This is a genomic window from Lysinibacillus sp. S1 (genome assembly GCF_044986265.1).
In the GTDB taxonomy this organism is placed as follows: Bacteria; Bacillota; Bacilli; order Bacillales_A; family Planococcaceae; genus Lysinibacillus; species Lysinibacillus capsici.
Genome location: NZ_CP173154.1, coordinates 2,143,698 through 2,201,368, shown reverse-complemented (window position 1 = coordinate 2,201,368; position 57,671 = coordinate 2,143,698). Strand labels below are relative to the sequence as shown.

The window sequence follows — 57,671 nt, the reverse complement described above, 5'->3', positions numbered from 1 at the left end:
TCCATTGTTACGACAACTGTTAATGCCACCATCCCATATGTACCGTGCTCTTGGAATGTTTTAAGGTCAGCTTGCATTCCTGCACCGCCTGATGTATCTGAACCAGCAATTGTTAATGTTTTTTTTAGAGTCATGTAAAGGATCTCCTTTATCGTTAAGAGTTATAAAATTAACATCTAGTATAGTCCGATTCTGATTCTATAAAAATAGCVADAATACTATATTTTTATATGGTCAGTTTCAACTGATGCTTGAATTCATCTTTAATTTTTTGTACCGTTGTAAGAAGAGAAAGGGGCTTAATGAACGATGAAACAAGTATTCCCGAATGATTGGCAAGAAGTACTCAAAGAAGAATTAGAAAAACCATATTATCAAAAACTACGTCAATTTGTCGCAAATGAATATTCGACACAAACTATTTATCCACCAATCAATGATGTGATGAACGCATTCTATACAACAGCATATCATGATGTGAAGGTTGTTATTTTGGGACAAGACCCTTATCATGGGCCTAATCAAGCGCATGGGCTAAGCTTTTCTGTTAAACCAGGTATTCCACATCCTCCTAGCTTACGGAATATGTTTCAAGAGCTACAGGATGATTTAGGCTGTCCAATTCCTCAAAATGGAACGCTAACAAAGTGGGCTGAACAGGGTGTTATGCTATTAAMTACGGTGCTTACAGTTCGAGCAGKACAAGCGAATTCCCATAAAGAACAAGGKTGGKAGCAATTTACCGATGCGGTTATCGATCTATTAGCTGCAAGGGMMNNNSNCCNNGTTTTTGTATTGTGGGGCAAACCAGCGCAACGCAAAAAGCAATTAATTCGAAAATATAAAACACCACATGTCATACTCGAAGCGCCACACCCAAGTCCATTAAGTGCTTATCGAGGATTCTTTGGTAGTAAACCTTATTCAAAGATAAATCAACAATTAGTTGAGTGGGGCAAGCAGCCGATTGATTGGTGTTTAGAATAGATTGGCACAAATCGTTTGCTTTATACGCTTTAGCAATCATGTTACATTTAATATAGAAGAAAGTGAGGGACATTGATGAAGRTGAATTGTTTTAAGTGTCAATTTTTTAAAGTAACCTGGGACCCTCAAAAYCCACGAGCATGTGCAGCTTATGGCTTTAAAACAAAGCAAATACCATCCGTTGTTGTGAAGCAATCCTCGGGTGTAGATTGTTTAAAATTCGTACCAAAAGTAGAAAGTGGGAGAATGTAATGATTTCTTATCAAGCCGTTATACAGCAACTTGAAAAACAATTATCTTACGCAAAAAATGCGGGAAATGATCAGCAAATTCGTGAGACACTTACAGCCATTCGAGCATTATGTGATGTGGTGTTAGATTCTTCAAGTGATGCACCATCTATCACTCCTCATAAGCATGTACCGCAAATGCTTGTATCAGAGTCAAAACCATCCACTTTATATACAGCAAAGATTGAAGAAGATGGAGCCAATGGCGATTCCATTTTTGATTTTTAATCCATTTTAAAGGTAGGGTAACGAAAATGAAAAGATTTATCGTGACAGGTGCTCTTCATGGCCTATTAGCAGTAGCATTCGGTGCATTTGGTGCACATGCTTTAAAGGAAATTTTAGATGAATATAGTCAAGGTATTTGGGAAACAGCTGTTCAATATCAAATGTTTCACGCTACAGGATTACTAATCATTGGTCTGTTAATGAGCTCTAAACTATTAGGTGAAGTGAAACAATTAAATCTAGCAGGTATTTTCTTTAACCTTGGTATTGTTTTCTTTTCTGGGAGCTTATATGTTCTGGCGATAAGTGGTATTAAAGTATTAGGAGCTATTACACCAATTGGTGGCGTACTATTTTTAGCTGGATGGCTACTTATTATTTTAACTGCTATCAAGCATGCTCGCTAATTTTAAGCTGACTCTCTTACATTATTTGTAGGGGGGTTTTTCTTTGTTATGAGTCATCTTTCAAAGATAGGGATTTAAATCCTATCCATTTTGTAAGAATTTATAGTACACTACTAATATTACTTGCAATATTTCGAAAATATCAAAAGTGAGGTTACGTAGTATGGAAAAACTATTTACATTACTGGATGCTAACTATAATGAGATGGTAGGGATTCGTCGCCATTTACATGAATACCCTGAATTATCCTTTGAAGAAGTCGAAACGCCATCCTATATAGCTACTTTTCATAGAGAATTGGGTCATGTGGTTCGAGAAGGAGTGGGAGGACGTGGCGTCGTAGCGATATTACGTGGCGGAAAGCCGGGCAAAACGGTGGCTTTACGAGCTGACTTTGATGCATTAGCGATTCAAGAAGAAAATGATGTACCTTACAAATCTAAAATAGCTGGAAAAATGCATGCATGTGGACATGATGGACATACAGCTACATTGCTTGGGCTAGCTAAGGCATTGAATGCGATGAGGGACCAAATTGAAGGCAATGTCGTATTTATTCATCAGCATGCAGAGGAAGTGGCTCCAGGTGGAGCTAAGCCGATGATTGAGGATGGTTGTTTAGAAGGTGTAGATGTTATTTTTGGTACACATTTATGGGCACCTACACCATTAGGAGAAATATTAGTGAAAGATGGGGCCATCATGGCTGCCGCGGATAAAGTAGAAATAACGGTACAAGGAAAGGGTGGTCATGGCGCAGAGCCTCATCATTCTATTGATGCAGTTACCCTAGCCTCCCAATTTGTCGTTAATGCTCAACAGCTTGTTTCAAGACGAATAGACCCATTGAAATCAGCTGTTTTAACAATCGGTCATTTTGAGGCAATTAATCCATTTAACGTTATAGCTGATCGGGTAGTTTTAGCGGGGACAATTCGTACATTTGAAGAAGAAGTACGCATACAAATGGAACAAGAGTTAGAAGCAGTATTAAATGCGACTTGTCTGGCATTTGGGGCAAGTTACGAATATCGTTACACAAGGGGTTATCCACCTGTTTATAACCATCAGAGAGAAACCGAGTTTTTGGAACAATTGGCGTCGACTGTACCAGGGGTAGATCAAGTAATAACATGTCCGCCATTTATGATTGGGGAAGATTTTGCGTATTATTTAGAAAAAGTACCAGGCACATTTTTCTTCACAGGAGCTAAAAAGCCAGAATGGGAAACGGCTTATCCGCATCATCATGCACGCTTTGATTTTGATGAACGTGCYATGCTAATTGCAGCAAAAACSTTAGGTAAAGCAACCTYAACGTAYTTMAAAGAAAATTGMAYAWAGCGARTGATAARAATCCGCATACGCCCAWCGACTTTKKGKCAGTKWGTGTATWGCGGATTWTTACTKAGRGMWRGAATTATGGATTTTGATTAAAGTAAGCCATTTCCTCATCATACTCAGCAAAATCGAAATAAATCATAGGGAAAAGMAAACGWTGATTAGACTTAAGCTCACGAATAATGACATGATCTCGACCAGCTGCTTCTACCACACCACGAACAGTTTTTGTGTTTTTTCCCTGCTCTACTGCGTGCTCAAAAGAAAAATGGAAGGTAGCTGGTTTTCCACGGTTCAAACGCAAAATATTTTCTATATAGGACTCCTCACGGCCAGGTGGTCGTCCGCTCGGAAGTGTGACTGGAGGAGGAGTCATTTGTTGTTGCGTTGTTGGTGTCCAATAATAAGGCATCATCAATTATCAACCTACTTTCTTTTTAAATTTGAGGACAATCTTGTTCAGTTGGCGAGAAAAAACAATGGGATTTGAACCTGCCAGTATTCCATTGGCCATACCATTGTGCAGGACAATCACCTGCTGGCATGAAAAACCACAAAGAGCGGGTAGCTGGATGAAATCTTTCACCCTGAATCACCCTTTTAGCTAACCGGATATCTTGATCACGTGCTCTTTGATAAAAATAACCCTTTTGTGTTGCCTCAAAGCCTCCCGGACGCTGATAAACCATTTGTTCAATTGTTCGAATATCACCAAAATCTAAACAATCACCTCTTACACGATTAACGCCAACATTCCCAACCATCAGCATGCCTAACTCTCCTTCGCCTTCTGCTTCGGCACGCATTAGTCTTGCAAGTAGGGCTGTCTGTGCATCATTCGTCTTAATAACAGCGATTTTCATACCTCCTCGCAGACAGTATATGCACGAAGGTATAGTAGTCATGTTCAATTTTGTTAAGAAAGACAATCACATATTAAAGTTACTATGCATATAGTAGTAATAACGACAAGTACGTAGAAAATACTTCAAATCCTGCAAGGCCCGATAGTTTTTATAGCAAAAAGGGTAAATAGAAAAAAATAGATTTAGGGGAACGTGAGATCAATGAATTGCATGTGTATCTAATACATGTGAGGTGATGGCTTATGGAAATTGGCGTTTGGTTTGGGATCTTATTAAGTGCAGTACTGGCTTTTCTATTAGGGGAGTTTTATGGACAGCCGCTCCACTGGTATCTCTTTATTGTTATTATAGTGATTGGTTTTTTTATTCAAACGGTTATCTTAATTTTAAAAGTAAAGAACGAGAGCTCTTAATGAGGTATATAGAAGAAACGTGTTGAGGTTAAGAAAGTGTCATCGCTAAAAGATGGCACTTTTTTATATTGTGAGTAATAGTGTGGAAAGCAGAGCATCAGGAAAAATGCCTTTACAATGCTTGTTTTAGCTGCTATCCAATAAGACATAATTATTCTTGCCTAGTAAGTATATTAAAAATATAGCGTGACATACTAAAATTGACTTTATTTTTGCTTTTATGAAGGAGCGTTTCCATGCGTATTTTAAGTATGTTTGTAGCGATCATCATCAGCGCTTTTCTGGCAGTTGGAATAGCAGAATATTGTCATCAACCATATAATTGGTATTTAGTTTTTCTTATGATTCTAACTGGGATTTTTATTCATATTATTATTTTAATATTCGAATCCGAGAATGCAGAAGAAAACGAAATTTAAAAATGCGAGTCMATCATTACGGACTCGCATTTTTAATTAGATATTAAACAGTTAAGAATTTAACCAATTTATCTTTATCAAGAAGGTTTCCGACGAAAAATTCCCCGAATTCGCCATAGCGTGCTGACACTTCGTCAAAGCGCATTTCATATACTAATTTTTTGAATTGCAGTACGTCATCAGCAAATAAAGTTACGCCCCATTCGTGATCATCGAAGCCTACAGAGCCAGTGATAATTTGTTTTACTTTACCAGCATAGCCGCGACCAATCATTCCATGTGAGCGCATTAATGATTTACGCTCATCCATTGATAGCATGTACCAATTGTCGTTCCCTTGACGGCGTTTATCCATTGGATAGAAGCATACATATTTAGCCCGTGGAAGTTCAGGATATAGACGCGCACGTACATGTGGATTTTGATAAGGATCTTCATTTGATTCGCCAGCTAAATAGTTTGAAAGCTCTACCACAGATACATAGGAATATGTAGGAATTGTAAAATCTGCAATAGCTAATTTATTGAATTCTGCTTCAAGCTCTTGTAACTCATCCATTGTTTCACGCAATGTCATAATCATAAAGTCAGCTTTTTGACCAACGATTGCATAGAAAGCATGAGCACCTGTTTTAGCTACGTCTGCTTCGTTCAGTTTTTCTAAATAAGCAATAAATTCCTCTACTGCTGCTTGACGTTCCTCAGCAGATACAAGTTTCCAAGATGCCCAATCAATTGAGCGGAAATCATGTAAAGCGTACCAACCATCTAACGTAATTGCTGCTTCATTCATTATTGAAAACACTCCTTTATAAGTGAATACCATTCAAAAATTAGTTTATCATAGTTTGTACAAAAACCCTAAGTTCATGATAGTAATTCACGAATTTGACACCATCTAAAGATCATGTATTCTAAAGAGAAGAGATGTAATAAGAGGAGTACCAAAATGAAACATATTTTACAACAGCCAATTTGGCGTTATTATGATCAATCCATTAGTGCTAAGCAAAGATCACCGCTTGAATCTTTTGCGACGGACGATACATTGTGCCAATTAGTTGGCCAATTGATGTCTCCTCCTACAATTCGTACATGGGTTCATGAGGCATCTGTTGTGCTAGGTATTCAAGACCATCGGTTACCTTATGTTCAGCAAGGTATGGAATTACTAGAATCTAGAGGCTATCATCCTATTGTTCGTAATTCTGGTGGACTAGCTGTTGTGCTAGATGAAGGAGTTCTCAATATTTCCGTGGTATTGTCTGAACAAAAAGAGTCGCTCAGTATAAATGATGGCTACGATGTGATGGTGGACCTTGTGAAGGGATTGTTCCCAGAAGTAGCTGAAAAAATTGAGGCTTATGAAATAGTGGGCTCTTATTGCCCAGGTTCTTATGATTTAAGTATTGATGGGAAAAAATTTGCTGGTATTTCACAAAGACGCTTACGTCAAGGGGTGGCAGTGCAAATTTATTTATGTATTGAGGGGAGTGGCTCACAGCGCGCGGCACTTATCCGTGACTTTTATGAAGAAAGCTTGCAACAAGAGGAAACAAAATTCGCATACCCTCAAATCGTACCAGAAGTCATGGCTTCGCTATCGGAGCTTGTGGACCCCTATTTAACAGTAGAAGCGGTTGTTATTCGTCTTCAGCAACTACTTAATCAGTGGGCCGAGGAAGTACGTCCACAGTCCTTTTGCGACGAAGAATTAACGTTGTATGGTTTTTATTTACAGCGCGTTTTTGAGCGCAACACCAAAATGCTTGAACGTAAGTAAGCTGGTTGATTATATGAAACGGAAAAAGCGATGCGGCTAATTTAGCGCATCGCCATTTTCTGGTTGATAAATAGAACTGCTAGTTACAAGATTTCCGTTCTTCTCCATTTTAAAAACAGGTGCAATTCGCTCTTCCTCTTCATCAAGCGTAACAAGACGTCTAGCACGATTCATAATTTGTACAAATTGCTCGTAATCTTTGCGAATCGCTCGATTTTCCTCTTCTAGTTTTGTAATGGTTTTCTCTAGTTTTTTATTTTTCTCAGATGTTACATGTACAAGTTGTCGCCATTTTGAAGATTCATTTCCTACTTCACCAGAATGCTGTAAACGTAGTAAATAAGCTATGACAATATCAAGAGAAAGGGCAGATAGTGGAATTGATTTTCCTTCTGCAGCACTATTATTTACGGTAAACATACTAGAAGCACGGCGTCTTGCTGGCGCTCCCAACACTCGCATTCTCTCTTTTCTTTCCTTTTTAGCTTCTGCTAATTGTTCCTCGTATTCTTTACGAACAACGGCATTCCAACGAAAACCACAGGCTGCCGCAGTACGATTTAATGCATCGCCTGCTTCCTCAAAGGCATTAAGCTGTGTGCTTCCTTCTGTTACATGACGGATTACAGCCTCTGCTAGTAATTCATCGTTTTCTTTTAACCAAGCATCTTGTCTTACTTTACTCATATTAAAATCCTCCCACCTTTATCTGGAACTTGTTATTTAAGACTAGCATGACCAATCTTTTAACCTTTTATTCATCTATGTAGAAGGAATTATGCTTGAATAGAAGGGGAAAAGTACGATACAATACCCGATGTAGGTTTGCGCACATACTGCATACTTAAATATGTGAAGGTCATGTGTGCAATAGAGCGAGATTATGTTTGAAAAATACTATATAGAAAGGGTTGTTGACAAAATGGCAAACGAATTTAAAGTTTGCGATGAATGTCAGGCCGTTAACTTAAAAACGTTAATTCCAAAATTAAAGGAAATCGATCCTGATGCAACCATCGAAATTGGCTGTCATTCTTACTGTGGTCCAGGACGCAAAAAGACATTTACCTTTGTAAATAGCCGACCTGTTGCTGCATTAACAGAAGATGAACTAATGGAAAAGGTTTTAGCAAAATTAAAAAAGTAAAACTAAAAGCTATCTCTACTTGGGGGATAGTTTTTGTTTTGCTTTTTTTATATGTTGAGAAATAWRMCCAWTATAAAKATAAAAATAATGATAAAGGTWATCGAAATAGGTTGTTAATATCTATAGAAAAATGGCAATAAGTATGCTAGTCCTAGATTTATCGCATATAATAGAACTATAACAAAATGGGGGTGCTATCCAAATGACATATGCAAACGCTAAATTAGAAGAAGAAAAGGTATTTAAAGATCCAGTACACCGTTATGTACATGTTCGAGATCAAGTGATATGGGATTTAGTGGGTACAAGAGAATTTCAGCGTTTACGTAGAATTCGTCAACTAGGTACCACATTTTTAGTATTTCATGGAGCAGAGCATAGTCGCTTTAGTCATTCTCTGGGGGTTTACGAAATTGTACGTCGCATAGTAGATGATATCTTTGTAGGGCGTCCAGATTGGGATGAAAGTGAAAGATTATTAGTGTTATGTGCAGCCCTTTTACATGATTTAGGTCATGGCCCATTTTCCCATGCCTTTGAAAATGTATTTGAGCTTGATCATGAATATTTTACAAGGCAAATTTTGTTGGGAGATACGGAAGTAAATGCGATCTTAAAAAAAGTGGCAGCTGATTTTCCTGAAAAGGTATCCCAAGTAATTGAAAAGACATATCCAAATAAGCAAGTAATTAGTTTAATTTCGAGCCAAATTGATGCAGATCGTATGGATTACTTACAACGTGATGCTTATTTTACAGGTGTAAGCTACGGTCATTTTGATATGGAACGGATTTTAAGAGTAAKGCGTCCAAGAAAAAACCAAGTAGTAATCAAAGCAACAGGCATGCATGCGGTGGAAGACTATATAATGAGTCGCTATCAAATGTACTTACAAATTTATTTCCATCCTGTTTCACGAAGTGCAGAGGTAATTTTAAATAATATATTAAAAAGAGTAAAACAATTAAGCTTAGCGGGCTATACATTTAAGCATGAGCCTACTCATTTCCTAGCATTTTTCCGAAATGTTATTACATTAGAGGATTATCTTGCGTTAGACGAGAGTATACTTTTTACATATTTTCAGTTATGGATGCAAGAGGAGGATGCCATTCTAAGTGATTTAAGCCGCCGCTTTGTGAATCGTAAGCTATTTCAATACATTGATTTAGACCCTGGAGTAGAGCTCAATAAATATCAAAAACTCCAAGAGCTTTTCAAAAAGGCRGGATTAGACCCCGATTATTATCTTGTACATGATACAACAGCAGATCTGCCATATGATTTTTATAGACCAGGAGAGGAAGAAGTGCGTGTACCAATTTTTTTAGAAATGAAAAATGGTGAGCTACGGGAGCTTTCACGTGAATCCATTATTGTGGATGCTATCTCAGGGCGTATGAAACGAGATCATAAAATCTATTTCCCATTAGATTTCTTAGAGGACGATTCAACAAACTCAACTGTAAAAAAACAAATATTAATGTTATTAAGGAAAGACAATAAATAAATATAAATTTTAAAAATAATAAAGCAGTAAACACGTTCCAATGGGATGTTGTTTACTGCTTTATTATTTTTAGATAATTGTTTAGAAACTGTTAAGTTGAATTAGATATAATTAATCAATAATTTTGAAATGGAGGTGGTGCAAATTGATTGTTGTGATACAAAAGTGCCGTGAAGATATGTGGAAACATATTTGAGTGATTCTAATGACCTATATTAAGATAATGGTTGATTTTTATTTGAGATGTTTCCATAAAAATTAAAGGAAAGAGAGAGTGACCTATTGTTTGTTCATTCCTTTCCTAAAACTGAAAGGATCAATCTTTGTAGCAAACAGTATCAGGTATCTCTCTAACTAAAAAAGGAGAGAAACATGAAAAAATTAAACATAGCGATAATTATATTGCTACTTGTATTTCAAACAGTACTTTCACCAATTTCAGTGTTTGCCGACGAGAGTCAACCACCTGTGACTCCTCAAAATGAATCTAGCGAAAATACTGTGATTGATTCTGATGGAGAAGTAGGAAACCAAAATACTACAAGTGAAATACCAAGTGAAGATGCTGCTGAAGTGACAACTCCAGAAGATGAAACAAAATCAGAAGAGCAAACAGAAGGACAGCAAGAAGAGCAGCCAGAAGAACAACAAGAAGAGCAACCAGAAGAACAGCAAGAAGGACAGCCAGAAGAACAACAAGAAGAGCAGCTAGAAAACCAGCCACAGTTAATAATGCCATTAGGTGCGCCAGTAGGTTACCCTGTTGAAAATATGCAAGCAGATGTGATGATGTCATTTAGTGGCTTAAAGCTCTTTTCACAAGGTGGAGCATTAATTACAAATGCTACAGATTTAGCAAATTATTCAGGGCCAAAACCTAAAAAGGGTGATGTAGTATATCTAAACTACACATTCTCTTTGGATCCAACAATTGATTATGGAATAGGTTCTACGTTCACATTCCAATTACCTGCCAATATGATTGAAGAGTACACAGCAGGTTCTTTTAATCAATCAAGAACATTAACAGAGACTGGTGATTGGTTAGCCTATTCGTCAAGCTATAACAGTGCTACAAAAACAGTAACAGTCACAATAGATAGTGAATTAGAACAAGGACAATCAGGTAGTATGAACTTTGAGTTTATGGCGAAATTTGATAACTTTGCTGATGAAAGTGAACTTGAACAATCATTAATAATCCCTGTGCTTGGAGGAGCAGATGTTCAACTAGACTTTGAATTTGCACCTACAGATAGTGGGGAATTACTAACTAAAAATGCTGGTTCTATTACACGAGACGCAAGTGGTGAAGTAACGATTCCCTGGACAGTTTGGGTGAATACTGGTGGGCAAAAACTTGAAAGTGCAAGTTTGAATGATGTACCAGATATAAAGCATGAGCTGGCTGGAAATATTACAGTTGAGCGATACAAAATAGGATTGAATGGGTTTAATTCAAATAGCCCAGGTGCTGTAGACGATACAAACATTGAAACCTCATTCCCTATTTCATTGACAGATGGATACTATGCATACAAAGTAACATATAACACTGTTGTAACAGCAGATCCAACTGCATCAAGTATGTCCTATACAAACGTAGCTACTTTGACAGGGACAAATATTCCTGCTAACACAACAGCCAATGGAACACAAACTGTACAATATGGACCGAGCTTAGATAAAACAAGAAGTGGCGATAAATATAATTCGACATGGACAATCAAGTATAACTGGCTAGGTCAAAAAATACCTGCTGATAAAGCGAAACTAACAGATACACTAACAGGCTCGTCGCCAACAACTGGTAAGCATAAAATTGATTACAGTAGTTTTGAAGTATATCGTGTAACTTTATCGAATGACGGTCAAACGGAGCAATCTTCAATTCTGTTAAGTGAAGGTCAAGATTATAGCTTCGATTCACAAAATAATTATAATTTTATAATCAACTTTGATCATTCAACAAATACTACAGGTCCAGCTGGTGAGGTGACATCAGCGTTTAAAGTTGTCTATGATACAGAGCTGGAAGATGAATTTGTTACAGATGCAAATACGGGCACGATTACAAATACTGTAACAAGAGGAGATAGTGGTTCAGACACAGCAACTCTAGACCTGGCTTCAAACATCTTTAATAAAGCACGCGGGGCAATTGACTATGTAAACAAAACAATTACATGGACTTTAACCATTAATGCTGAGAAAGATTTGAAAAACTTTGTAATAGAAGATGACTTTACAACCACAAATAAAGCTGGAGAAACGTTAAAACACACTTTAACACCATGGAACGGTACTGACTTCTATGAGGTTACTGGTGCAAATGGTTTAACGTACACGATTACAGATAAGGGGGGGAGTGCCCCAACTATAGGCAACGAAGGTTTTAAAATGGAATTTTCAAGTGACATTCCAAAAGACCGCACAGTTACTATTCGATACAAAACAAAGTACGATATTAAGCCAAACGGAGGTGTAGCAACCGCGTATATTAATACGGCTGATGCAACATGGGATGGCGCAATAGATTCTCATAACCAAGCATTAGATAGAACTGCTAATTATACGCCAGATTCTACTTCTCCAACAAACAATAATGGCTACAAAAAAGTTGTCGTAGATAACCAGACACAAGAGTTTTCTTGGCGTATTGGGGTTAATATCAATAAACAAGATATAAACAGTGCTACCTTAACAGATACATTAGGTGCGGGTCATTATATTCCTGTTCCAGATGGTCAAACATTAAAAGATCAAATTACCATATCTAAGCTAAACTTAACAACAGAAGAGGGAACAAAAAATGGTACATTAGATCCTGCTAAATGGACTGTTACAGAAACACTAACAGATAACAAGGTTACAGGTTTTGAAATTACGTTTATTAACCTAGATCCAATTACTGATAACAACGAAGCGTATTTAATTGAATACAAAACAAAAGATGCTGACGATATTTATGGTCAAAACTCAACTAATGCTCCAAGAGATTACACAAATACAGCGACTCTAGATACTCCACACAATGGAAGCTATAATTATAATGCAACAGCAAAAATTAGTAATCTTGCAAATGAGTTAATTAAAAAAACAGCGACACCTGTTCCAGCCAGCGATATTATTAATTGGGCAGTTACAGTAAATGCTTCTAATTCAAAATTAGGAAATATTACATTAACAGACAAACCATCAAGTAACCAAAAAATATTAACAAATACGTTCAAGAAACAAGAGATTAAACTAAATGCAAATGGGACTTCTCAAAATATAGGATCCCCTATTACTGTGGATGCTAGCGAAATTGTCCTAAATCAAGATGGTAGTTTTAGTCTTAATTTGGGAGAATTAAATGGCAAAGGTTATGTTGTTACGTATTCCACATTCTTTATGGGGGATGGTAACGCGGGTGAAACAATTTCTAATAGTGCCTCTATTGGTTACGCTGGAGCAACAGCTGCAGGTACAAGTGACCACGGTGGCGATAGCAAAACATTTAAATATAGCTCATCTGATACAAGTGCATCAGGTGTTAAGGGTACATTGCAATTAAAAAAATATAAAGTAAATCCTTTAACAGGTAAACGTGAACAGTTTGCTGGTGTTAAGTTTGAATTATGGAATAAAAATAACACAATCAAACTTGATGAAGGAACAACAGATGCAGATGGTACATTGACATTTGAACAAGTGCGTTACGGAAAGTATACGTTAAGAGAGGAATCACCAGGGGGCTATATTGCGATTGCGCCAATCACGATTACAATGGGAGCAAATATAGATATTACTCCAGGTGTGGATGGGAAAGCATATGTTATTGATAACATTGAGGATGTTAATTTAACAAATGCCTGTCCAGCATTCACATTAACAGTGAAAGATATTGATGGTAATGCTATTGCTAATAAAAATATTAAATTAATTGATAGCAACGGCAATGCAAAATACACGGGCACAACAAATGCTGCGGGGCAAGTATCAGATATTAAGCGACCTGGTACAGGTGGTAAAGAAGTCCAAGCAGGCGTGTATACATTAGTGGACGAAAATGACATTCCTTTAGGTACTGTTACCGTTAAATATGGTACTGGAGAATGTCAAGATACAGTCCAACCTACAAATTCATGTCCTAACTTTAAAATTACTGTAAAAAATGAGAATGGAAATCCACGTCCAAATGTATCAGTTACACTTAAAGATCTAAGTAATACTGTTATAGCTACTGGCACAACAAATAGTGATGGTCAATTCATCATTGATAAAACAACTCCAGCAGGAAAATATAAGCTATATGAGGGTACCCAGTATTTAGGTGAAGTAAATGTTACGTATCACAATGATAATTGCCAAAGTGAAGTACAGTTAGCACCAAAATGTGAAACGTTTGAATTAACTGTCTATGATGTTGATGGTAATTTAGTTGCAGATGGTACTTCAGTAACGGTTAAAAATAAAGATACAGGTAACATTATAGCTACAAAAACTACAAAAGACGGTGTAATTGAATTAAGTGATTTAGAGCCAGGTGTTTACACAGTTGTAGTTGATGGAGAAGAAATTGATGAGTTTGAAAGCAATATCGATTGTAAAGCGAGCGTTCAACCAACACCAAAATGTGAAAACTTCACAGTAATAATCAAAGATAATACTGGCATCATCAAGCCAGGTAACGATGTCATTATTAAAGATAAATCTGGAAAAGTAATCTCAACAAATAAGGATAAAGATGGAAATTTAACATTTGTATCTAAAACAACTCCTGCGGGTAAATATGATGTATATGATAAAAATATTTACTTAGGTGAGATAGAAGTTTCTTATGCGAGTGTTCCTTGTGAAATTACATTATCAATTGCACCAGTTTGTCCAGCCTTTACATTGACAATTAACAATATGTTTGGTCAACCACGTGTAGGCGTAAAAGTAACAATAACAGGTGAAGATGGTATACAGGTTGAAGATAATGGTTCAACAGAGTTTATAACAGATAGTAAGGGTCAAATTACGATCAATAATTCAATTATTAAGCCAGGTAAGTATATTGTAAGGGAGAATGGTAAGACAATTATTGGTACAGTTATCGTGGGTAATACATGCGAGGCTAAAATTCAGCCAAGTCTACCAGTAACACCTCCTACAACTAATCCAGGAAATCCAGATCCAGACCCAGAAAAACCAGTGGATCCGAACAAACCGAATCCAGATCCAGAGAAACCAGTGGATCCGAACAAACCGAATCCAGATCCAGAGAAACCAGTGGATCCCAACAAACCAAATCCAGATCCAGAGAAACCAGTGGATCCGAACAAACCAAATCCAGATCCAGAAAAACCGGTGGATCCGAACAAACCAAATCCAGATCCAGAAAAACCGGTGGATCCGAATAAACCAAATCCAGATCCAGAGAATCCTGTAGAACCAAACAAACCAAATACAGATTCAAATAATTCGGCCAATCCTGGAAAAACTGAGGGATCTAAACCTTCTGTTCAAGGTGTCATTGATCAAGGGAAAAACTTACCGCCTTATAATCCAACTAAAGCTACAAAAGATACATTAGATGCTTATAAGGATTTCTTGAATAAATATAGTCAATTAACTAAAGAGGAACAGGAAGCTGTTGCAGAATCACTTGATATTAACAAAATTAAATCGGATGCAAAACGATTAGAAGCTCAATTAAAAGCACAAGGTAAATTACCTCAGACAGATGGTGCCGATCAAACAGCACTAATGCTGATTGGAGTAGCACTTATTCTTGGTGCATTATACTTCTTACGTCGCCGCAACGCTGAAGTTAAATAATTACTTAAAAGAAGAAGCCCCTAAGACTCTTAAATCTTAGGGGCTTCACCTATTTCTAAAATGCTTCTGATAGCTTTTCAGGTGCTTTATCAAATGGATATTGTTGAACAAAATCAGCTTGTATGGCAAGACGCTTTGATCCATTATCAGCACATGTAATGAGTGTTAAAACAGTTTTATTTGGAATATCATCGATTACATAAATATCTGTTGCCGCGATGACTTTTTTAGAAGCTAATTGATATTCATAAATATTGGTTAAATCCGTTACATAGACTGTATCTCCTATACTTGCTTTATATAGAGGACTAAATAAGATATCCTTTTCTTCAAAATAATGTCCTGCTAAGGCGTAATTTCCCTGCCCGAGGCTTTGATTTGGTTTCATGGTACCTGCCCCTACGGCAAGTGCAGCATTTCCAACACCTTTGACAATCGGAAGTTGCATGTCAACACTTGGTATGGCGATACTACCAATTATGGGCATTTTATTGGCCTTTGTTTGAGCCTTTAATACCTCCGCTATGGACAGCGATTGTACATCCTCAAATACATAATCTGCATTAACCTGATTATTCTTTTCAATCTCTTCTACACTGATTTCAGTAGTATTTAATTGATGGCTTAAATGGGCAATGATCGCATTTTGAATGGGGCTGATAAATACAAGTATTAGGCCAAGGACGAGCATAGTGATGAGCAATATTATCTTCAGTTTATTCATGTCGTAGATCACATCCTTGTTTTTGAAATAGAAGGTTTTATTCCAGCAAAAGATGGTTAACTTATGACCATTTTAAAAAAATGGATAGAGCGTTAAGATGCTTGCTCTATCCATCTTACTACTATTTGTCGCTAAAACGAACGCCTGCAACGCCGTAATGGTTTTTAGACATTTCTTCAATAAAAACTGTTACATTTTCTGCAGGTGCATTAACTGTGCGAGATACTGCTTCTGTTACTTCTTTTACAAGAGCACGTTTTTGTTCCTCTGTACGACCTTCAAGCATTTTCACTGTTACGTATGGCATAATATTGCCTCCTTTATAGAATAATGTTGTATAGTTAGTTTATAAGAAAGTATAAACTTCTTACTTGCGTTGAGGCATATACGCAATGGCGAAAATAGTGATTGTTTCGATAAAATATGCGTTGATATGCTTTCCTTTATAATAGCAGAATGGAGGATATTTAAGTATGACAAATGAAGAAAAACCAAAACAAAAAATGGGTTTTACCATTATAAAAAACGATCCAACAGATGGACATAAAGGGTTTGGTATCGGTTCACTTTCATTAGAGAATGTATCGCCTGTAATAGTGGACGTAGAAGAGGGGACGGCTTCTGTTGAAATTGGTGCCATGCATGCAAGAAGTGACGTAGAGCGTGGTATTAAATTTACAATGGACCGTGCTGATTCAGAGGGCGGGAAACCGTATTGGCTCGTGTGGGTGACGATAGACCATAAAGAAAATGGGCCATATTATGCAGGAGTTACAGCCTGTGAGATGGTTGTAAATCGTGAAAAACGACGTGGCTATAAAATTCTAGCTGATCATGTAAATAAAATGGATAAATCCATGAAACGTCATATTATTGTAGAGCATATGGATGCACCGTCTAAAAAAGTGTTAGCTTCTTTCCTTAAACAACTTAATCCAGAATTGTGGGAACGTAGTGAGGAGCAATTGCGTCAAGACTTATTTGTCGAATAGACTTGTAATGATTGAACAATCTGTGACATTTTGCAATCGCTTTCGATATTAGGTTGAAAGTGTGTTTGAAACAAAGTACACTTGATGCAGAGCTTACATTTTAGTAAGCTAGGACACTTGGTATCGCGAATGTGATGAGCGCTATGCGGCATTTGAACAACCCAAACCCAAGCCAAATGCCCCATGATGCTCATACTTCGCGGACCATAAAAAAAGAAAAGCTTTCTGTTCCCACGGACACGTCTCCGGGGAAGAGAAAGCTTTTCTTATTTTTAGTATATCAGTTACTTTGTCGAGAGCCTTCATAGCTAAAAACGTATTAGGATTAAAAAGGTTTCCGAAATTATCTTGTTTTTAGTCCTTAAATATAGAGAATGGTATCATATTCCAAAATTCTCCCCATGTATTACTGTCGAGAATATCGAAGTTTGTACATTTTTCAGTAGGTACATCCTTCGACTCTACATAGACTAGACGTTGTTTAGGACAAGCGTCAGTCGCTAATTTACCTGTTTCAATATCAATGACAACGCCCTCTACACCTTTAGGTTTTTTGAAATCCTCATTTTTTGTACCTTTGTTGACAGTTTCCATAAAGTCAATCCAGATTTGCTTTGTTGCAGCAGTATCTTCCTTCGTGGTAAGGTTTTTAHCCTGATCATAKVCATTCCATACACCABCAGTTAVTTTTGKADTAAAACCAATTAACCATTGATCACTATTCGTAGAACCTGATTTAGCAGCATATGTGTGTGTCATACGTGAACGAATACTGATTCCTGTAGCGGGTGAATAGTCACTGAAAACAGGATCAAAAATACCTGTCATCATTTCTGTTAAGATGTATGCATTTTCTTTAGAAATGGCTGTTTCAGCTTTGCTTGCTACATCTTTGTTTTCATAAATAACATCTCCATGTGCATTTTTAATGGATACAATGGTTGTTGGTGTTGTTTGCTGTCCTTGCGACGCCAAAATATTATATGCATTTGTCATTTCGTATAATGTCGTTTCAATCGTTCCTAGTGCAATGGATAAATTATCCTTCGCACCAATTCCTACATTAAAACGGTTTGCCATATCATGAAACTCTTTGAAGCCAATGTCCTCTAAGGTTTTTACTGCGTAAATATTATCTGAGATAGCAATAGCTTGTGCCATTGTCATATCATGATCTGCAAATTGACCGTTGACGTTTTTAGGTGCATAAGTGCCACGCCCATTATCATACGTAAAAGTTGTTTCACCAACATCTAAAAAAGTTAGTGGCGTGTAACCATTTTCTAGCGCCGCTGCATATAAGATCGGCTTAATAGTAGAGCCTGGTTGACGTTTGGCTTGTGTAACTCGGTTAAATGAGCTTACTGAATAATCACGACCACCGACTAGTGCAGTGACAGCTCCTGTTTTAGATTCCATACTTACAAACGCAGATTGCAGATCATTGGCAGGCATATTTTTGGCTACTGCTTCTTCAGCTGCTTTTTGATGCTCCAGATTAAGCGTTGTTTGAATCGTCCAGCCACCTTCACTAATATCAAGGTTTTTTGATTTTAAGATTTCACTGGCTTCTTGCCAAGCCACATCCAAGAAATAAGGGGCAACAGATTTGGTTGCAACCCAGCTATCATTTTTTAAGACGAGCTGTTCATTTTCAGCACGCGTTTTTTCTTCTTGTGTAATGGCACCTTGGTCTGCCATAAGTKTTAAAATAACGTGTTGACGATTGGTAGCCTTATCTAAATTGGCAATTGGTGAGTAAATACTTGGTCCTTTTGGTACGCCTGTTAGCATTGCTGCTTCAGCAAGCGTTAAATCACTGGCAGATTTTCCGAAATAAAAACGACTTGCAGCTTCTACTCCATACATGCCATGACCGTAATATACCGTATTCAAATAGCCCTCTAGTATTTCGTCCTTGTCATAAAAAACTTCTAATCTATAAGCATACAGGGCTTCGTTTAATTTACGTGTCCAAGACTTTTCATGGGATAGATAAAGGTTACGAGCATATTGTTGCGTAATGGTACTAGCTCCTTGAACCTTACCGCCAGCCTTAATGTCCACTAAAATGGCACCAGCAATACGTGAATAGTCGAAACCGCCATGTTGAWAGAAATCTTTATCTTCAACAGCAACAACTGCTTCCTTTAAATAAGGTGACATCTCATCGAGGCCGACCCAATATCGKCGTTGATTTGTAAAGTGATCCCCAATTTGGTTCTCATTTTCATCTAAGAAAATAGAAGCCTTTGGTACGGTTAAAGGCGGTGCACCAGCCACTTGAACATAGATGCGGAGTGCGACAAACGCTACGACAATTGCAGATGTAAAGGCCACGAATAACGTAAGGCTTTTGCGTGTGCGCTTTACACGTTGTTGCTTTCGATGATAGCTTTTTCGTTTCATCCGACTTCACCTCGTTTTCTCACAACTTCGAACTTAGCTTTAGTATGTGTTCGAACATTCATCTTTAATCGAAATTCTAACTAAAAACTATTGCACTTTATTCAAAAACATCTATACTTTTTTTGTACTACTTGAAATGCTGGCATTCGACAAAAAATCGCACCTTGTAGATTTTAATCGAAATTTGCTAGACGTTCCAATAATGTATACGAGGATAAAAGGATACAGGTTTCATTACAATCCTGTAAGCCATAATAGAAGAAGACGAAAAATGATGATTAATTATATGGAGGGCTAGCAATGAGATTTGATGAAGCTTATTCAGGAAATGTTTTTATAAAAAGTCATCCTACATATGACGACGCACAGGCAGTAATTTATGGTATGCCAATGGATTGGACAGTAAGTTACCGTCCAGGATCACGTTTCGGTCCACAGCGTATCCGTGAGGTATCCATTGGTCTTGAAGAGTACAGTCCATATCTAGATCGTGAGCTTGAGGAAGTAAAGTACTTTGATGCAGGGGATATTCCACTACCATTCGGTAATGCACAGCGTTCTTTAGATGAAATTGAGAAATTTATAGAGAAATTATTAGCGGATGGCAAAATTCCTGTCGGCATGGGTGGCGAGCATCTAGTGTCTTGGCCAGTAATGAAGGCTGTATCAGCTAAATATGATGATCTTGCTATTATTCACTTTGATGCACATACAGATTTACGTGTGGAATATGAGGGAGAGCCACTTTCGCACTCTACACCAATCCGTAAAATTGCGGAACATATAGGACCTAAAAATGTCTATTCATTTGGAATTCGTTCAGGTATGAAAGAGGAATTTGAATGGGCAAAGGAAAACGGCATGCACATTTCAAAATTTGAAGTACTTGAACCGTTAAAAGAGGTCCTACCAACACTAGCTGGACGCAATGTGTATGTAACAATTGATATCGATGTTTTAGATCCAGCACACGCACCAGGCACTGGTACAGTAGACTGTGGTGGTATTACTTCGAAAGAATTACTCGCTTCCATCCATGCTATTGCAGCAAGTGGTGTAAATGTAGTAGGTTTCGACCTAGTTGAAGTAGCACCGATCTACGATTCTTCAGAAATGACAGCAAACACAGCTTCAAAATTATTACGGGAAATGATTTTAGGCTGGGTAAAATAAATAAGATTGGTTGAATGGGGTTTAGCTATGAGCTAGCCCCATTTTWTATTTTTGAAATGAAGAMTGAGCCTTWGCATAAAATTGAAACTTATTTTACTTTGTAGCGTAGATAAGTTAGGTAAAATGTATGTTTCTTCAATTTTAATAAAGGGAGGAGGAGTATTATGATTTGGTCACKTCTCATGAATGATTTATTCATTTTTGTYAGTAYAATGGAATACTTTTGGCTATTAGCATCTTTGGTTTTAACTGTATTAAGTGTTCATTTGCATCTGTATCTCGTCAATAAAATAACCGTTCAAGATGTGAAGGACGAGGAGTTTGAAGTTGACTATACTATCACGAATACTTGGACTCCACCTATGCTAACGTGGTTTGTTCTGTGTATTAGAATGTCCGAAGACAATGAGGAAGAAAGTGTATCTCCTAGTTTGATTTAAACTTTAAAACTAGGAGGACAACCATTGTTAACATTTTTAGCACAACCTATTATTACCCTCATTCATTTCATCCATTCTTTTACAGGTAGCTACGCACTTAGTGTCATTGGTATTACGATTGCAGTCAGATTAATTCTTATGCCGTTATTTATTCGATCGGCAAAACACCAAAAGCACTCAAAAGAATTAATGACTACCATTAAGCCTGAATTAGATGCGCTTACAGATAAATATAAGAATAGTCAAAGCGAATCTGAAAAAAGAATGGTACAGCAACAAATCCAAGAGCTAACTTCAGATTCATTGAAAAGCTCTTTACTAGGTTGTTTACCAATCATTATTCAATTACCGATATTATTTTCACTGTACTACGCGATTAAGCTAGATTCAGTGATTGCCAGTGAAAATTTCCTTTGGATGAATTTAGGGACGATTGATATTGGGATTTCGATGATTGCTTGTTTGATTTATTTCATTCAAAGTTGTATAGCCCTAGAGAAAAGTCAACCATTAAATATGAAGATAATGGTATTTATTAATCCTCTCATGATCCTCAGTTTTAGTCTGTTCAATCCAGCGATTATCCCGATCTATTGGACTGTTAGTGCTTTATTGTTAATAGTTCAACAATTGATTATAAAAAAATGGTATAGATAAAATGAAATCCTCTCTTTCCGTTATGGAAGGAGAGGGTTTTTATTTTCTCGAATAAACTTGTTGAGGAGCTTTACATCACTTCTATCTTGAAAAACCATAAGTATTCATCCTATAATAAAAAGGTTATAGTAAAAGACTAAAAAGGGGCATCCGTTATGGCGAACGAAGTAAGATCGCATGTGAACATAAAGCTCATTTCTACCATTCGTCCAAGTGATGGGGAGTCCGAAAGTTATGAAATGTGGCTCAAAGGGCAGCTACTTGAAAAGGCAGGAAGCTTGTATTTGAAATATGATGAGGTGCAGGAGGATAAAATCGTCCGCACAACGATGAAGTTAGGTCATGAGAAGGCACTAATTATGCGTGCTGGAGCGGTTAATATGCGATTACCGCTGAACATAATCGAACAACAAAAAGGGCATTATGAAAGTGAGTTCGGTTCTATGCCCCTCGTGATTGATACGAAAAATATGACGTTTACAAAACTGGCAACAAGCGGAGATTTCCATGTACAGTACGATTTACTAATGGGTGGGCAATCCGTTGGCAACTATACATTAGATATTACATTTACGGAGGTACAATGATGAACGCAGTAGAACAAGTACAACAGGCTATTAAAGCAGCGATCGTGCAGGCTGTTGAAAAAGCTGGTCTAGTTRAGGCTGGCACAGAATTATCGATTCACCTAGAAACACCAAAGGATAAAGCAAATGGTGACTATGCAACAAACATTGCGATGCAATTAACGAAGTTAGCTAAAAAGCCACCACGTGCTATCGCCGAAGCTATTTTAGAAAATCTTGATCCATCAGGCACTGATATTGAAAAGATTGATATTGCTGGCCCAGGCTTCATGAATATCACAGTGCGTAAAGATTTCCTAACAGAGGTAGTGACACAGGTGCTTGAGCAAGGTACGGACTATGGCCGCTCAAATGCTGGTGCTGGGGAAAAGATTCAAGTGGAGTTCGTTTCAGCAAATCCTACTGGAGATCTTCACCTAGGACATGCTCGTGGTGCTTCTGTTGGTGATTCCTTATGTAATGTGTTGGATATGGCTGGTTACAGTGTCTCTCGTGAATATTATATTAATGATGCAGGTAATCAAATTAATAACTTAGCTTATTCATTAGAAGCTCGTTATAAACAAGCATTAGGAATGGAAGCTGAAATGCCAGAAGACGGCTATCATGGGCAAGATATTATTGATATTGCGGGTAAATTAGCAAAAGAGCATGGTGATGCAATTTTAGCAAAATCAGATGATGAGCGTTTTGCCTTCTTCCGTCAGCACGGTTTAGCTTTAGAATTAGATAAATTAAAAACAGACCTAGCAAACTTCCGTGTAAATTTTGATGTCTGGTATTCTGAAACGTCTCTATATGAAAACGGGAAAATCGAAGTAGCTTTAGATAAATTAAAAGCTAATGGACATGTGTTTGAAGAGGATGGTGCTACTTGGTTCCGCTCTACAACATTTGGTGATGATAAAGATCGTGTGCTAATTAAAAATGATGGGTCATTCACATATTTAACACCAGATATTGCTTATCACGAAGACAAAATTGTCCGTGGCTTCGATAAATTAATCAATATTTGGGGAGCTGATCATCACGGATATATTCCACGTATGAAAGCAGCGATTCAAGCACTTGGTTATGATCGAGATACGTTAGAAGTGGAAGTTATTCAAATGGTTCAGCTTTATAAAAACGGAGAAAAATTCAAAATGTCTAAGCGTACAGGGAATGCAGTAACTATGCGTGAGCTTGTAGAAGAGGTTGGTCTTGACGCAGTTCGTTACTTCTTTGTAAAAACAGCTGGCGATTCTCATATGGACTTTGATCTTGACCTTGCAGTATCACAATCTAATGAAAACCCTGTGTACTATGCACAATATGCGCATGCACGTATTTCATCTATTTTACGTTCAGCAAATGAACAAGGCTTTGCTGCTACAACAGAACATCTCAATTTATTAACAGCAGAAAAGGAAATTGATTTACTGAAAAAGATTGGTGATTTCCCGAAAGTGGTAGCGGAAGCAGCGAAACACCGCACACCGCACCGTATCGCAAACTATATTCAAGAAACAGCAGCTGCATTCCACAGCTTCTATAATGCAGAAMRMGTATTAGATGCTTCAAATAAAGAGTTAACAGAGGCTCGTTTAGCATTAATTACGGCTGTCCGCACAACAATTGCGAACGCATTACGTTTAATCGGCGTATCTGCACCTGAAAAAATGTAATAAAACTTTAGGCTCCTAACATGAAAAGTGTTAGGGGCTTTTTTTAATGGATAGAAGGCTGAATATGAGAGATAAAGTTCCGAATGTGTTGGATAGAAAGACAAAAGAAACGGATAAAACGTGGGADATTAGCTGTCCCAAACTTTATTTTTCTGTTAATTCCGAAAATTTTGTTGAAGTYTACGTTAACGTYAATGGTATACTGTTGCCAATTAGGAAAGGGGASATGGTTTTGAAGACGATTCAGGAGGNNGCAAAGGAGTTTAATGTGTCTACGCGGACAATACGTTATTATGAGGAACTTGGGCTTCTTTGCCCCCATCGTTCATCTACCAACCAACGAACCTTTTCCAAAAAAGAATTGGCGAAACTCAAGCTTATTTTCAGAGGCAAGCGGTACGGATTTTCTTTAGAGGAAATCAAAGAGATGGTTTTACTATTTGATTTTGATCGCTCAGGAATTCAGCAATTAGAGCGAACGGTTGAATACGGGGAACAAAAAATTCAAGAGATTGACAGTAAAATAGCTGAGCTGACGCAGATGAAGCATGAGTTACAACAAATGCATGGCATGTTTAGCGAAAAATTAGCGACTTTAAAGGGAGAGATGCAAGATGAATAGTTCCAATTTATTAGCACGTAATGCCCGTAAGTATCCGAAAAATGAAGCCGTTATTTGTCATGGCAGAAGAGTAACCTACCAAGATTTAGATAAGCAGGTGACATGTTTTAGTAATGCTTTACTAGAGCAGGGAGTAAAGCAGGGGGATAAGGTTTTAATTTTTATGCCAAACGTTTTAGAGTTTGTTGTCAGTTACTTTGCTATTCAGCGTATTGGAGCGATCGTTGTGCCAGTCAATGCGAAGTTTACATTGCAAGAAGTAGAGTACGTGGCGCAGCATGCCGAGGCGAAGGCAATTGTCGTACATGAGGCTATTTTTGCAGCAGTTGAACAGCTAGCCGGTATTCCGTTAAAAATTAAAACAGGTCAAGAAAAAGTGGGATGGCATCAGTATGAATCAATGCTTCAAAATGCTAGTACACAAACAATTGATTGTCAGTTACAAGAGGATGACCCTTCCACGATTTTATATACATCTGGCACGACAGGAAAACCAAAGGGTGTGTTATTTAGCTACCGTAATATTTTAACAGTGGCGCAAATGATAGCTGTTGAAATGGAGGTAAAGCCTGAGAGCCGTATTTTGCTTATGATGCCATTAACACACTCTGCACCATTACATTTATTTTTAATGGCGGGTGTATTGGTAGGCTCAACAAATGTATTAACACCAACTTTTACACCCGATTTATTCATTGATTCCATTGAAAAGGAGAAAACAACACATTTCTTTGGTGCACCTGTTGCTTATTTATTAACGGCACAACTGCCAAGGCTACATTCGGCAGATTTGTCTTCTATGAAATGGTGGGTCTATGGTGGGGCACCGTTATCTCAAAGTGAGGTTCGGTTCATTCAGCAGGCATTCCGCACAAATAATTTGACTTGTGTATATGGATTAACAGAGGCAGGTCCAAGTGGCTCATTATTATTTGGCAAGGAGCATGAAGCAAAGGCAGGAAGTATTGGTCAGCGGGCGCCACTTGGTACAGAGTTGCGTATTGTGAATGACAGTGGAGAAAATGTAAATGTAGGCGAAGTGGGGGAAATTGTCTTGTTGGGTGAGGGCAACATGCTTGGCTACTATAAGGATGAAGTAGCTACTAATGAAGCCTTTATTGATGGTTGGTTAAAAACCGGAGATCTAGCTCGCAAGGATGAAGATGGTTTTATTTGGATCGTAGATCGTAAAAAGGATGTCATTATTTCGGGAGGTGTCAACATTTATCCGAAAGAAATTGAAGATTGTTTATTGAGCTTTGAAGGTATATTCGAGGTTGCGGTAATTGGTGTACCACATCCGCAATGGGGGGAAACTGTAAAGGCGGTGTATTCTGCTAAACAAGACATCCATGAGGAAGCTTTGAAAGCTTATTTAGAGGAGCATCTTGCAAAGTTTAAAATACCACGTATTTTTGAAAAAGTAGAAGCGCTACCACGCAATGCATCAGGCAAAATATTAAAACAAAATTTAAAGGGGCAAGAGGTGAGATAGCATGAAAGTATTACAACAAGAAGCAATGCGTACTACGAACTTTTTTACTGAAGATGACACGCTTCAAAAAATAGTGGAAATGATGTTAGATAAAGAGTTTTTATCCTATGCCCAACGAGAGTTAACAGATTTTGGTGAGCTATGTGCAGGTGATATTGATGCGAGGGCAAAGCATACAGATCGACAGGGTGAGCCTCGCCTTCAAAGATATGATGCCTATGGTGAAGAGATATCAGAGGTTTGGGTTAATGATGGCWWYRWMARARYKRTTGAAGAGACATATAATACTGGGATTGTAGGTTATGTACACAAGCATATTCCGCAGCTAGGACACAAGGGGAATTATGTTTATAGCTTTRCACAAGGTTATTTGCTATCACATGCAGAGCCCGGTTTTTATTGTCCAGTAACATTGACAATGGCAACTGCCTATCTATTAGATCATTATGCAGATGAAGAGGTAAAGCAGCGTTTTTTACCACATGTGTGTGCAACAGGTGACACAGATTTATATGAAGGTGCGACCTTTTTAACAGAACGTCAAGGGGGCTCTGACGTAGGTGCAAATGTGGTGGAGGCGAGAAAGGATGGCACTGCTTATCGTCTATATGGTGAAAAATATTTTGCATCCAATGCGGGCATGTGTGGTGTAGCGATGGTATTAGCACGMCTAGAAGGTGCGCCAGCAGGTTCCAGAGGCTTAACATTGTTTGCAGTTCCTTGGCGCAAAGAAGATGGAACAACAAATCATCTACGTATTCGCCGACTGAAAGATAAGCTAGGCGTTCGGGCAGTTCCCTCTGGTGAGGTAGAATTTGATGGTGCACTTGCCTATGTTGTAGGGGAGCAAAATAAAGGGATTTATTATATGCTAGAAGCACTAAATCTCTCTAGAATTTGTAATGCAGTCGCTTCAATTGGTATTATGCGTCGCGGCTTCTTAGAGGCAAAACATTATGTAAGCAATCGACATGCATTTGGCAAGCCCTTAACACAGTACCCTATGATTCAGGATACTTTAGGGAAATTTGCAGCTAAGTTGCACGTGGAAGTAGCGACAGTTTTTGATCTTATCCAATTATACGATAAAGTGACAAGTGGACAGGGAACTCAGCAAGATCTTATTATGAATCGTTTATATATTGCCATTATGAAAAAGGAAACAGCAGAGCAAGCTGTTCATTATGCTAGTGAGGCAATTGAATTACACGGAGGTAATGGCTATATAGAAGACTTTGTAACGCCCCGCTTATTAAGAGACGCCCAAGTGTTAACGGTGTGGGAGGGTACGGCTAATATTTTGGCCTTAGAACTCATTCGTTTAGTAGATAAGTTTCATGCTCATGAACTGTTTGTACAGGAGATGGAGGAACGATTAGACAAATTAGCTGACAGCTCACTAGTACAAATCGTTAAAGAACAATTGGCGAATATGTCTGTGAAACTGCAAATTTTTAGCGCTTTAGACGAGGCAACGAAAACTTTTGAAGCTAAGGGTATGGCGGAAAAAATGGCTCACCTTTATGAAAGTGTCATAGCGGTTGAGTGGGCACATAAATTTGGTGGGAAATATGAAAAACTAGCGGACGTTTATTTAGAACAGACATGGTCATTAAGAGAAATGGGTGCTCAAATGAAAACAGTCCAATACTTTTCTGAAATTGTATAATGGCCGGGGAGTCGTCTTGAATGGAGGCGACTTTTTTCATTTTCATGTATAATGAAATCAACTGAATATTATMAAGGTTCTTTACTTAAGTAAAGTGAAAAGGGAAATCGGTGTAATTCCGATGCGGTCCCGCCACTGTAAGTGTGAGTTTTTTCAAATGATGCCACTGAAGATTTCGGGAAGGCTTGAAAAATCGCAAGTAGCACTAGCCAGGAGACCTGCCTTTATAACGACATGACAACCTACGAGGATAGGGTGGTGGATTTTGTATCAGTTTTTTTGGTGCGATTTTGCCCCCTCATCGATCAAAGATGAGGGGTTTTATTTTGATGTAGAATAAAGCGAAATGTCGCACGGATCAACGAAGGAGGATTCACATGAAGAAATTTTGGAAAATAGGATTATCAGCATTTTTAGCAGTAGGCTTGCTAGCTGCTTGTGGGCAGGAAGCAAAAGATAACAAGCCATCTAACGAGCAGCAAACACAGCAAGAAACAGCACARGTGGATGAAGCAACATTCCCAATGACGATAACAGATGCCCTTGGTAAGGACATTACACTTGAAGCACCTCCTGAGAAAATTGTTTCACTTATTCCAAGTAATACTGAAATCCTTTTTGGACTAGGTTTAAATGATGAAATAGTTGGTGTTACGGACAACGACGATTATCCGCCAGAGGCAGCTGAGAAGGATAAGGTTGGCGGTATGGAATACGATATTGAAAAAATTATTGCCTTAAAACCAGATATCGTTTTTTCACACGAATCTAGCATGTCTCTTTCAGAAGAGGCTATTGCACAGCTTGAATCAGCAGGTTTGAAAGTATTTGTTGTAAAAAATGCACAAGACTTTAATGAAACATATACAACAATTGAGCAACTTGGACGTGCTACAGGGAAATTACCAGAGGCAGAAAAAATTGTCGCTAATATGAAGGCAAAAGTAGAAGAAGTTTTGTCTAAAGTCAAGGATGTTGAACCCAAAAAAGTGTTAGTTGAAGCATCAGATGAGCCAGATATTTATACAGCTGGCAATGGTACATTTATGAACGCTATGCTTGAAATGATCAATGCAGAGAATGTAGCTGTAGATGGCGATAATTGGTATAAAATTGATGCAGAACAAATTATCGCAAAAAATCCAGATGTCATCGTGGTGACATATCATTATKTACCAGATAWTTTAACGAAAATAMCAAAACGTGCGGGCTTTKATACGATTAATGCCGTAAAAAATAATGCGATTGTGCAGGTAGATGAAAGTACGACAAGTCGTCAAGGGCCACGTTTAGCTGAAGGTCTAGAAGAATTAGCAAAAGCAATCTATCCTGAGGTATTTAAGTGAAAAAAATAGCACTAGCCTATACATTAACATGTACGCTTCTTCTTATTAGCATCTGGTGTGGCGTAGCGATAGGCTCGGTTCATATTCCATTAGAAGTATTGTGGAATAAGGCGGTTGATGAAACAGCCGCCAATATCTTTTGGAAAATTCGTTTGCCTCGCGTGTTATTAGCGGGACTAGTAGGCGCATCTCTAGCTATTGCTGGAGCAGCTTTCCAAGGTTTATTAAAAAATCCATTAGCAGATCCATATACACTAGGGGTTTCATCAGGGGCTTCTGTTGGTGCTGTTTTAACGATCTTTTTTAGTATTTCTATACCTGTTGTCGGTTTGTATGCGCTGCCAATCTTCMGTATGATTGGTGCTATCATTACGATGGTAGTTGTTATGAGCTTTGCTAGACTCGTAGACCGCTCATTAAAAATGGAAACGTTGATATTAACAGGTGTTATTTTTAGTTCTTTTTTAGGTTCCCTTATTTCATTAATGATTGCCTTATCTGGTGAAGAATTACGTCAGGTAATAGKCTGGCTACTTGGTTCTGTTTCGATGCGTGGTTGGCCATATGTCCAAATGATCATTCCTTTTGTGATTGTTGGTTCAATTATGCTATGGACACAAAGACGAGAATTAAATGTTTTGTTGTATGGTGAAGAGCGAGCAAAACATTTAGGTGTTAATGTAAAGCGCAGTAAATATTTGATATTAACAGGTGGCTCCATGCTAACTGGAGCAGCTGTAGCAGTTTCTGGCACAATTGGCTTTGTAGGATTAGTAGTGCCGCATATGACAAGGATGATTTGGGGTTCTGATCATCGCCACTTATTACCATTATCTTTTTTCAATGGTGCAACATTACTCATTATTTGCGACTTAGTAGCACGAACAATCATTGTGCCAAGAGAGCTACCAATTGGTGTTATTACGGCATTTATTGGAGCACCTGTTTTCTCCTATATTTTTTATAAGCAGCGAAGAAGCAAGGGGGTACGGGCATGATTGTTGTTGAACATCTATCAGGTGGCTATGAAGATGTACCAATCGTCAGGGACATTAGTTTTACTGTTGAAAAAGGAAAAATTCTTGGCATTCTAGGGCCGAATGGTAGCGGGAAATCCACATTATTAAAAGTAATGAGTGGTATTTTACCAGCTACTGCTGGAACCGTTTCGATTGATGGACAAAATATTCTTTCTTATAATGCTCGTGCTTTGGCGAAAAAAATGGCTGTATTACCACAGCTTCATGCAAATGCTTTCTCGAACAGTGTGAGAGAGGCAGTTTCACTGGGGCGCTACCCGCATCAAACAGGCTTTTTCTCGAGTTGGTCTGCACAAGATGAGAAGGCAGTTCAACATGCAATGCTTCAAACAGGTGTAAAGCGATATGAGCATACACCGATGGAATTTTTATCTGGCGGTGAACAACAAAGAGTTTTTGTTGCACAGTCATTAGCTCAAACAGCTGAAATCTTACTKCTGGATGAACMAACGAATCATCTTGATATTGCACACCAACGTCAAATTTTAGATATGGTTCGGAAGGAAGCCATGGAGTGTGGTTTAACAGTCGTTATGGTACTACACGATATGAATTTAGCCTCTCTTTATTGTGATGAATTATTGCTGATGGAAAGCGGACAAATGAGAGCACTTGGTGCACCACATGAAGTATTAATTGCCTCCCAAATTGAAGAAGTTTATCAAGCACGGGTGACTACATATGCTCACCCTGAAATACCAAAACCTCAAATTACAATGATGCCCGCAGCTACAGACTATCAGCAGCGAGCTGTCATCAAAAAAGAGCACTTTACGATAACTGAACAATATATCCAACTTCAATCAGAGCTTCCTCTGAAGACCGTATCTTCTGCAGTTCATAACCCAGGTATTGGCTGGCATAATTGCTTATTAAATCGCTCAGTTCCTGGTGATTATGTCATTAGTGATGTGAAACGAGAAGTTAAAGAATTTTTGAAAAGGGAAAATTTTTCATCTACAAATACTGTTGTTATGCTAACAGCAGTACCAACAGCTCTAGTGGCCATCAATGAATTTTCAGCACCTTTTGGCAGTATAATCGTAGCTGTAACAGCTGGCGTAGGCAATGCAGTTGATGTATCTCGAGTACATGAAAGACAAGATGATCCATATATTGGTACTATTAATACATGGGTTATCGTTAATGGTTGTTTATCGGAAGAGGCATTTTTTCAGGCATTGATGACAGCAACTGAGGCAAAAACAAAGGCGTTGCAATCAGAAAATATTCGTGATGAGCGGAGTGGAACAATTGCAACAGGTACTGCTACAGATAGTCTGTTAATTGCTGCAACTCAAAAAGGAGAAGAAATGCTGTATGGTGGCCCAATTACGGAAGTTGGTAAAATGATTGCAAAGGGTGTCTATGAAACAACAGTTCATGCGATTAGGAATTATAAAAACCAGTTTTAGGAGATGAGARAAATGAAGCTTTACACGAAAACAGGCGATACGGGGAAAACAAGTCTTATTGGAGGACGGGTTGATAAAGATAGTTTACGTGTGGAAACATATGGGGCAATTGATGAATTAAATTCCTTTATTGGGAAGGCCGTAAGTGAATTAGATCAAGCGCTTTTCAAGGATATTTTAACAGACCTAGAGACAATTCAGCATGAGTTGTTCGATGCTGGTGGAGACCTTGCTAATGTGATGAAAGAACGTCATTATAAATTAACAGAGCAACCGATTGAAGTACTTGAAGCTCGTATAGATGCTTTATCAGACGAAGCGCCACCTTTACAACGTTTTATTTTACCAGGAGGTGCACCAGCAGCGGCAACTTTACACATTGCACGCACGGTTGCACGCCGAGCAGAGCGTGAAATGGTGACACTTATGAAAGAAGTTGAAGATGTACCAAAGGTTGTACAAAAATATTTAAATCGCTTATCGGATTATTTATTTGCAGCTGCACGTGTTGTAAATGCTCGCTTAAACGTAGCAGATGTTGAATATATTCGCAGTGGGAATGTTTTTAAAAAATAAAGTTTGATTTAAAAAATGTTTTTGTACAAAAAATGAATTTCCAGATGTTAAGCTACGGGGCGGTATAGGTTTGTATGCAATTTAGCAGATGTTCAAAAAGTCTACTGAATATGCGACATCCCCCTAAGTATAATAGTTAAGGAAAGTAAAAATTGCTACTTTGAAAAATTCAGGGTGGCTTTTTTTCTTGTAAAATGTAAGAATATAAAATTATCAGAAATATTTCCGTTTTATGTTGACTGAATGCTCACTCATTTATTAGAATAGGAATATAATGATAAAGTGAAGTACATTTCTGTTTGAACTAGCAAATTCGTCACAAAGAGAGAAAATTACGACAAACTAAAGGGGGGACCAACCATGAGTCCATTATTAATTGCTAACATTGTCTTAACAGTCGTGGTTGTGCTTTATGCAGTAGGATTGTTCTTCTACCTGTTGAAAACACGCTATAAGTATGTGCAATTGGGGAAAAAGGTTGAGTTTGATGAAAGTGTTAAAGAACGACTTCGTTATATTATGGTCAATGTATTTGGTCAAAATAAGCTATTAAAGGATCCAAAGAGTGGTTTAATACATGTTATGTTTTTCTATGGATTTTTGATGGTACAGTTAGGGGCCATTGATTTAATTTGGAAAGGACTAGCACCAGAGTCACATCTGCCACTAGGCATTTTCTATGGTGTCTTTATATTCTTCCAAGAATTGGTGGTTTTAATGATTTTAGTCGCGGTAGTGTGGGCATTTTACCGCCGCTATGTTGAAAAGCTAGTGCGTCTAAAACGAGGATGGAAAAACGGCCTTGTATTAATTTTCATTGGTGGGTTAATGGTATCTACATTAATCGCTAATGGTATGGGATTAATTTGGCATGGTGAGGGATTAACTTATACGGAGCCAGTTGCTTCAAGTATTGCTGCTATTTTTGGCTTCCTACCTACATCAGTTGCCGCTGGTGTGTTTTATGTAATGTGGTGGGCACACCTTTTAATTCTATTAACATTCCTTGTATACGTACCGCAGTCTAAACATTTCCACTTAATTGTCAGTCCACTTAATGTTTACATGAATCGTTTAGATCGTACGGGTACATTAACACCAATTGATTTTGAGGCCTTGGAAGAAGCTGGAGAAAATGCTGAAAGCGAAGAGGATATGCCTTCTATTGGGGTAGGACGCATACAGGACTTCACACAAAAGCAAATGCTTGATCTATATTCTTGTGTAGAATGTGGACGTTGTACAAACATGTGTCCAGCAACAGGAACAGGAAAAATGCTGTCTCCTATGGATTTAATCGTAAAATTGCGTGACCATTTAACATTTACGGGCGCAGTCGTAACAAAACAAAAACCATGGGTGCCTTATCAATTCTTTGCCAATACAAAGGGTAACCAGCTTGCAATTGCAGCTGGTGCTGAAGGTGCTGTAATTGAGAATATCTACAGTCCATCTTTAATTGGCGATGTCATTACAGAAGAGGAAATTTGGGCTTGTACGACATGTCGTAACTGTGAGGATCAATGCCCTGTAATGAATGAGCATGTTGATAAAATTATTGATCTACGTCGTTATCTAACAATGACTGAAGGGAAAGTAAATCCTGATGCTCAACGTGCAATGACGAATATCGAACGACAAGGTAATCCTTGGGGCCTAAACCGCAAGGAAAAAGAAAATTGGCGTGATCTAGATCCAACAATCCAAATTCCAACTGTAAAAGAGCTGAAAAAATCTGGCGAGGAAATGGAGTATTTATTCTGGGTTGGTTCGATGGGAGCTTTCGACAACCGCTCTCAAAAAATCGCTTTAGCATTCTGTCGTCTATTAAACGAGGCTGGTGTGAAGTTTGCAATCTTAGGTAATAAAGAGAAAAACTCTGGGGATACACCTCGTCGTTTAGGGAATGAATTCTTATTCCAAGAGCTAGCTACAGCAAATATTGATGAGTTTGAGAAAAATGACGTGAAGAAAATTGTAACAATCGATCCTCATGCCTACAATATCTTTAAAAATGAATATCAAGACTTTGGCTGGAAAGGTGAAGTGTATCATCACACTGAGTTATTAAATCAGTTGATTGAGGAAAATCGTCTAGCTCTAAACTATGAGGTTCATGAAACGATTGTTTTCCATGATTCCTGTTATTTAGGCCGCTACAATGATGTGTACGATGCCCCACGTGAGATCCTTCGAGGAATCCCTGGCGTGAAGCTTGTTGAAATGGAACGTAATCGCGAAACAGCGATGTGCTGTGGAGCTGGTGGTGGATTAATGTGGATGGAAGAGCATGTAGGAAATCGCATAAACGTAGCGCGAACAGAACAGGCTCTTGCAACAAATGCATCAGTTATTTCATCAGGCTGTCCTTACTGCCTAACAATGCTAGAGGATGGTACAAAGGCTAAAGAGGTTGAAGACTCTATTGGAACATTTGATGTTGCAGAATTACTAGAACGTTCTGTGTTCGGTGAAAAAGTAAAGGCAGTTAATCCTTCTTCCGAAGAAACAGAAGAAACATACGAAGAAGTGGTAGCGTCTATAGAAAATGTTCAACAAGACGAGAATACGGAAGCGAACGCAGAAAAATGATTGCTATTGCAGAAATATTTTAGTTATCTGAAAAATATAAATTGCACAATAAAAAATTGTTTTGTAGAATAAGATTAAATGGGAATGGGAGTTGAGATAGTAAACTCCCATTTTTCCTCGATAGAAGTCGAGCGAGCGTTCAGTCAATAATGCTTTGCATCTTCATCGAGAACGTAAAACAAAAGGGGTGTTTTACTTGAATAGAGCTGTAATTTTAGCAGGAGCAAGAACTGTGTTTGGTAAATTTGGAGGTTCATTATCAGCATTACATGCAAGTGATTTAGGTGCGATTGCCATTAAAGGGGCATTAGAGAAGGCAAATCTTGCACCTGAGCAAGTGGATGAGGTAATTTTAGGTTCTGTTTTACAAGGGGGACAGGGGCAAATTCCTTCTCGACAGGCTGCGCTGAAGGCCAATTTACCAACAGCAGTAAAAACAGAAACAATCAATAAAGTTTGTGCTTCAGGGATGCGTGCGGTGACATTAGCAGATCAATTGATTCGTTTAGGGGACGAAGAAGTGATTATTGCGGGTGGCATGGAATCTATGTCCAATGCACCATATTATCTTCTGAATGGTCGAAATGGTTTGCGTATGGGAGATTCTACAATGGTAGATGGCATGCTATATGACGGCTTAACATGTGCTTTCGATAAAGCAAGACCACATATGGGTAGCTATGGTAATGCAACAGCTAAAGAGTTCTCGCTAAGCCGGGAAGAACAGGACACTTGGTCAGTACGCAGTCATGAACGCGCGTTAGCCGCAATTGAAAAAGGTTACTTCGCTGAAGAAATCGTACCAGTGGAGATTCCTCAACGAAAAGGTGCACCACTTATTGTTGATACAGATGAGGCACCAAGAGCAGGGACGTCTTTGGAAGTACTGGCGAAGCTAAAACCAGCTTTTGACAAGGATGGCACGATTACAGCAGGTAATGCACCTGGGGTTAACGACGGTGCATGTGCACTTGTCGTTATGAGTGAAGAACGTGCAAAACGTGAAGGTAGAGAACCATTGGCAGTAATCATTGGTCACGAAGAACTTGCGCTTGAGCCAGAAAACTTCCCGCAAACACCAGGTCTTGTTATTAATAAATTACTGAAAAAGACTAACAAATCATTAGCAGATATTGATTTAATTGAAATCAATGAAGCCTTTGCAGCGGTAGCTTTAGTCAGCAAGCAGTTGGCAGATTTAGATGCAGAAAAAGTGAATGTTAATGGCGGTGCAGTTGCTTTAGGTCATCCGATTGGGGCATCTGGTGCACGTATAATATTAACACTTGCACAGGAATTGAAGCGTCGTGGCGGTGGCATTGGCATTGCCGCAATTTGTTCAGGCGGCGGCCAAGGTGATGCAATTATGATTGAAGTACCAAAAACAGGGGGACTGAACTAATGGGAATTCAAAAGGTAATGGTCATTGGTGCAGGGCAAATGGGCTCTGGTATTGCCCAAGTTTGTGCACAAGCAGGCTTTGATGTGAAATTGAACGATATCAAACAAGAATTTTTCGAGCGTGGATTAGGGGTTATTACGAAAAATTTATCACGTGATGTAGAAAAGGGTCGTAAAACTGAAGATGAGAAGGCTGCTGTTCTAAGTCGAATTAGTATGTCGCTAGATTTACAAGATGCTAGTGATGTAGATATTATCATTGAAGCAGCTGTGGAAAATATGGAAATTAAGCAATCCATCTTTAAGCAACTTGATGGCATTGCGCCAGCACATGCTATTTTAGCTACGAATACATCTTCACTGCCTATTACAGAAATTGCAGCAGTAACAAAGCGTCCAGAGCAAGTAATTGGTATGCATTTTATGAACCCTGTACCAGTTATGAAACTTGTTGAAATCATTCGAGGTTTAGCAACAACAGATGAAGTGTACAAAGCTGTCGAAGAGATGACGGTTAAATTATCGAAAACACCAGTAGAAGTGAATGATTTCCCAGGATTTATTTCAAACCGAATCCTACTACCGATGATTAATGAAGCGATTTACGCACTTTACGAAGGTGTGGCAACAAAAGAAGCAATTGATGATGTGATGAAGCTTGGTATGAATCATCCGATGGGGCCATTAACATTGGCAGACTTCATTGGTTTAGATACTTGTCTTTACATCATGGAAATTTTACATGAGGGTCTTGGAGACAGTAAATATCGCCCTTGCCCACTGCTACGTAAATACGTTGCAGCTGGCTGGTTAGGTAAGAAATCAGGAAGAGGTTTTTACGTTTACGAATAATCCTATGGGGATGGGGTTATTTAGATGTTTCGGGACAACTTAGAGGGGTGACATTATAGATGCATTTGCAATTTACAGATGAGCAAATTATGATGCGCGATATGGTTCGTCAATTTGCTCAGGAAAAAATTCAACCATGGGTGGAGCGAATGGAAGCGGGAGAATTTCCACGTGAGCTTCTACAGCAAATGGGTGAACTTGGCTTAATGGGGATTACGACTCCAGAAGACTTAGGTGGCTCTGGTATGGATTTTACATCTTATATTATTGCGATTAATGAACTATCAAAAGTAAGCGCTGTAATGGGTGTTATTTTATCCGTCCATACTTCAGTTGGAACGAATCCAATTATTTACTTTGGGAATGGAGAACAAAAGAAACGGTATGTACCAAAGCTTGCAACAGGCGAATATTTAGGTGCATTTTGTTTAACAGAACCAAGTGCAGGCTCAGACGCTGGCTCTTTACAGTCAAAGGCAGTGCGTGATGGCGATGAATATGTGATTAACGGCTCCAAAGTATTTATTACAAATGGTGGAGAAGCTGATGTCTATATTGTATTCGCATCTACTAACCCAGCTGAAAAAACAAAGGGTATCTCAGCATTTATTGTTGAAAAGGGAACACCTGGTTTAATCATCGGAAAAGATGAGCATAAGATGGGCTTACACGGCTCACGTACAGTTCAGCTGACATTCGATAATTGTCGCATTCCAGCCGACAACCTACTTGGGGAAGAGGGAGAAGGCTTTAAAATTGCGATGGCCAATTTAGATGTTGGACGAATCGGCATTGCGGCACAGGCGTTAGGAATTGCTGAGGCGGCACTAGAGGCGTCTACTGCTTATGCTAAAGAACGCATTCAATTTGGTAAGCCGATCGCCGCACAACAAGGTGTTGGCTTTAAGCTTGCGGATATGGCAACGGCTGTTGAATCTGCAAAACTGTTAGTCTATCGTGCAGCCGATTTACGTGCAAAAGGTTTACCATGTGGAGCAGAAGCTTCAATGGCTAAACTTTTCTCATCACGAACAGCGGTACAAACGGCAATAGAGGCTGTTCAAATATTTGGCGGCTACGGCTATACGGAAGATTATCCAGTAGAGCGCTATTTCCGCGATGCAAAGGTGACAGAAATCTATGAAGGTACAAGTGAAATTCAACGACTAGTCATTAGTAAACATTTACTGAAATAAAGCCTGATATTGCGAATGGTACAAAGTGATGGAAACCGTTCAAGAGTGAGGGGAAAACGTTTATTAAGGGTGTGAACTGCTCTGAAATAAGGCAAACCCGCTCAATCCAACCTAACAATAATCAGGTAACACAAAACAGAGTCTAACTAAAAAGGGGAAATGGACAATGAACTTTCAGTTAACAGAAGAGCATGAACAATTACGTGAAATGATTCGTGATTTTGCTATAAATGAAGTGGCGCCAACAGCTGCTGAACGTGACGAAAATGAAGAATTTGACCGTGCGATTTTCGACAAAATGGCGGAGCTTGGGCTTACTGGTATTCCATGGCCTGAGGAATATGGTGGTGCAGGATTTGATTACCTTGCATATGTCATAGCTGTTGAGGAACTTTCACGTGTTTGTGCTTCGACTGGTGTAACTTTATCTGCACATACTTCACTGGCAGGTTGGCCACTTTACAAGTTCGGTACAGAAGAACAAAAACAAAAATACCTTCGTCCAATGGCTGAAGGCAAACATATTGGTGCATATGGTTTAACAGAACCTGGCTCTGGCTCTGATGCGGGTGGCATGAAAACTTATGCAAAACGTGATGGCGATGATTATATTTTAAATGGCTCAAAAATCTTTATTACGAACGGTGGAGTAGCAGATACATATATTGTATTTGCAGTAACAGACCCAGAAGCAAAACATGGCACATCCGCATTTATCGTGGAAGCTGGATTTGAAGGTTTCTCTGTAGGGAAGAAAGAAAAGAAATTAGGAATTCGTTCATCTCCAACAACAGAGATTATTTTTGATAACTGTCGTGTTCCAAAGGAAAATCTATTAGGGGCTGAAGGGGAAGGCTTTAAGATTGCCATGACGACACTAGATGGTGGACGTAATGGTATTGCGGCTCAAGCAGTAGGAATTGCACAAGGAGCACTCGATGCAGCAGTTGACTATGCCAAAGAACGTGTGCAATTTGGTAAACCGATCACTGCAAATCAAGGCATTTCCTTTAAATTAGCCGATATGGCAACTCAAATTGAGGCTTCTCGACTTCTTACATACCAAGCGGCATGGTTAGAATCTAATAACCTACCATATGGTAAGGCATCTGCAATGGCGAAATTAATGGCTGGCGATACAGCAATGAGTGTAACGACAGAGGCGGTTCAAGTTTTTGGTGGCTATGGTTATACAAAAGATTACCCTGTAGAGCGCTTTATGCGTGATGCTAAAATTACACAAATTTACGAAGGTACGCAGGAGATTCAACGTCTTGTTATCTCGCGTATGCTAACGAAATAATTGATGACTGATAAAGATAAAAGGCCCCAAGTACAGTCAACCGTAAAAGATGAAAATCTAATCGCCATTCGTCGTGAACAAATGATTCAAGGAGCTATTAAGCTATTTAAAGAAAAAGGCTTTCACCGTGCCACGACGAGAGAAATTGCAAAAGCTGCTGGCTTTAGTATCGGTACTTTGTATGAATACATCCGAACGAAGGAAGATGTTCTATACCTTGTTTGTGACAGTATCTATCACCATGCAATGGAGCGTCTTTCAAGTTATGAGATTAAAGCAGGAACTATTGATGAGTTAAAAGAAATGATTCGGGAATACTTCCTGCAAATCGATAGTATGGTTGATGAGCTAACAATCATGTATCAAGAAACAAAATCATTGTCAAAAGAAGCACAACGCTATGTTTTTAGTAAAGAGTTTGAAATGGTTGCCACATTTGAACGCTTGTTACAGCGATGTGTCCAGTCTGGCGAACTAACTATGACAGAGAAGCAAATCCATTTAGCAGCCAATAACTTAGTTGTTTCAGGACAAAGCTGGGCGTTTCGCAAATGGGCTTTACATCGTCAGCATTCAATAGACGAATTCATTGACATGCAAATCACCTTGTTCATTTCAGGCATAAAGGGGTTTTAATATTTGTAAGGGGTTTGTCGGCAATTGCATATAGCGATATTGCAATGCCGGCTTTTTTTATTCAATAAGGGGAGAAAGTGGGGATTTCATATGACAAAGGTAGAAGTATATCGTCCAAAAAATCACGTACGTTTTGTGACAGCATCGAGTCTTTTTGATGGACATGATGCTTCAGTCAATATTATGCGACGCATTTTACAATCGAGCGGTGTAGAAGTAATCCATTTAGGTCATAATCGTTCTGTTGAAGAAGTCGTGAATGCTGCGATACAAGAAGATGCACAAGGGATTGCGGTTTCTTCTTATCAAGGCGGACATATGGAATACTTTAAATATATGTATGATTTACTGCGTGAAAAAGGAGCACCACATATTAAAATTTATGGCGGTGGTGGAGGAGTTATTTTACCTCGTGAAATTAAAGAGCTTCATACGTATGGCATTGCAGGGATATTCTCACCAGAGGATGGCCGTGTTTTAGGGCTACAGGGAATGATTAATGAACAAATTAAAGGTACAGATTTTCCTACTGCAACAGGTAATTATTTAGAGAAATTAAAGTCTTTAACGACAGAGACGCCTGAAATTTTAGCCAATCTAATAACAGCAGCTGAGTCAAATGACGATGAAGCTACGAAAGAAATGCTAGCAGAGGCAAGAAAGCTTTCAAAAGGTACGCCAGTAATGGGGATTACGGGAACAGGTGGTGCAGGGAAATCATCCTTAACGGATGAACTGATTCGCCGCTTCCTAAAAGAATTCCCAGATAAACGTGTAGCCATTCTATCAGTCGATCCAACAAAGCAAAAAACGGGTGGAGCATTGCTTGGGGATCGTATTCGCATGAACGCTATTTTTAATAACCGTGTTTATATGCGTAGTTTAGCAACACGTGGCTCACGTACAGAATTATCTGCATCAATTGGTGATGTGCTAGATGTAGTACGTGTAGCAGGTTATGACTTAATCATCGTAGAAACAAGTGGAATCGGTCAAGGTGATGCCGAAATTACTAAATACACGGATCTATCTATGTATGTCATGACAAGCGAATTCGGTGCACCTACACAACTTGAGAAAATTGATATGATTGACTTTGCAGATGTTATTGCGATCAATAAATTTGAGCGAAAAGGCTCAGAGGACGCCCTTCGACAAGTACAAAAACAATATCAACGTTCCCGCGAGCTTTGGGATGAATCACTTGATAACATGCCAGTCTACGGTACAATAGCTAGCCAGTTTAATGACAAAGGCACAAATGCGTTATTCGCCGCCCTCGTTAAAATAATTAACGAAAAAACAGGTTTTAATTGGGAAACAAGCTATGAGCAATTTGCGAAAACGCAAAAGCAAGATGTTATCATTCCAAACGATCGCCGTTATTATTTACGTGAGATTACGGACACTGTCCGTGGCTATCATAAAAAAACTGAGCAGCAGGTGGCATTTGCTCGTCGACTATTCCAATTAGAAGGTGCTATTGCAGCTGTCCAAGAAAAAGCTCCAGATGATGTGCTTGTGGCATCGCTTACTTCTTTAGCAGAAGGTGTTAGAGATGAATTAACAGCAGAATCCAAGCGTATATTGGATAATTGGCAGGCATTAAAAGAAGCGTATGCTGGCGATGAGTTTGTGACTAAAGTTCGCGATAAAGAAATTCGTACCATCTTAAAAACAACTAGTCTTTCTGGCACGAAAATTCCAAAAGTAGCATTACCGAAGTTTGAAGACTATGGGGAAATCTTGCGTTGGGTTTATAAAGAAAATGTTCCTGGCGAATTCCCATATACGGCGGGTGTATTCCAATTCAAACGTGAGGGTGAAGATCCGAAGCGTCAATTTGCTGGCGAGGGAACACCAGAACGTACAAATAAACGATTCCATTATTTATCAAAAGATGATGATGCAAAACGTTTATCTACAGCTTTTGATTCTGTAACCTTGTATGGGGAAGACCCAGATTACCGTCCAGATATTTACGGTAAGGTTGGAGAATCAGGTGTATCGATCTGTACACTAGAAGATATGAAAAAACTTTACGCAGGCTTTGATTTATGTGCACCGTCTACATCTGTATCAATGACTATTAATGGACCAGCACCTATTATTTTAGCAATGTTTATGAATACAGCAATCGATCAACAAGTTCAATTACGTGAGCAAGAGCTAGGACGAACTTTGACAGTTGAAGAGTTTACCGAGACACGTGAAAAAACATTGCAAGTCGTACGTGGAACAGTACAAGCTGATATTTTAAAAGAAGATCAGGGCCAGAATACATGCATTTTCTCAACAGAGTTTGCTTTGCGTATGATGGGCGATATTCAGCAATACTTTATAGACCATAAAGTACGTAACTATTATTCTGTTTCCATTTCTGGTTATCATATTGCGGAAGCTGGAGCAAACCCTATTTCCCAATTAGCCTTCACCTTAGCTAATGGCTTTACGTATGTAGAGTATTATTTAAGTCGTGGCATGAATATCAATGACTTTGCACCAAATTTATCATTCTTCTTCTCAAATGGACTAGATCCAGAGTATACAGTAATCGGCCGTGTGGCACGACGTATTTGGGCTATTGTAATGCGTGATAAATACGGTGCTAATGAGCGCGCTCAAAAGCTAAAGTATCACATTCAAACGTCTGGGCGTAGTTTACACGCACAAGAGATTGATTTTAATGATATTCGTACAACATTACAGGCTTTAATGGCATTACAAGATAACTGTAATTCATTGCATACAAACGCCTACGATGAGGCCATTACTACACCTACGGAGGAATCTGTAAGACGTGCTATGGCAATTCAAATGATTATTACAAAAGAGCATGGTTTAGCAAAAAATGAAAACCCACTACAAGGCGCGTTTATTGTTGAAGAATTAACAGATCTTGTGGAAGAAGCGGTTCTTGAAGAGTTTGATCGTATTAATGATCGTGGCGGTGTGTTAGGTGCTATGGAAACACAATACCAACGTGGTAAAATTCAAGAAGAATCTATGTACTACGAAATGTTAAAACATTCAGGGGAGTTACCAATCATTGGTGTTAATACTTACTTGAACCCAAATCCACCTTCAGATGCTGATATAGATAATATGGAAATCGCACGTGCATCGACAGAAGAAAAAGAGACACAAATTCGTAATTTACAAGCTTTTTGGAAAGCCCATGAAGAGGAAAGTGAAGCTGCGATTGCACGTCTACAAGAAGTGGCTGTCAATAATGGTAATATTTTTGCTGAGCTGATGGAGTCAGTAAAAGTAGCAAGTTTAGGACAAATTACAAAAGCTTTATATGAAGTTGGCGGACAATATCGTCGTAATATGTAAGCAAGGTTGATCAAAACTTCTTGTTTTCTATTCAAGTATCATGCTTCTCTAATTTCTAGTGTCTAGTCTTAAGATTAGGCACTTCTTTTTATTTTCGTTATAATAGAAATGTAAAAAAAGGGGAGGCGCAGTAGAGGATGAAATCAGCTATTCACTACATAATTATATTAGCTTTAGTATTGGGAGCCTTTTTCCTGTATAATAAGCAAATTGGCGCTATTCCTTTACTACTATTATCTGTCTATTTGTTTTATCTTGGAATAAAAAAAATGCGTAATATAAAAAACAGTAATTGAAGCTAGCAAAGGGGCTAAAACTTTGTATATAATGGGTATTATGCTTATTGTATGGAAAGAACCTTTTGCGTGGCCTTTTTTGCTGCGCTTGGAGAATAAAGCACCATGTAATTTTAAAACGTCCATTGTGATGAGGGAAAGGAAGTGCACGAATTGAATTTTCGTGAAATGACAAAGGAACAATTAACAGAAGAATCGTTAATTAACTTAGCTTATGCAATTTTAAATGAAAAACGTGCCTCAGTGTCTTTTAATGATTTATTAAAATTAATTCAAGAGCTTGTGGGCTATAGTGATGCAGAAATGAAATCCCGTCTGTTACAATTTTATACAGATATCAATATTGATGGTCGCTTCTTATATAATCAAGAAGCAGGCTGGGGCTTACGTGAATGGTTTAAAGTTGAGCAAATCGAAGAAGAAACAGCTCCTTCTGTTAAGACTCAAAAGAAAAAATCTAAAGCTGCCTTTGATGATGAAGATCTTGATGAAGATGTAGACTTAGATGAAGAAGATATCGACTTTGATGAAGACTTTGAAGAGTTCATTGATGAAGAAGAACTTGATGAAGAAGATGATGAAAAAGAAGATATCGACTTTGACGATGAAGAACTAGAAGAAATTGATGAAGAAATCGATGAAGAGTTTATTGATGAAGAGGAAGAAGAATTTGAGGAAGAAGAGGAAGAGATCTAATACAGTACACTTAGAATTTTCTTTCTTTTAAGCTAGAAGCAAAAAATCTTGACTTCTATCACGGTTACGTTTAATCTTTTACTTGGGCTCCTTAAAAGAAGGAGAAAGACCGTGTATATAATACGCTCCCCCTGCAAACCTATGCAGGAGGAGCGTTTTTTTGTTTTTAACTTTAATCATTTTAGTTCTCCCATACTTTTAATACCGATATGAATATAAATGTTTTTAATTATTCATGATGTATAGTAAACGGTGACTGAAAAGTTATTAGAGTTTTATGGTTTAAAGGAAAGTGGAAAAGAGATAGAACCGATTACAGCTTCGAATCGACTACATTTTGTAGACATTCTCGGCTTTTCTTTTTTTAGGGTATTAGAATGTAAATGGTTCTGATCCCCCCTAAACGCACTAATATTTTAGAACATCATAAGGAGGAATTTATTCATGACGAAGTATATTTTTGTAACAGGTGGGGTTGTATCATCACTTGGAAAAGGGATTGTTGCAGCATCTTTAGGCCGTTTATTAAAAAATCGTGGGTTAGAAGTGACGATTCAAAAATTTGACCCATATATCAATATTGACCCAGGTACGATGAGTCCTTATCAACATGGTGAGGTTTTTGTAACAGATGATGGTGCTGAGGCTGATTTAGACTTAGGACACTATGAACGTTTTATTGATATTAACCTAGGGAAACATTCTACAGTAACTTCAGGTCGTGTTTACCAATCTGTATTACAGAAAGAACGTCGTGGAGATTATAATGGTGGAACAGTCCAAGTAATTCCTCATATTACAAACGAAATCAAAGATCGTATCCAACGTGCTGGTCGTGAAACAAATGCAGATGTTGTGATCACAGAGGTTGGTGGAACAGTAGGTGATATTGAATCATTGCCATTCCTAGAAGCCATTCGCCAAATGAAAACAAATTTAGGGCATAACAATGTAATGTATATTCACTGTACACTTATTCCTTATATTAAAGCAGCTGGTGAACTTAAAACAAAACCTACACAGCATTCTGTTAAAGAATTACGCTCTTTAGGTATTCAGCCAAATATTATCGTAGTTCGTACTGAACAAGAAGTACCACAAGAGATGAAAGAGAAATTAGCATTATTCTGTGATGTTCAACCACATGAAATTATTGAATCTCGTGATGCTGAGCATTTATATGAAGTACCATTAAACCTACATGCGCAAGATATAGATGATATCGTTTTGGATCATTTTGGTATGGAAGCTCCAGAAGCAGATATGGAAGAATGGCGTGACCTTGTAGAAAAAGTGAAGAACTTACCAAATAAAAGAAAGGTAGCATTAGTAGGGAAATACGTAGAACTACAAGATGCTTACATTTCTGTAGTTGAGGCATTAAAGCATGCTGGATATGCATTTAATTCTGATATTGAAATTGACTGGATTAATGCAGAACACGTTGATGCTAACAATGTGGCCTCGCTATTAAAAGGTGCTGACGCTATTTTAGTACCAGGCGGCTTTGGTGATCGTGGTGTTGAAGGTAAAATCTTAGCAACACAATATGCACGTGAAAATAATGTTCCTTTCCTAGGCATTTGTTTAGGTATGCAATTAGCAACAGTAGAATTTGCACGTAATGTACTTGGCCTAAAAGGTGCTCATTCTACAGAGCTTGATGCAAATACGGAGTATCCAATTATCGACTTCCTACCAGATCAAAATGATACTGTAGATATCGGTGGTACTTTACGTTTAGGTTTATACCCATGTAAATTAAAGGATGGTTCAAAAGCTAGCCAAGCCTATGGTAAAGAGCTTGTTTATGAGCGTCATCGTCACCGCTATGAATTTAACAATGAATATCGTGAGGCAATGGAAGCAGCTGGCCTTGTCTTCTCAGGTACAAGTCCTGATGGCAAATTGGTTGAAATTATTGAGCTACCAGAAAACAACTTCTTTGTAGCATGTCAATTCCACCCAGAGCTAGTGTCACGTCCAAATCGTCCACAACCATTGTTCCGCGATTTTATCGGCTCAACATTTAAATAATCAAAAAGAGTTGTCTCGTGATATACGAGACAACTCTTTTTAATTTGATGACTACAATTCTTCTTCATCCAACCCAAGCATTTCATCATAAGCAATTTTGACAGCTTCATATACAAAGAGTCCTGCAAGTGCATGTGGTGCAACAATACGTTGACCTAGATCATTTGGTATTAAACCGCCTTTAATGCGTGTAGAAACATACGTATAGGCTAAATCAGCAAGAGGGTTATCTACACTAGCTGCTTCACTAGCTATAGCAGCAAAGGGAATAAATTGCGTATTTAATTTTTGTGCTAAGACGAGTGCTTCTTCATCATATGCACTACGAGTAAAAATGCAAACCCGATCAGCTTCTGTTAAGCTTGTGTCTGTAGTCCAAGGTGCTAACTTGCTAAAGGGTTCGACTGCTTGAAGTGCATTTAATGCCACAACCTGCATTTCTCCAAAGCAAGCAAAATAGACATTTCCTTCGCCGATTGCGGCTTGTGCTAATAACCTTGCTGTTTCCTCGATAGCATCTTCTTCATTTTGTATAATTCTTTGTAATAATCCACTTAATTGTGTTGTTAGAATTTTTGACATGTTCCCACCTCTATTCATATTATAGGGGGTAAAAGGTAGAAAGCAAAAGCAGATAATTTATAATACTAGAAGGTATTAAGCTGAAAAAGGAGAATTATACATAATAAAGAAAGTTTTTGTGTAAGAATAAAACTAAAAAGGGCGGAATGCGATGTGAAACGATTACTAATTGTCGATGATCAGCAGGGAATTCGTTTACTTTTAAATGAAGTGCTGAAAAAGGAAGGATATATTACATATTTAGCAGCGAATGGTTCAGAGGCATTAAAGTATGCAGACGAACAAGAGATGGATTGTGTTTTACTGGACATGAAAATTCCAGGAATGGAKGGTATTGAAAWTTTGAGASGTTTAWAAAAGAAGTTTMCGADGCTGCCTGTTTTTATGATGACAGCATACGGAGAATTGGATGTTGTGCAAGAAGCGTTAGAATTAGGAGCCATTCGTTACTTTACAAAACCGTTTGATATTTTCGAAGTGCGTGATGAAGTAAATAAAGCTTTACAAGTTTAAAAAGCAGGCAGTGGACACACGGCCTGTTTTTTTATGTTGATTAATAGCTCCTGCTTTTCAGGTGCGAGGACTTCGTTACGTAACACTTCACTTCGTCACCCCTGCCGCTACGTTACACTCCGCTTTCGGGTAGAAAATAATAGCCCCTGCTTTTCAGGTGCGAGGACTTCGTTACGBWACWCTTCACTTCGTCACCCCTGCCGCTACGTTACACTYCGCTTTCGGGTAGAAAATAATAGCCCCTGCTTTTCAGGKGCKAKGACTTCGTTACGTWACACTTCACTTCGTCACCCCTGCCGCTACGTTACACTCCGCTTTCGGGTAGAAAATAATAGCCCCTGCTTTTCAGGKGCGAKGACTTCGTTRCGTWACACTYCACTTCGTCACCCCTGCCGCTACGTTACACTYCGCTTTCGGGTAGAAAATAATAGCCCCTGCTTTTCAGGGGCTATGACTTCGTTACGTAACACTCCACTTCGTCACCCCTGCCGCTACGTTACACTTCGCTTTCGGGTAGAAAATAATAGCCCCTGCTTTTCAGGGGCTATTATTTTTGCTATGATTGAGGAGCATGTTTATGTAGAAAGAAWAGTCCTATGAGGAGGATTTTTAGTATGGCATTAGTATCTATGAAAGAGATGTTAATTAAAGCAAAAGCAGAAGGTTATGCTGTTGGTCAATTCAACATTAATAACCTTGAATGGACTCAAGCAATTTTACAAGCAGCTGAAGAAGAAAAGTCTCCAGTGATTCTTGGTGTTTCTGAAGGTGCAGGTAAATATATGGGCGGATTTATTTCTGTTGTTCATATGGTAAAAGGTTTAATGGAATCTTACGGTACTACAGTTCCTGTAGCAATTCACCTTGACCATGGTTCTAGCTTTGCAAAATGTAAAGAAGCAATTGATGCAGGCTTTACTTCCGTGATGATTGATGCATCACATCACCCATTTGAGGAAAATGTGAAAATTACTTCAGAAGTAGTAGAATACGCACATGCTAAAGGCGTTTCTGTGGAAGCAGAATTAGGGACAGTTGGTGGAGATGAAGATGGCGTAATCGGTGGTATTATTTACGCTGATCCAGAAGAATGTCGCAAAATGGTTGAACTAACTGACATTGACTGCTTAGCGCCAGCACTTGGCTCTGTACATGGTCCTTACAAAGGAGAGCCAAACTTAGGCTTTAAAGAAATGGAGGAAATCTCTAAATTGGCAAACCTTCCACTTGTTTTACATGGTGGTACAGGTATCCCAACAAAAGATATCCAACGTTCTATTTCGTTAGGTACGGCTAAAATTAACGTCAATACTGAAAATCAAATTGAAGCAACAAAAGTAATTCGTGAAATTCTGGACAACGACAAAGTTGTTTACGACCCACGTAAATTCCTTGGTCCAGCACGTGAAGCCATCAAAGCTACGGTTATTGGTAAAATTCGTGAATTTGGAAGTGCACAAAAAGCATAATTTTTGCATTTAATATGTTACAAAAGCATAGATAAATACACATAATAAGAGAAGTGTTGATGCTTTCAATCGACCTTCTCTTGTTTTTGAAATAAAGAAATTTTGGAAAATATTTAATAATATAAGAAAAATGATCAGGAGGAAATAATTATGAAATTTTTCATTGATACAGCAAACTTTGAAGAGATTAAAGAGGCACATGCATGGGGTATTTTATCAGGAGTAACGACAAACCCATCGTTAGTGGCTAAAGAAGAGAATGTTTCTTTCCATGATCGTCTTCGCGAAATCGCTGAGCTTGTTGATGGCTCTGTAAGTGGGGAAGTTATTGCACTTGATGCAGAAGGTATGATTAAAGAAGGTTTGGAATTAGCTGCGATTGCGCCAAACATCACAGTAAAGCTTCCTATGAMACCAGCTGGATTAGAGGCATGTCGATTCTTTGCAAACAAAGGAATTAAAACAAACGTGACATTAATTTTTAGTGCTAACCAAGCATTAATGGCTGCGCGTGCAGGTGCTACATACGTATCACCATTTATCGGCCGTTTAGATGACATTGGTCAAAATGGTGTTGAGTTAATTGAAACAATTGCAGATATTTTTACAATCCATAATATCGATACACAAATTATCGCTGCCTCTGTCCGTCACCCGCAACACGTTACAGCAGCGGCTTTAGCAGGTGCACATATTTCAACTACTCCGTTTAAAGTATTAMAGCAGCTTTTCCACCATCCATTAACTGAAAAAGGAATTGAAGGATTTTTAGCGGATTGGAATAAGAGAAAAGGCGAATAATAAGATTATAAAGTGTGCAAATTGCAAAAATACTACTTTCCAATCATGAGGGAGAACGCAAAATGGATGTTTATAAAATTACTGGCGAAAATCGTCTACAAGGTACAATTAAAGTTAGTGGCGCAAAAAATAGTGCAGTCGCCTTAATTCCTGCATCAATTTTGGCGAACTCTCCAGTGACTATTGGAGGGATACCCGAAATTTCAGATGCTTGGACGTTAAAGGCTCTATTAGAGGAAATTGGTGGAGAAGTTTCATTTGAGAATGGGAAAATGACAATCGATCCAACAGAGATGATTGCATTGCCCTTACCAAACGGCAACGTTAAAAAGTTACGTGCTTCTTATTATTTAATGGGGGCTATGCTTGGACGTTTCAAAAAAGCAGTTATTGGTTTACCTGGAGGCTGTTTTTTAGGACCTCGACCTATTGATCAACATATAAAGGGCTTTGAGGCTTTAGGAGCTAAAATTACTAATGAACACGGAGCCATTTATTTACGTGCAGATGAATTGATAGGGGCAAAAATTTATTTAGATGTGGCAAGTGTTGGGGCTACGATTAATATCATGCTTGCTGCTGTCCTTGCTAAGGGACGTACTGTCATTGAAAATGCTGCAAAAGAACCTGAGATAATTGATGTGGCGASACTTCTAACAAATATGGGTGCCAATATTAAAGGTGCAGGTACAAGTGTCATTCGTATCGAAGGCGTAGAAGAGCTACATGGTACTGAACATACGATTATACCTGATCGCATTGAGGCCTCTACATTTTTGATTATGGCTGCAGCAGTTGGTGATGGTATAACAATCGATAACGTTATTCCACTTCACTTAGAAGCAATTATCGCCAAGCTTCGTGAAATGGGTGTGAAAATTGAGATTGGTGAAGAAAGTATTTATGTACCAAAAACAGACCTCTCAACATTACAGGCAGTGGATGTCAAAACATTGGTATACCCTGGATTCCCAACGGATATTCAACAACCGCTTGCCGTGTTAATGTCACAAGCATTCGGTTCCTCAAAAGTAACAGATACTATTTACACAGCTCGTTTCAAGCATATTGWTGAGCTTCGTCGTATGAATGCAGATGCTCGTGTAGAAGGAAACACAGCAATTATTAAAGGGCAAAGTMGATTACTTGGCTCAACTGTCACAGCAACAGATCTTCGTGCTGGAGCAGCTGTAGTGTTAGCTGGACTCTTAGCAGAAGGAGAAACTGAGATTCAGAACATCTATCATATCGAACGTGGTTATAGCTCACTTATTGAGAAATTACGTGATTTAGGCGCTGATATTCGACGTGAAACAATTGTGGCACGTGTAGCTGAGACAAAGGAATAATGAGAGCTAAAAGTTTTCAACCAATTATGTTACAATAGAGGTAATTTGAATGTTTTGGCACGAAAAGGTGCCCATAACGGGAGGCAAAGCAACAATGGAACGTAGTTTATCGATGGAAGTAGTACGAGTAACAGAAGCAGCAGCAATCGCATCCGGGAAATGGATGGGGCGCGGTTTGAAAATTGAGGCAGACGATGCAGCAACAACAGCGATGCGCAAAATGTTCGATACAATTCCAATGCATGCTACAGTAGTAATTGGTGAAGGCGAAATGGATGAAGCACCAATGCTTTATATTGGTGAAGAACTTGGTTTACGAAATGGTGGTCCTAAAGTAGATATTGCAGTAGATCCTTTAGAAGGTACAAACATTGTAGCAAAAGGTACAAATGGTGCTATGACAGTTCTTGCTATTGCAGATAAAGGGAATCTGTTAAATGCACCAGATATGTACATGGAGAAAATTGCTGTAGGACCAGAAGCGGCGGGCAAAGTGGATATCAATGCTTCCGTCACTTATAACTTATTACAAGTAGCAAAAGCTAAAAATAAAGATATTTCTGATGTTGTAGCTACTCTTTTAGATCGACCACGTCACCAAGCGATTGTTGATGAAATTCGTGAGGCTGGTGCACGTATTAAATTTATCCAAGATGGCGATGTTGGTGCAGCAATCAATACCGCTTTTGATGAAACAGGCATTGATATTATGTTTGGAACAGGTGGTGCACCTGAGGGTGTTATAGCAGCAGTAGCTTTAAAATGCCTTGGTGGTGACTTCCAAGCAAAACTAGTACCAGAAGATGAAGAGCAATTAGAACGCTGCACAAAAATGGGTGTGGATGTTGAAAAAGTTCTTTATTTAGATGACCTAGTAAAAGGTGACGATGCTATTTTTGCAGCGACAGCAGTAACAGATTGCGAGCTTTTAAAGGGTGTTCAATATAAAGGTGCTTATGCCTTAACTCATTCAGTAGTTATGCGTGCTAAATCTGGTACGGTTCGCTTTGTTGAAGGCCGTCACGCTCTTGAGAAAAAACCTAGATATTAATGTTATTTTCTTCTAAAATATACCTAGTACATCTATTGTGCTAGGTACCTTCTTCTTTAAATAACCATCCCATATTTTTAAGGCAATGTTTAGTTATATGGTGGAAATATTTCAATAGATATTATTAAAGGCAACCATATAAGCGTTAGCAGAGCCAATCGTAAACTTCAATGATAACCCCATWAAATTGAATTADMTTTTRAAAAAGAHTRGAGTTGTGCATATGTCTGCATTGACAATCGCTCAATTAGAAAACATGACGTTAAAAGAGCTTTACGCCCTTGCACGCCAATATAAAATTTCTTATTATAGCAAGCTAACGAAAAAAGAATTGATATTTGCTATTTTGAAAACGCGTTCAGAGCAAGAGGGCTATTTCTTTATGGAAGGCGTACTAGAAATTGTTTCGCAAGAGGGCTTCGGCTTCCTTCGACCAATCAACTACTCACCAAGTAAAGAAGATATTTATATTTCTGCATCCCAAATCCGTCGCTTTGATTTGCGTAATGGGGACAAGGTGTCAGGAAAGGTGCGTCCACCGAAGGAAAATGAGCGCTATTATGGCCTATTACAAGTAGATGCTGTCAATGGCGAAGATCCTGAAGTAGCGAAAGAACGAGTTCATTTCCCAGCACTAACACCTTTATATCCAAATCGACAAATTAAACTAGAAACAACACAACGCAATTTATCCACACGTATAATGGATTTAGTGGCACCAGTAGGCTTTGGACAACGTGGATTAATTGTAGCTCCGCCAAAGGCAGGGAAAACGTCTTTATTAAAAGAGATTGCGAACGCTATTACAACCAATCATCCGCAAGCGGAGTTAATTGTCCTATTGATTGATGAACGACCTGAGGAAGTGACAGATATTGAACGTTCTGTCAATGCAGATGTTGTCAGCTCAACATTTGATGAAGTACCTGAKAACCACGTCAAAGTGGCTGAAATAGTATTAGAGCGCGCACGACGTTTAGTGGAACATAAACGTGATGTAATTATTTTAATGGACTCTATTACACGTTTAGCTCGTGCTTATAACTTAGTAATTCCACCAAGTGGACGTACACTATCTGGTGGTATTGATCCTGCTGCATTCCATAGACCGAAACGTTTCTTTGGTTCGGCTCGTAATATTGAAGAAGGCGGTAGTTTAACAATTTTAGCGACGGCTTTAGTAGATACAGGTTCTCGTATGGATGAAGTTATCTATGAAGAATTTAAGGGAACAGGGAACTTAGAGCTTCATCTTGATCGTCAGTTAGCGGAACGCCGTATATTCCCTGCGCTTGACATTCGTCGTTCGGGTACACGTAAAGAAGAGCTTCTTCTGGAACCAGAACAACTTGAAAAGCTATGGGCAATTCGTAAAACGTTTTCTGATGCACCTGATTTTGCAGAGCGCTTCCTGAAAAAAATACGTACAACAAAATCAAATGAAGAATTTTTTGAAAAGCTAAACGAAGATATGAAAAAAGCAACAAAGGGTAAGGGACTTTTATAAAGGGCATCACCATTGACAATCAAATTGTCAGTGGTGATTTTTTTTGTATATGTTTATTTTATAAATGTATATTKAAATTGATAWWCATTATCAATATAATGGTAAGTAAATATGTGTTCTGAAGGAGACGAAGATGAATTATGATGCCTATATGCTTCTTTGGCAAAATGCATTTATCCAGTTGAAGCAAATCGATTACATAAATAAATCAGACATTCATGTGTCAAAGGTTTTAACATATAGCTCGTTTCTTATTGTCACAGCAGGCGGTGCACAGATTGTCATTGATGATCAATCTTATCATGTGCAGCGCTTCAGTATTTTTCATCTAGGTAAATCTCAATCTCTTCACATTAGGGCACAGCAGAGTGTTAGCTATTTTCTCATTAGCTATAAAGGAGATGTCATGTACAAAGATGCCTTTATGCAGCATTTGCACATGCACTATCAACCATTCCAAACACATTTCTCTTGTGTACCCGCAAATCCGATAGTCATTCACAGCATCCTTCAGGATATGTATAGCAAATGGCAATCTGGCTCTATACAGGAGCATTTATCTGTAAGGGCATCCTTCTATGAGCTTATCTATCATGTCTTTCGAGAATTAGCAGAAGGACAAGGGAAACCACATGAAATTGATAAGGCAGAAGCCGCACGATTATTTATAAAGCAACACATTCATCAACCATTATCTATCCAGACATTAGCAGATATGCTTCAGATTAGTACACGACATTTATTACGCATTTTTAAAGCTCGCTATGAAATAGGTCCACAAATATATTTACAACAATTGAGAATAGAGCAGGCTAAGCAGTATTTATTAACCAATCAATATGGCATAAAAGAAATTGCCATATCTCTTGGGTTTGAAGATGAATATTATTTTAGCCGTGCTTTTAAAAAAGCAACAAAACTGGCTCCAAGTAGCTTTAGGCTGAAATATGCATCTAATATGTCCGAWATTGCCATTACAAATGAGMATCATTTTCAMTACAATAATAATCAGCWCGCGCAAGCAAAACGATTKGAGAATGSAKAAAATGRRATCATGATGAAGAAGATGATTCACCATATAAAGCTACCTTTTTTATTAAGCCTGTTCGTTTTACTGGCAGCGTGTAATGAAGAGACAAGCCAATCTAAGGTTGATGAACCAACTTCGCCCGAGAAGGCAGAGACTAGAACCGTAACAGATGATAGTGGACGCGAAGTAGAAATTCCAATGCAGGCAGAGAGAGTCGTAACTGATTGGTATCTGGGGCAAATTTTAGCGTTAGATGTTGTACCAGTTGGAGGCGTAACGGCTAACCTTGATTATGCTGCTTTCTTAAAGCAACACTATAAGGATGGTGAAATTACGAATATTGGTACAGATGGTAAGGTGTCATTAGAAAAAGTTTTAGAGTTAAAGCCAGACTTGATTATTACTTGGAATATTGAAGATGTAGCGAAATATGAAAAAATTGCCCCGACAATTGTCTTCGCTGAAGATGCACATCAATCAGCGATTGAGGAGATTAAGGCAATGGGGAATTACTTAGGAAGACAAGAAGAGGCTAAGGCCTTTACAAAAGAATTTGAAGATCGGATCGTAAAAGCTAAAGAAAAAATCATGGATGTGATTCCAGAGGGAGCCACATTTACTATTTATGAAATGTTTGAAAAAAATGCAACGATTGTAGGGCAATCAAGTGTATCGGGCGGTAGAGCGCTCTATCAAATTTTGGGCATGAAACCTCAAGAAAAGGTGCAGGAGATTTTTGTTACAAAGGAAGCAAGTAATGGACGCTATGAGATTTCCTATGAGGTAGTAGGTAACTATGTAGGTGACTATAACTTCATGATTAATTTCTTTAACAAAGATGGCCAGTTGCCAGCAACATGGACAAACTTAGATGTCGTTAAAAGTAATCAAGTATTAGAGCTTCCATCTGAATATTATTTTGCTTCTGATCCGCTTTCTGGCTTACACCAAGCTGAAGAACTAGCTGACAAAATAGTTGAATTTACAAAGGCTCATCAACAATAACTAGATAACAGGAGAGCTATTGTAGATAGCTCATTTATAGATACGTAAAACGAGATCACGATAGGAGGCTACACCATGTTATTACGGCGATTTTTTTCATATTATAAGCCCTATAAAGGCTTATTTATTTTAGATTTTAGCTGTGCCATATTAGTGGCACTAATAGAGCTTGCGTTTCCAATTGTTTTAAATAAAGTAATTGWTGATATTCTGCCAGATGGGGAATTGAAATGGATTATTATGGCGAGTTTATTGCTGTTTGGATTATATATTTTTAACTCCATTCTTCATTTTATCGTTTCATATTGGGGACATATGCTGGGCATTAATATTGAGACGGATATGAGAAAAGAATCCTTCAGCCATGTACAAAAGCTATCCTTTAGATATTTTGATAACAACAAAACAGGGCATCTTGTTTCTCGTTTAACAAATGATTTGATGGATATTGGTGAACTTGCTCACCATGGTCCAGAGGATATCTTTATTGCAGCGATGACGATTATTGGAACATTTGGTGTCATGTACTATATTGATCCAACCTTTACGATTCTTATTTTCTTACTTGTTCCGATTATCTTAATCTTAACCATTATTTTCGGGAAATTAATGTCCAAGGCATTCCGTCAAATGTTTGGAGATATTGCAGATTTTAATGCACGTGTTGAAAACAATGTAAGTGGTATTCGTGTTGTACAAGCTTTTACAAATGAAGATCATGAGATTAAACGCTTTAAAGTAAATAATGAAAGATTCCGTATGACAAAGCTGTTTTCCTATAAAGTAATGGCTTGGAATGAAGCTATTTCAGGCATACTCACGAAGGTATTATCACTCTTTACTTTATTTGTTGGGGCTTATTTTGTATTAAATGGGCATTTAACAAATGGCGATTTTATCGCATTTATTTTACTTTCAGGTATTCTCTTAGGCCCAATTAACAAAATCAATATGTTTATAGAAAGCTATCCTAAGGGCATGGCAGGATTTAGGCGCTATATTGAATTCCTCGAAACGGAGCCCGAAATTGCGGACCGTCCAGAAGCGAAAACAATCGATGAAATTGATGGTGAAATTACTTTTTCTAATGTATCGTTTGGCTACGCTGCCAATAATCGTGCCTTACATCAAATTAATTTAAAGGTACGTCCTGGTGAAACGGTTGCCTTAGTAGGCCCTTCTGGTGCADGGAAATCTACGATCTGTAGCCTATTGCCACGTTTTTATGAGGTGAATGAGGGTTCCATTAAGATTGATGGTGTTGATATACGAGACTTTAAACTGCAATCTTTACGTTCGCATATCGGGATTGTCCAGCAAGATGTCTTTTTATTCGATGGTACCATTCGTGAAAACATAGCCTATGGTGATTTAAATGCCAGTGAAGAAGATATTTGGTATGCCGCACAACGAGCACAACTGACGGATGTAATCAATGCTTTACCAGAAGGCATGGATACTCTCATAGGTGAACGTGGTGTCAAATTATCAGGTGGACAAAAACAAAGATTATCAATTGCGCGTATTTTCTTGAAAAATCCAAAAATCTTAATACTAGATGAAGCAACATCTGCATTGGATACAGAAACAGAACAAGCTATCCAGCAAGCCTTAAACGAGCTTTCTATCGGTCGTACTACATTAGTGRTYRCYAAWMGWTTAGCAACGATTAAGGATGCAGACAGAATTGTTGTSGTATCGAAAAAGGGCATTATTGAAGAAGGCACACATGAGCAATTAATGGAACGTCAAAATGCTTACTATGGCTTGTATACAGCCCAATTTGGTTTACAAATTTAAAAGTAAAAGCATTCTCAAAAGTGAAAGGAAGTTAAAGATGTCAGTACTTGAAATAGATCATGTTGCGATTGGTTACTCTTCAGCGCTCATCGTCAATGATTTAAGTGTGGAGATTCCAAAAGGGGAGATCTCCACGATTATTGGTCCAAATGGTTGTGGCAAGTCTACTTTATTAAAGGCTGTAGCACGTGTATTACGCAC

48 protein-coding genes, 3 pseudogenes and 1 riboswitch (2 of these 52 cut by a window edge) are annotated in these 57,671 nt (G+C 38.3%); of the genes and pseudogenes, 42 read left to right on the top strand and 9 right to left on the bottom strand.

Going from position 1 to position 57,671, the window contains the following annotated elements; genetic code table 11:
* Positions 1-134, bottom strand: partial view of a bifunctional hydroxymethylpyrimidine kinase/phosphomethylpyrimidine kinase gene (thiD, locus tag ACHZEU_RS11105; protein WP_404804524.1) — the 5' portion only. 697 nt of this gene lie to the left of the window's left edge; 134 of the gene's 831 nt are visible here — the first part of the coding sequence; it begins with the start codon at positions 132-134; its stop codon lies off the left edge, out of view.
* A 175-nt stretch (positions 135-309) separates the two neighbouring features.
* Here thiD and ACHZEU_RS11100 point away from each other — a divergent pair.
* From ACHZEU_RS11100 to ACHZEU_RS11080, 5 genes and pseudogenes are all read left to right on the top strand, one after another.
* A pseudogene (locus ACHZEU_RS11100) lies at positions 310-987 on the top strand (uracil-DNA glycosylase).
* Between the two features lie 75 nt (positions 988-1,062).
* A complete protein-coding gene (locus tag ACHZEU_RS11095; protein WP_404804523.1) occupies positions 1,063-1,239 on the top strand; it encodes a uracil-DNA glycosylase in 177 nt (58 codons plus the stop codon).
* Complete coding sequence (locus ACHZEU_RS11090) at positions 1,239-1,505, top strand: YwdI family protein (protein ID WP_115674189.1); 267 nt, start codon at positions 1,239-1,241, stop codon at positions 1,503-1,505. Before ACHZEU_RS11095 ends, ACHZEU_RS11090 begins: the two co-directional genes overlap by 1 nt.
* A 26-nt stretch (positions 1,506-1,531) precedes the next feature.
* Complete coding sequence (locus ACHZEU_RS11085; protein ID WP_115674191.1) at positions 1,532-1,912, top strand: DUF423 domain-containing protein; 381 nt, start codon at positions 1,532-1,534, stop codon at positions 1,910-1,912.
* Positions 1,913-2,075: 163 nt separating this feature from the next.
* Complete coding sequence (locus ACHZEU_RS11080; RefSeq protein WP_404804522.1) at positions 2,076-3,350, top strand: M20 family metallopeptidase; 1,275 nt, start codon at positions 2,076-2,078, stop codon at positions 3,348-3,350.
* Here the strand turns inward: ACHZEU_RS11080 and gerQ are convergent.
* Together gerQ and ACHZEU_RS11070 are read right to left on the bottom strand one after the other, a co-directional pair.
* Positions 3,334-3,669: a spore coat protein GerQ gene (gene gerQ / locus ACHZEU_RS11075; protein ID WP_404804521.1), complete on the bottom strand. Its 336-nt coding sequence runs from the start codon at positions 3,667-3,669 to the stop codon at positions 3,334-3,336. The two genes, ACHZEU_RS11080 and gerQ, sit on opposite strands and share 17 nt — an antisense overlap.
* 22 nt (positions 3,670-3,691) lie before the next feature.
* Entirely contained in the window at positions 3,692-4,117 is a 426-nt protein-coding gene (locus tag ACHZEU_RS11070) for a cell wall hydrolase (RefSeq protein ID WP_004227631.1), read from the bottom strand.
* A gap of 245 nt (positions 4,118-4,362) precedes the next feature.
* Here ACHZEU_RS11070 and ACHZEU_RS11065 point away from each other — a divergent pair, with 245 nt between their 5' ends.
* Positions 4,363-4,533, top strand: a complete 171-nt coding sequence (locus ACHZEU_RS11065; protein WP_004227634.1) for a hypothetical protein — start codon at positions 4,363-4,365, stop codon at positions 4,531-4,533.
* A gap of 236 nt (positions 4,534-4,769) precedes the next feature.
* The gene (locus tag ACHZEU_RS11060) at positions 4,770-4,952 is read left to right on the top strand and encodes a hypothetical protein (RefSeq protein ID WP_404804520.1); all 183 of its coding nucleotides are present in this window, start codon (positions 4,770-4,772) and stop codon (positions 4,950-4,952) included.
* A gap of 43 nt (positions 4,953-4,995) precedes the next feature.
* Here the strand turns inward: ACHZEU_RS11060 and hemQ are convergent, their stop codons facing one another.
* Positions 4,996-5,745: a hydrogen peroxide-dependent heme synthase gene (gene hemQ / locus ACHZEU_RS11055; protein ID WP_004227638.1), complete on the bottom strand. Its 750-nt coding sequence runs from the start codon at positions 5,743-5,745 to the stop codon at positions 4,996-4,998.
* Positions 5,746-5,901: 156 nt separating this feature from the next.
* Between hemQ and ACHZEU_RS11050 the strand changes: the two genes are divergently transcribed.
* Positions 5,902-6,735, top strand: coding sequence for a lipoate--protein ligase family protein (locus ACHZEU_RS11050; protein WP_319839898.1), 834 nt, complete (start codon positions 5,902-5,904; stop codon positions 6,733-6,735).
* A 36-nt stretch (positions 6,736-6,771) separates the two neighbouring features.
* On the opposite strand, the gene ACHZEU_RS11045 is transcribed toward ACHZEU_RS11050, so the two are convergent.
* A complete protein-coding gene (locus ACHZEU_RS11045) occupies positions 6,772-7,422 on the bottom strand; it encodes an RsfA family transcriptional regulator (protein ID WP_004227650.1) in 651 nt (216 codons plus the stop codon).
* Between the two features lie 235 nt (positions 7,423-7,657).
* Between ACHZEU_RS11045 and ACHZEU_RS11040 the strand changes: the two genes are divergently transcribed.
* The 3 genes from ACHZEU_RS11040 to ACHZEU_RS11030 all read left to right on the top strand — a co-directional run bounded on the left by ACHZEU_RS11040 (position 7,658) and on the right by ACHZEU_RS11030 (position 15,203).
* A complete protein-coding gene (locus ACHZEU_RS11040) occupies positions 7,658-7,882 on the top strand; it encodes a DUF1450 domain-containing protein (protein ID WP_004227652.1) in 225 nt (74 codons plus the stop codon).
* A gap of 202 nt (positions 7,883-8,084) precedes the next feature.
* Positions 8,085-9,392 (top strand): HD domain-containing protein, encoded by a 1,308-nt coding sequence (locus ACHZEU_RS11035; protein WP_404804519.1) that lies wholly within the window; start codon positions 8,085-8,087, stop codon positions 9,390-9,392.
* Positions 9,393-9,764: 372 nt separating this feature from the next.
* Positions 9,765-15,203 carry a collagen binding domain-containing protein gene (locus ACHZEU_RS11030; protein ID WP_279493830.1) on the top strand — a complete coding sequence of 1,813 codons (5,439 nt, stop codon included), beginning with the start codon at positions 9,765-9,767 and terminating at the stop codon, positions 15,201-15,203.
* 55 nt (positions 15,204-15,258) lie between these two features.
* Here the strand turns inward: ACHZEU_RS11030 and ACHZEU_RS11025 are convergent, their stop codons facing one another.
* Both ACHZEU_RS11025 and ACHZEU_RS11020 read right to left on the bottom strand, forming a co-directional pair.
* Positions 15,259-15,927 carry a class A sortase gene (locus ACHZEU_RS11025; protein WP_257961631.1) on the bottom strand — a complete coding sequence of 223 codons (669 nt, stop codon included), beginning with the start codon at positions 15,925-15,927 and terminating at the stop codon, positions 15,259-15,261.
* Positions 15,928-16,048: 121 nt separating this feature from the next.
* Positions 16,049-16,234, bottom strand: coding sequence for a 2-hydroxymuconate tautomerase (locus ACHZEU_RS11020; protein ID WP_004231516.1), 186 nt, complete (start codon positions 16,232-16,234; stop codon positions 16,049-16,051).
* Positions 16,235-16,400: 166 nt separating this feature from the next.
* Here ACHZEU_RS11020 and ACHZEU_RS11015 point away from each other — a divergent pair, with 166 nt between their 5' ends.
* The gene (locus ACHZEU_RS11015) at positions 16,401-16,919 is read left to right on the top strand and encodes a YwhD family protein (RefSeq protein ID WP_004231517.1); all 519 of its coding nucleotides are present in this window, start codon (positions 16,401-16,403) and stop codon (positions 16,917-16,919) included.
* A 354-nt stretch (positions 16,920-17,273) separates the two neighbouring features.
* Here the strand turns inward: ACHZEU_RS11015 and ACHZEU_RS11010 are convergent, their stop codons facing one another.
* The gene (locus ACHZEU_RS11010) at positions 17,274-19,328 is read right to left on the bottom strand and encodes a transglycosylase domain-containing protein (protein WP_404804518.1); all 2,055 of its coding nucleotides are present in this window, start codon (positions 19,326-19,328) and stop codon (positions 17,274-17,276) included.
* A 300-nt stretch (positions 19,329-19,628) separates the two neighbouring features.
* Between ACHZEU_RS11010 and speB the strand changes: the two genes are divergently transcribed.
* From speB to ACHZEU_RS10905, 21 genes and pseudogenes are all read left to right on the top strand, one after another.
* Entirely contained in the window at positions 19,629-20,501 is an 873-nt protein-coding gene (gene speB / locus ACHZEU_RS11005) for an agmatinase (protein WP_004231519.1), read from the top strand.
* A 164-nt stretch (positions 20,502-20,665) separates the two neighbouring features.
* Positions 20,666-20,941 carry a hypothetical protein gene (locus ACHZEU_RS11000; protein WP_404804517.1) on the top strand — a complete coding sequence of 92 codons (276 nt, stop codon included), beginning with the start codon at positions 20,666-20,668 and terminating at the stop codon, positions 20,939-20,941.
* 24 nt (positions 20,942-20,965) lie between these two features.
* Entirely contained in the window at positions 20,966-21,598 is a 633-nt protein-coding gene (gene yidC / locus ACHZEU_RS10995; protein ID WP_404804516.1) for a membrane protein insertase YidC, read from the top strand.
* Positions 21,599-21,753: 155 nt separating this feature from the next.
* Positions 21,754-22,185: a DUF1934 domain-containing protein gene (locus tag ACHZEU_RS10990; RefSeq protein ID WP_048393761.1), complete on the top strand. Its 432-nt coding sequence runs from the start codon at positions 21,754-21,756 to the stop codon at positions 22,183-22,185.
* Complete coding sequence (argS, locus tag ACHZEU_RS10985) at positions 22,185-23,852, top strand: arginine--tRNA ligase (protein WP_404804515.1); 1,668 nt, start codon at positions 22,185-22,187, stop codon at positions 23,850-23,852. The genes ACHZEU_RS10990 and argS overlap by 1 nt, the downstream gene beginning before the upstream one ends.
* A gap of 232 nt (positions 23,853-24,084) precedes the next feature.
* Positions 24,085-24,474, top strand: a complete 390-nt coding sequence (locus tag ACHZEU_RS10980) for a MerR family transcriptional regulator (protein WP_404804514.1) — start codon at positions 24,085-24,087, stop codon at positions 24,472-24,474.
* Complete coding sequence (locus ACHZEU_RS10975; RefSeq protein ID WP_404804513.1) at positions 24,467-25,969, top strand: class I adenylate-forming enzyme family protein; 1,503 nt, start codon at positions 24,467-24,469, stop codon at positions 25,967-25,969. Before ACHZEU_RS10980 ends, ACHZEU_RS10975 begins: the two co-directional genes overlap by 8 nt.
* A 1-nt stretch (position 25,970) precedes the next feature.
* Positions 25,971-27,638: pseudogene (locus ACHZEU_RS10970) on the top strand (acyl-CoA dehydrogenase family protein).
* A 57-nt stretch (positions 27,639-27,695) separates the two neighbouring features.
* Positions 27,696-27,879: riboswitch (cobalamin riboswitch) on the top strand.
* Between the two features lie 136 nt (positions 27,880-28,015).
* Positions 28,016-28,984, top strand: coding sequence for an ABC transporter substrate-binding protein (locus ACHZEU_RS10965; protein ID WP_404804512.1), 969 nt, complete (start codon positions 28,016-28,018; stop codon positions 28,982-28,984).
* Complete coding sequence (locus ACHZEU_RS10960; protein ID WP_404804511.1) at positions 28,981-29,982, top strand: FecCD family ABC transporter permease; 1,002 nt, start codon at positions 28,981-28,983, stop codon at positions 29,980-29,982. The genes ACHZEU_RS10965 and ACHZEU_RS10960 overlap by 4 nt, the downstream gene beginning before the upstream one ends.
* Positions 29,979-31,439: an adenosylcobinamide amidohydrolase gene (locus ACHZEU_RS10955; protein ID WP_404804510.1), complete on the top strand. Its 1,461-nt coding sequence runs from the start codon at positions 29,979-29,981 to the stop codon at positions 31,437-31,439. The genes ACHZEU_RS10960 and ACHZEU_RS10955 overlap by 4 nt, the downstream gene beginning before the upstream one ends.
* A 12-nt stretch (positions 31,440-31,451) precedes the next feature.
* The gene (locus ACHZEU_RS10950) at positions 31,452-32,015 is read left to right on the top strand and encodes a cob(I)yrinic acid a,c-diamide adenosyltransferase (protein ID WP_004231536.1); all 564 of its coding nucleotides are present in this window, start codon (positions 31,452-31,454) and stop codon (positions 32,013-32,015) included.
* A 360-nt stretch (positions 32,016-32,375) separates the two neighbouring features.
* A complete protein-coding gene (locus ACHZEU_RS10945; RefSeq protein ID WP_279493847.1) occupies positions 32,376-34,607 on the top strand; it encodes a heterodisulfide reductase-related iron-sulfur binding cluster in 2,232 nt (743 codons plus the stop codon).
* A 196-nt stretch (positions 34,608-34,803) separates the two neighbouring features.
* Positions 34,804-36,009, top strand: coding sequence for an acetyl-CoA C-acetyltransferase (locus ACHZEU_RS10940; protein WP_103117415.1), 1,206 nt, complete (start codon positions 34,804-34,806; stop codon positions 36,007-36,009).
* Positions 36,009-36,860 carry a 3-hydroxybutyryl-CoA dehydrogenase gene (locus ACHZEU_RS10935; protein WP_004269435.1) on the top strand — a complete coding sequence of 284 codons (852 nt, stop codon included), beginning with the start codon at positions 36,009-36,011 and terminating at the stop codon, positions 36,858-36,860. Before ACHZEU_RS10940 ends, ACHZEU_RS10935 begins: the two co-directional genes overlap by 1 nt.
* Before the next feature lie 59 nt (positions 36,861-36,919).
* The gene (locus tag ACHZEU_RS10930) at positions 36,920-38,056 is read left to right on the top strand and encodes an acyl-CoA dehydrogenase (protein WP_279493849.1); all 1,137 of its coding nucleotides are present in this window, start codon (positions 36,920-36,922) and stop codon (positions 38,054-38,056) included.
* 166 nt (positions 38,057-38,222) lie between these two features.
* Positions 38,223-39,359 (top strand): acyl-CoA dehydrogenase, encoded by a 1,137-nt coding sequence (locus tag ACHZEU_RS10925; RefSeq protein WP_016993589.1) that lies wholly within the window; start codon positions 38,223-38,225, stop codon positions 39,357-39,359.
* A 3-nt stretch (positions 39,360-39,362) separates the two neighbouring features.
* Entirely contained in the window at positions 39,363-39,995 is a 633-nt protein-coding gene (locus ACHZEU_RS10920) for a TetR/AcrR family transcriptional regulator (protein WP_048393737.1), read from the top strand.
* Positions 39,996-40,085: 90 nt separating this feature from the next.
* Positions 40,086-43,334, top strand: a complete 3,249-nt coding sequence (icmF, locus tag ACHZEU_RS10915; RefSeq protein ID WP_048393735.1) for a fused isobutyryl-CoA mutase/GTPase IcmF — start codon at positions 40,086-40,088, stop codon at positions 43,332-43,334.
* A gap of 449 nt (positions 43,335-43,783) precedes the next feature.
* Positions 43,784-44,326 carry a DNA-directed RNA polymerase subunit delta gene (rpoE, locus tag ACHZEU_RS10910; RefSeq protein ID WP_103117419.1) on the top strand — a complete coding sequence of 181 codons (543 nt, stop codon included), beginning with the start codon at positions 43,784-43,786 and terminating at the stop codon, positions 44,324-44,326.
* 444 nt (positions 44,327-44,770) lie between these two features.
* The gene (locus ACHZEU_RS10905) at positions 44,771-46,363 is read left to right on the top strand and encodes a CTP synthase (RefSeq protein WP_048393729.1); all 1,593 of its coding nucleotides are present in this window, start codon (positions 44,771-44,773) and stop codon (positions 46,361-46,363) included.
* Between the two features lie 51 nt (positions 46,364-46,414).
* On the opposite strand, the gene ACHZEU_RS10900 is transcribed toward ACHZEU_RS10905, so the two are convergent.
* Positions 46,415-46,945, bottom strand: a complete 531-nt coding sequence (locus ACHZEU_RS10900) for a DUF2529 family protein (protein ID WP_048393727.1) — start codon at positions 46,943-46,945, stop codon at positions 46,415-46,417.
* A 153-nt stretch (positions 46,946-47,098) separates the two neighbouring features.
* Here ACHZEU_RS10900 and ACHZEU_RS10895 point away from each other — a divergent pair, with 153 nt between their 5' ends.
* The 9 genes and pseudogenes from ACHZEU_RS10895 to ACHZEU_RS10855 form a co-directional block, all read left to right on the top strand.
* Positions 47,099-47,458, top strand: a complete 360-nt coding sequence (locus tag ACHZEU_RS10895) for a response regulator (RefSeq protein ID WP_404804509.1) — start codon at positions 47,099-47,101, stop codon at positions 47,456-47,458.
* A 614-nt stretch (positions 47,459-48,072) separates the two neighbouring features.
* Complete coding sequence (locus ACHZEU_RS10890) at positions 48,073-48,927, top strand: class II fructose-bisphosphate aldolase (RefSeq protein WP_048395593.1); 855 nt, start codon at positions 48,073-48,075, stop codon at positions 48,925-48,927.
* A gap of 150 nt (positions 48,928-49,077) precedes the next feature.
* Positions 49,078-49,728 carry a fructose-6-phosphate aldolase gene (gene fsa / locus ACHZEU_RS10885; protein WP_404804508.1) on the top strand — a complete coding sequence of 217 codons (651 nt, stop codon included), beginning with the start codon at positions 49,078-49,080 and terminating at the stop codon, positions 49,726-49,728.
* 62 nt (positions 49,729-49,790) lie between these two features.
* On the top strand, positions 49,791-51,077 hold the full coding sequence (locus tag ACHZEU_RS10880; protein ID WP_404804507.1) for a UDP-N-acetylglucosamine 1-carboxyvinyltransferase: 1,287 nt from the start codon (positions 49,791-49,793) through the stop codon (positions 51,075-51,077).
* A 94-nt stretch (positions 51,078-51,171) separates the two neighbouring features.
* Positions 51,172-52,128: a class II fructose-bisphosphatase gene (glpX, locus tag ACHZEU_RS10875; RefSeq protein WP_004269449.1), complete on the top strand. Its 957-nt coding sequence runs from the start codon at positions 51,172-51,174 to the stop codon at positions 52,126-52,128.
* A gap of 223 nt (positions 52,129-52,351) precedes the next feature.
* A complete protein-coding gene (gene rho / locus ACHZEU_RS10870; RefSeq protein WP_404804506.1) occupies positions 52,352-53,635 on the top strand; it encodes a transcription termination factor Rho in 1,284 nt (427 codons plus the stop codon).
* A gap of 133 nt (positions 53,636-53,768) precedes the next feature.
* Entirely contained in the window at positions 53,769-55,670 is a 1,902-nt protein-coding gene (locus ACHZEU_RS10865) for an AraC family transcriptional regulator (protein ID WP_404804505.1), read from the top strand.
* Between the two features lie 75 nt (positions 55,671-55,745).
* Positions 55,746-57,470 (top strand): annotated as a pseudogene (locus ACHZEU_RS10860) (ABC transporter ATP-binding protein).
* Between the two features lie 37 nt (positions 57,471-57,507).
* Positions 57,508-57,671, top strand: partial view of an ABC transporter ATP-binding protein gene (locus ACHZEU_RS10855; protein WP_404804504.1) — the start only. The gene runs 631 nt beyond the window's last position; only the first 164 of its 795 coding nucleotides appear in the window; the start codon lies at positions 57,508-57,510; its stop codon lies beyond the right edge, outside the window.

Excerpts from the sequence above, each read along its gene's own strand:
- ACHZEU_RS10890 (WP_048395593.1), top strand. The coding sequence starts at position 48,073 with ATGGCATTAGTATCTATGAAAGAGATGTTAATTAAAGCAAAAGCAGAA.
- ACHZEU_RS11015 (WP_004231517.1), top strand. The coding sequence starts at position 16,401 with ATGACAAATGAAGAAAAACCAAAACAAAAAATGGGTTTTACCATTATA.
- ACHZEU_RS10975 (WP_404804513.1), top strand. The coding sequence starts at position 24,467 with ATGAATAGTTCCAATTTATTAGCACGTAATGCCCGTAAGTATCCGAAA.
- ACHZEU_RS10935 (WP_004269435.1), top strand. The coding sequence starts at position 36,009 with ATGGGAATTCAAAAGGTAATGGTCATTGGTGCAGGGCAAATGGGCTCT.
- ACHZEU_RS11090 (WP_115674189.1), top strand. The coding sequence starts at position 1,239 with ATGATTTCTTATCAAGCCGTTATACAGCAACTTGAAAAACAATTATCT.
- ACHZEU_RS11085 (WP_115674191.1), top strand. The coding sequence starts at position 1,532 with ATGAAAAGATTTATCGTGACAGGTGCTCTTCATGGCCTATTAGCAGTA.
- speB (WP_004231519.1), top strand. The coding sequence starts at position 19,629 with ATGAGATTTGATGAAGCTTATTCAGGAAATGTTTTTATAAAAAGTCAT.
- ACHZEU_RS10945 (WP_279493847.1), top strand. The coding sequence starts at position 32,376 with ATGAGTCCATTATTAATTGCTAACATTGTCTTAACAGTCGTGGTTGTG.
- ACHZEU_RS10905 (WP_048393729.1), top strand. The coding sequence starts at position 44,771 with ATGACGAAGTATATTTTTGTAACAGGTGGGGTTGTATCATCACTTGGA.
- ACHZEU_RS10925 (WP_016993589.1), top strand. The coding sequence starts at position 38,223 with ATGAACTTTCAGTTAACAGAAGAGCATGAACAATTACGTGAAATGATT.
- ACHZEU_RS10950 (WP_004231536.1), top strand. The coding sequence starts at position 31,452 with ATGAAGCTTTACACGAAAACAGGCGATACGGGGAAAACAAGTCTTATT.
- ACHZEU_RS10920 (WP_048393737.1), top strand. The coding sequence starts at position 39,363 with ATGACTGATAAAGATAAAAGGCCCCAAGTACAGTCAACCGTAAAAGAT.
- ACHZEU_RS11070 (WP_004227631.1), bottom strand. The coding sequence starts at position 4,117 with ATGAAAATCGCTGTTATTAAGACGAATGATGCACAGACAGCCCTACTT.
- ACHZEU_RS11060 (WP_404804520.1), top strand. The coding sequence starts at position 4,770 with ATGCGTATTTTAAGTATGTTTGTAGCGATCATCATCAGCGCTTTTCTG.
- ACHZEU_RS11030 (WP_279493830.1), top strand. The coding sequence starts at position 9,765 with ATGAAAAAATTAAACATAGCGATAATTATATTGCTACTTGTATTTCAA.
- hemQ (WP_004227638.1), bottom strand. The coding sequence starts at position 5,745 with ATGAATGAAGCAGCAATTACGTTAGATGGTTGGTACGCTTTACATGAT.
- ACHZEU_RS10930 (WP_279493849.1), top strand. The coding sequence starts at position 36,920 with ATGCATTTGCAATTTACAGATGAGCAAATTATGATGCGCGATATGGTT.
- ACHZEU_RS11040 (WP_004227652.1), top strand. The coding sequence starts at position 7,658 with ATGGCAAACGAATTTAAAGTTTGCGATGAATGTCAGGCCGTTAACTTA.
- ACHZEU_RS11020 (WP_004231516.1), bottom strand. The coding sequence starts at position 16,234 with ATGCCATACGTAACAGTGAAAATGCTTGAAGGTCGTACAGAGGAACAA.
- ACHZEU_RS11025 (WP_257961631.1), bottom strand. The coding sequence starts at position 15,927 with ATGAATAAACTGAAGATAATATTGCTCATCACTATGCTCGTCCTTGGC.
- ACHZEU_RS11050 (WP_319839898.1), top strand. The coding sequence starts at position 5,902 with ATGAAACATATTTTACAACAGCCAATTTGGCGTTATTATGATCAATCC.
- ACHZEU_RS11045 (WP_004227650.1), bottom strand. The coding sequence starts at position 7,422 with ATGAGTAAAGTAAGACAAGATGCTTGGTTAAAAGAAAACGATGAATTA.
- icmF (WP_048393735.1), top strand. The coding sequence starts at position 40,086 with ATGACAAAGGTAGAAGTATATCGTCCAAAAAATCACGTACGTTTTGTG.
- ACHZEU_RS10900 (WP_048393727.1), bottom strand. The coding sequence starts at position 46,945 with ATGTCAAAAATTCTAACAACACAATTAAGTGGATTATTACAAAGAATT.
- ACHZEU_RS10990 (WP_048393761.1), top strand. The coding sequence starts at position 21,754 with ATGGCGAACGAAGTAAGATCGCATGTGAACATAAAGCTCATTTCTACC.
- ACHZEU_RS11065 (WP_004227634.1), top strand. The coding sequence starts at position 4,363 with ATGGAAATTGGCGTTTGGTTTGGGATCTTATTAAGTGCAGTACTGGCT.
- glpX (WP_004269449.1), top strand. The coding sequence starts at position 51,172 with ATGGAACGTAGTTTATCGATGGAAGTAGTACGAGTAACAGAAGCAGCA.